The 57,671-nt window shown below is 65.8% G+C and carries 54 protein-coding genes (1 of these 54 running past the window's edge); 20 read left to right on the plus strand and 34 right to left on the minus strand.

Annotation, left to right across the window (positions count from 1 at the left end; translation table 11 throughout):
* Positions 1–236: 236 nt before the first annotated feature.
* The 3 genes from ABQF30_RS14925 (at position 237) to ABQF30_RS14935 (ending at position 2,556) form a co-directional block, all read left to right on the plus strand.
* Positions 237–533: a hypothetical protein gene (locus ABQF30_RS14925; RefSeq protein ID WP_448465004.1), complete on the plus strand. Its 297-nt coding sequence runs from the start codon at positions 237–239 to the stop codon at positions 531–533.
* Between the two features lie 5 nt (positions 534–538).
* Positions 539–946, plus strand: coding sequence for a hypothetical protein (locus tag ABQF30_RS14930; RefSeq protein ID WP_448465006.1), 408 nt, complete (start codon positions 539–541; stop codon positions 944–946).
* A gap of 755 nt (positions 947–1,701) precedes the next feature.
* Positions 1,702–2,556, plus strand: coding sequence for a helix-turn-helix transcriptional regulator (locus ABQF30_RS14935; RefSeq protein WP_448465008.1), 855 nt, complete (start codon positions 1,702–1,704; stop codon positions 2,554–2,556).
* Positions 2,557–2,590: 34 nt separating this feature from the next.
* Here ABQF30_RS14935 and ABQF30_RS14940 read toward each other — a convergent pair whose 3' ends face one another.
* The 4 genes from ABQF30_RS14940 to ABQF30_RS14955 all read right to left on the minus strand — a co-directional run bounded on the left by ABQF30_RS14940 (position 2,591) and on the right by ABQF30_RS14955 (position 8,249).
* On the minus strand, positions 2,591–3,412 hold the full coding sequence (locus ABQF30_RS14940; RefSeq protein ID WP_448465010.1) for a helix-turn-helix transcriptional regulator: 822 nt from the start codon (positions 3,410–3,412) through the stop codon (positions 2,591–2,593).
* Positions 3,413–3,686: 274 nt separating this feature from the next.
* Entirely contained in the window at positions 3,687–4,178 is a 492-nt protein-coding gene (locus ABQF30_RS14945; RefSeq protein ID WP_448465012.1) for a hypothetical protein, read from the minus strand.
* 302 nt (positions 4,179–4,480) lie between these two features.
* Positions 4,481–6,763, minus strand: a complete 2,283-nt coding sequence (locus tag ABQF30_RS14950; protein ID WP_448465013.1) for a hypothetical protein — start codon at positions 6,761–6,763, stop codon at positions 4,481–4,483.
* A 556-nt stretch (positions 6,764–7,319) separates the two neighbouring features.
* The gene (locus ABQF30_RS14955; RefSeq protein ID WP_448465015.1) at positions 7,320–8,249 is read right to left on the minus strand and encodes an NAD-dependent epimerase/dehydratase family protein; all 930 of its coding nucleotides are present in this window, start codon (positions 8,247–8,249) and stop codon (positions 7,320–7,322) included.
* A gap of 142 nt (positions 8,250–8,391) precedes the next feature.
* Here ABQF30_RS14955 and ABQF30_RS14960 point away from each other — a divergent pair, with 142 nt between their 5' ends.
* The gene (locus tag ABQF30_RS14960) at positions 8,392–9,132 is read left to right on the plus strand and encodes a TetR/AcrR family transcriptional regulator (protein ID WP_448465017.1); all 741 of its coding nucleotides are present in this window, start codon (positions 8,392–8,394) and stop codon (positions 9,130–9,132) included.
* A gap of 35 nt (positions 9,133–9,167) precedes the next feature.
* On the opposite strand, the gene ABQF30_RS14965 is transcribed toward ABQF30_RS14960, so the two are convergent.
* The 4 genes from ABQF30_RS14965 to ABQF30_RS14980 all read right to left on the minus strand — a co-directional run bounded on the left by ABQF30_RS14965 (position 9,168) and on the right by ABQF30_RS14980 (position 11,915).
* Complete coding sequence (locus ABQF30_RS14965) at positions 9,168–10,394, minus strand: type II toxin-antitoxin system HipA family toxin (RefSeq protein WP_448465019.1); 1,227 nt, start codon at positions 10,392–10,394, stop codon at positions 9,168–9,170.
* Positions 10,391–10,600 (minus strand): type II toxin-antitoxin system RelB family anti-toxin, encoded by a 210-nt coding sequence (locus ABQF30_RS14970; RefSeq protein ID WP_448465021.1) that lies wholly within the window; start codon positions 10,598–10,600, stop codon positions 10,391–10,393. Before ABQF30_RS14970 ends, ABQF30_RS14965 begins: the two co-directional genes overlap by 4 nt.
* Positions 10,601–10,734: 134 nt before the next feature.
* The gene (locus ABQF30_RS14975; RefSeq protein ID WP_448465023.1) at positions 10,735–11,442 is read right to left on the minus strand and encodes a hypothetical protein; all 708 of its coding nucleotides are present in this window, start codon (positions 11,440–11,442) and stop codon (positions 10,735–10,737) included.
* Between the two features lie 38 nt (positions 11,443–11,480).
* On the minus strand, positions 11,481–11,915 hold the full coding sequence (locus tag ABQF30_RS14980) for a MarR family winged helix-turn-helix transcriptional regulator (protein ID WP_448465025.1): 435 nt from the start codon (positions 11,913–11,915) through the stop codon (positions 11,481–11,483).
* Between the two features lie 64 nt (positions 11,916–11,979).
* Here ABQF30_RS14980 and ABQF30_RS14985 point away from each other — a divergent pair, with 64 nt between their 5' ends.
* Positions 11,980–12,576, plus strand: a complete 597-nt coding sequence (locus ABQF30_RS14985) for a maleylpyruvate isomerase family mycothiol-dependent enzyme (protein WP_448465027.1) — start codon at positions 11,980–11,982, stop codon at positions 12,574–12,576.
* Here the strand turns inward: ABQF30_RS14985 and ABQF30_RS14990 are convergent.
* The 3 genes from ABQF30_RS14990 to ABQF30_RS15000 all read right to left on the minus strand — a co-directional run bounded on the left by ABQF30_RS14990 (position 12,573) and on the right by ABQF30_RS15000 (position 16,013).
* Positions 12,573–14,420: an ABC transporter ATP-binding protein gene (locus tag ABQF30_RS14990; RefSeq protein WP_448465029.1), complete on the minus strand. Its 1,848-nt coding sequence runs from the start codon at positions 14,418–14,420 to the stop codon at positions 12,573–12,575. The genes ABQF30_RS14985 and ABQF30_RS14990 overlap by 4 nt on opposite strands.
* 69 nt (positions 14,421–14,489) lie before the next feature.
* The gene (locus ABQF30_RS14995) at positions 14,490–15,158 is read right to left on the minus strand and encodes a VldE C-terminal domain-containing protein (RefSeq protein WP_448465031.1); all 669 of its coding nucleotides are present in this window, start codon (positions 15,156–15,158) and stop codon (positions 14,490–14,492) included.
* Positions 15,159–15,299: 141 nt separating this feature from the next.
* Positions 15,300–16,013, minus strand: a complete 714-nt coding sequence (locus ABQF30_RS15000; RefSeq protein WP_448465033.1) for a GntR family transcriptional regulator — start codon at positions 16,011–16,013, stop codon at positions 15,300–15,302.
* A gap of 156 nt (positions 16,014–16,169) precedes the next feature.
* On the opposite strand from ABQF30_RS15000, the gene ABQF30_RS15005 reads away from it, so the two are divergent.
* From ABQF30_RS15005 to ABQF30_RS15020, 4 genes are read left to right on the plus strand one after another with little or no spacing between them, the layout of a single operon-like run.
* Positions 16,170–17,144: a phosphate/phosphite/phosphonate ABC transporter substrate-binding protein gene (locus ABQF30_RS15005; protein WP_448465035.1), complete on the plus strand. Its 975-nt coding sequence runs from the start codon at positions 16,170–16,172 to the stop codon at positions 17,142–17,144.
* Between the two features lies 1 nt (position 17,145).
* On the plus strand, positions 17,146–17,964 hold the full coding sequence (gene phnC, locus ABQF30_RS15010) for a phosphonate ABC transporter ATP-binding protein (protein ID WP_448465037.1): 819 nt from the start codon (positions 17,146–17,148) through the stop codon (positions 17,962–17,964).
* On the plus strand, positions 17,961–19,559 hold the full coding sequence (gene phnE, locus ABQF30_RS15015; RefSeq protein ID WP_448465039.1) for a phosphonate ABC transporter, permease protein PhnE: 1,599 nt from the start codon (positions 17,961–17,963) through the stop codon (positions 19,557–19,559). Before phnC ends, phnE begins: the two co-directional genes overlap by 4 nt.
* Positions 19,535–20,557: a zinc-binding dehydrogenase gene (locus tag ABQF30_RS15020; protein ID WP_448465041.1), complete on the plus strand. Its 1,023-nt coding sequence runs from the start codon at positions 19,535–19,537 to the stop codon at positions 20,555–20,557. The genes phnE and ABQF30_RS15020 overlap by 25 nt, the downstream gene beginning before the upstream one ends.
* Positions 20,558–20,563: 6 nt before the next feature.
* Here ABQF30_RS15020 and ABQF30_RS15025 read toward each other — a convergent pair whose 3' ends face one another.
* The 3 genes from ABQF30_RS15025 to ABQF30_RS15035 all read right to left on the minus strand — a co-directional run bounded on the left by ABQF30_RS15025 (position 20,564) and on the right by ABQF30_RS15035 (position 25,123).
* Positions 20,564–21,451, minus strand: coding sequence for a glycoside hydrolase family 16 protein (locus ABQF30_RS15025; protein WP_448465858.1), 888 nt, complete (start codon positions 21,449–21,451; stop codon positions 20,564–20,566).
* Positions 21,452–21,622: 171 nt separating this feature from the next.
* On the minus strand, positions 21,623–23,140 hold the full coding sequence (locus tag ABQF30_RS15030) for a PE-PPE domain-containing protein (RefSeq protein ID WP_448465043.1): 1,518 nt from the start codon (positions 23,138–23,140) through the stop codon (positions 21,623–21,625).
* Positions 23,141–23,302: 162 nt separating this feature from the next.
* On the minus strand, positions 23,303–25,123 hold the full coding sequence (locus ABQF30_RS15035) for an Hsp70 family protein (RefSeq protein WP_448465045.1): 1,821 nt from the start codon (positions 25,121–25,123) through the stop codon (positions 23,303–23,305).
* Between the two features lie 213 nt (positions 25,124–25,336).
* On the opposite strand from ABQF30_RS15035, the gene ABQF30_RS15040 reads away from it, so the two are divergent.
* Positions 25,337–26,854 (plus strand): FAD-dependent oxidoreductase, encoded by a 1,518-nt coding sequence (locus ABQF30_RS15040; RefSeq protein ID WP_448465047.1) that lies wholly within the window; start codon positions 25,337–25,339, stop codon positions 26,852–26,854.
* A 39-nt stretch (positions 26,855–26,893) separates the two neighbouring features.
* Positions 26,894–27,352, plus strand: coding sequence for a nuclear transport factor 2 family protein (locus tag ABQF30_RS15045; RefSeq protein WP_448465049.1), 459 nt, complete (start codon positions 26,894–26,896; stop codon positions 27,350–27,352).
* A gap of 2 nt (positions 27,353–27,354) precedes the next feature.
* Here the strand turns inward: ABQF30_RS15045 and ABQF30_RS15050 are convergent, their stop codons facing one another.
* Genes ABQF30_RS15050 through ABQF30_RS15060 form a run of 3 tightly spaced genes read right to left on the minus strand, consistent with a single transcriptional unit; the run spans position 27,355 to position 29,477 of the window.
* Complete coding sequence (locus tag ABQF30_RS15050) at positions 27,355–28,008, minus strand: L,D-transpeptidase family protein (protein WP_448465860.1); 654 nt, start codon at positions 28,006–28,008, stop codon at positions 27,355–27,357.
* Positions 28,009–28,059: 51 nt separating this feature from the next.
* Positions 28,060–28,887: an SRPBCC family protein gene (locus ABQF30_RS15055; protein ID WP_448465051.1), complete on the minus strand. Its 828-nt coding sequence runs from the start codon at positions 28,885–28,887 to the stop codon at positions 28,060–28,062.
* On the minus strand, positions 28,878–29,477 hold the full coding sequence (locus ABQF30_RS15060) for a helix-turn-helix domain-containing protein (protein WP_448465862.1): 600 nt from the start codon (positions 29,475–29,477) through the stop codon (positions 28,878–28,880). Before ABQF30_RS15060 ends, ABQF30_RS15055 begins: the two co-directional genes overlap by 10 nt.
* A gap of 57 nt (positions 29,478–29,534) precedes the next feature.
* Here ABQF30_RS15060 and ABQF30_RS15065 point away from each other — a divergent pair, with 57 nt between their 5' ends.
* Complete coding sequence (locus tag ABQF30_RS15065) at positions 29,535–31,001, plus strand: bifunctional phosphatase PAP2/diacylglycerol kinase family protein (protein WP_448465053.1); 1,467 nt, start codon at positions 29,535–29,537, stop codon at positions 30,999–31,001.
* Here ABQF30_RS15065 and ABQF30_RS15070 read toward each other — a convergent pair.
* Positions 30,955–31,629, minus strand: coding sequence for a phosphatase PAP2 family protein (locus ABQF30_RS15070; RefSeq protein ID WP_448465055.1), 675 nt, complete (start codon positions 31,627–31,629; stop codon positions 30,955–30,957). The two genes, ABQF30_RS15065 and ABQF30_RS15070, sit on opposite strands and share 47 nt — an antisense overlap.
* Before the next feature lie 57 nt (positions 31,630–31,686).
* On the opposite strand from ABQF30_RS15070, the gene ABQF30_RS15075 reads away from it, so the two are divergent.
* The 3 genes from ABQF30_RS15075 (at position 31,687) to stf0 (ending at position 34,495) form a co-directional block, all read left to right on the plus strand.
* The gene (locus ABQF30_RS15075) at positions 31,687–32,169 is read left to right on the plus strand and encodes a hypothetical protein (RefSeq protein ID WP_448465057.1); all 483 of its coding nucleotides are present in this window, start codon (positions 31,687–31,689) and stop codon (positions 32,167–32,169) included.
* A gap of 74 nt (positions 32,170–32,243) precedes the next feature.
* Positions 32,244–33,614, plus strand: coding sequence for a sulfatase family protein (locus tag ABQF30_RS15080; RefSeq protein ID WP_448465059.1), 1,371 nt, complete (start codon positions 32,244–32,246; stop codon positions 33,612–33,614).
* A 77-nt stretch (positions 33,615–33,691) separates the two neighbouring features.
* Positions 33,692–34,495 (plus strand): trehalose 2-sulfotransferase, encoded by an 804-nt coding sequence (gene stf0, locus ABQF30_RS15085; RefSeq protein WP_448465061.1) that lies wholly within the window; start codon positions 33,692–33,694, stop codon positions 34,493–34,495.
* Positions 34,496–34,549: 54 nt separating this feature from the next.
* Here stf0 and ABQF30_RS15090 read toward each other — a convergent pair whose 3' ends face one another.
* Complete coding sequence (locus tag ABQF30_RS15090; protein ID WP_448465063.1) at positions 34,550–35,314, minus strand: trans-aconitate 2-methyltransferase; 765 nt, start codon at positions 35,312–35,314, stop codon at positions 34,550–34,552.
* Positions 35,315–35,334: 20 nt separating this feature from the next.
* Between ABQF30_RS15090 and ABQF30_RS15095 the strand changes: the two genes are divergently transcribed.
* Complete coding sequence (locus ABQF30_RS15095) at positions 35,335–36,213, plus strand: amidohydrolase family protein (protein WP_448465065.1); 879 nt, start codon at positions 35,335–35,337, stop codon at positions 36,211–36,213.
* 36 nt (positions 36,214–36,249) lie between these two features.
* Entirely contained in the window at positions 36,250–37,449 is a 1,200-nt protein-coding gene (locus ABQF30_RS15100; RefSeq protein ID WP_448465067.1) for an alpha/beta hydrolase family protein, read from the plus strand.
* On the opposite strand, the gene eccE is transcribed toward ABQF30_RS15100, so the two are convergent.
* The 12 genes from eccE to ABQF30_RS15160 form a co-directional block, all read right to left on the minus strand.
* Entirely contained in the window at positions 37,405–38,331 is a 927-nt protein-coding gene (eccE, locus tag ABQF30_RS15105; RefSeq protein WP_448465069.1) for a type VII secretion protein EccE, read from the minus strand. The genes ABQF30_RS15100 and eccE overlap by 45 nt on opposite strands.
* Positions 38,328–39,704 carry a type VII secretion-associated serine protease mycosin gene (mycP, locus tag ABQF30_RS15110; protein WP_448465071.1) on the minus strand — a complete coding sequence of 459 codons (1,377 nt, stop codon included), beginning with the start codon at positions 39,702–39,704 and terminating at the stop codon, positions 38,328–38,330. Before mycP ends, eccE begins: the two co-directional genes overlap by 4 nt.
* Before the next feature lie 7 nt (positions 39,705–39,711).
* Complete coding sequence (gene eccD / locus ABQF30_RS15115) at positions 39,712–41,124, minus strand: type VII secretion integral membrane protein EccD (protein ID WP_448465073.1); 1,413 nt, start codon at positions 41,122–41,124, stop codon at positions 39,712–39,714.
* 2 nt (positions 41,125–41,126) lie between these two features.
* Positions 41,127–41,993 carry an ESX secretion-associated protein EspG gene (locus ABQF30_RS15120; protein WP_448465075.1) on the minus strand — a complete coding sequence of 289 codons (867 nt, stop codon included), beginning with the start codon at positions 41,991–41,993 and terminating at the stop codon, positions 41,127–41,129.
* 33 nt (positions 41,994–42,026) lie between these two features.
* The gene (locus ABQF30_RS15125) at positions 42,027–42,314 is read right to left on the minus strand and encodes a WXG100 family type VII secretion target (protein ID WP_448465077.1); all 288 of its coding nucleotides are present in this window, start codon (positions 42,312–42,314) and stop codon (positions 42,027–42,029) included.
* Between the two features lie 29 nt (positions 42,315–42,343).
* Entirely contained in the window at positions 42,344–42,637 is a 294-nt protein-coding gene (gene esxG, locus ABQF30_RS15130) for a type VII secretion system protein EsxG (protein WP_448465079.1), read from the minus strand.
* Between the two features lie 49 nt (positions 42,638–42,686).
* Positions 42,687–44,258 carry a PPE domain-containing protein gene (locus tag ABQF30_RS15135; RefSeq protein ID WP_448465081.1) on the minus strand — a complete coding sequence of 524 codons (1,572 nt, stop codon included), beginning with the start codon at positions 44,256–44,258 and terminating at the stop codon, positions 42,687–42,689.
* Between the two features lies 1 nt (position 44,259).
* A complete protein-coding gene (locus ABQF30_RS15140) occupies positions 44,260–44,571 on the minus strand; it encodes a PE family protein (RefSeq protein ID WP_448465083.1) in 312 nt (103 codons plus the stop codon).
* Positions 44,568–48,545 carry a type VII secretion protein EccCa gene (gene eccCa, locus ABQF30_RS15145; RefSeq protein ID WP_448465085.1) on the minus strand — a complete coding sequence of 1,326 codons (3,978 nt, stop codon included), beginning with the start codon at positions 48,543–48,545 and terminating at the stop codon, positions 44,568–44,570. The genes ABQF30_RS15140 and eccCa overlap by 4 nt, the downstream gene beginning before the upstream one ends.
* On the minus strand, positions 48,542–50,101 hold the full coding sequence (gene eccB / locus ABQF30_RS15150) for a type VII secretion protein EccB (RefSeq protein WP_448465088.1): 1,560 nt from the start codon (positions 50,099–50,101) through the stop codon (positions 48,542–48,544). Before eccB ends, eccCa begins: the two co-directional genes overlap by 4 nt.
* Positions 50,098–51,867, minus strand: a complete 1,770-nt coding sequence (eccA, locus tag ABQF30_RS15155) for a type VII secretion AAA-ATPase EccA (protein WP_448465864.1) — start codon at positions 51,865–51,867, stop codon at positions 50,098–50,100. Before eccA ends, eccB begins: the two co-directional genes overlap by 4 nt.
* 186 nt (positions 51,868–52,053) lie before the next feature.
* Entirely contained in the window at positions 52,054–52,947 is an 894-nt protein-coding gene (locus ABQF30_RS15160) for a class I SAM-dependent methyltransferase (RefSeq protein WP_448465090.1), read from the minus strand.
* Positions 52,948–53,017: 70 nt separating this feature from the next.
* Between ABQF30_RS15160 and ABQF30_RS15165 the strand changes: the two genes are divergently transcribed.
* Together ABQF30_RS15165 and ABQF30_RS15170 are read left to right on the plus strand one after the other, a co-directional pair.
* Positions 53,018–53,275, plus strand: a complete 258-nt coding sequence (locus tag ABQF30_RS15165) for a ribbon-helix-helix protein, CopG family (RefSeq protein ID WP_448465092.1) — start codon at positions 53,018–53,020, stop codon at positions 53,273–53,275.
* A gap of 8 nt (positions 53,276–53,283) precedes the next feature.
* Positions 53,284–53,715 carry a type II toxin-antitoxin system VapC family toxin gene (locus ABQF30_RS15170; RefSeq protein ID WP_448465094.1) on the plus strand — a complete coding sequence of 144 codons (432 nt, stop codon included), beginning with the start codon at positions 53,284–53,286 and terminating at the stop codon, positions 53,713–53,715.
* Positions 53,716–53,730: 15 nt separating this feature from the next.
* Here the strand turns inward: ABQF30_RS15170 and ABQF30_RS15175 are convergent, their stop codons facing one another.
* Positions 53,731–54,633: an oxygenase MpaB family protein gene (locus ABQF30_RS15175; RefSeq protein ID WP_448465096.1), complete on the minus strand. Its 903-nt coding sequence runs from the start codon at positions 54,631–54,633 to the stop codon at positions 53,731–53,733.
* Positions 54,634–54,711: 78 nt separating this feature from the next.
* Between ABQF30_RS15175 and ABQF30_RS15180 the strand changes: the two genes are divergently transcribed.
* Positions 54,712–55,323: a TetR/AcrR family transcriptional regulator gene (locus ABQF30_RS15180; protein WP_448465098.1), complete on the plus strand. Its 612-nt coding sequence runs from the start codon at positions 54,712–54,714 to the stop codon at positions 55,321–55,323.
* A 93-nt stretch (positions 55,324–55,416) separates the two neighbouring features.
* On the opposite strand, the gene ABQF30_RS15185 is transcribed toward ABQF30_RS15180, so the two are convergent.
* Both ABQF30_RS15185 and ABQF30_RS15190 read right to left on the minus strand, forming a co-directional pair.
* Positions 55,417–56,820 (minus strand): carboxylesterase/lipase family protein, encoded by a 1,404-nt coding sequence (locus ABQF30_RS15185; RefSeq protein WP_448465100.1) that lies wholly within the window; start codon positions 56,818–56,820, stop codon positions 55,417–55,419.
* Positions 56,813–57,671 carry the 3' portion of an MBL fold metallo-hydrolase gene (locus tag ABQF30_RS15190; protein WP_448465102.1) on the minus strand. The gene runs 47 nt beyond the window's last position, so 859 of the gene's 906 nt are visible here — the last part of the coding sequence; the start codon falls outside the window, past its right edge — the gene reads right to left on this strand; its stop codon occupies positions 56,813–56,815. The genes ABQF30_RS15185 and ABQF30_RS15190 overlap by 8 nt, the downstream gene beginning before the upstream one ends.

Consider the following 57,671-nt stretch of genomic DNA (forward strand, 5'->3'; position numbering starts at 1 on the left):
GGGGTTTTTGGAGGGCGCCGGGGCCCCCCACCACCCCCAGGGCACCCACCCCGCCCCCCACATGGATCGCGGCACGGCCGGCATAGCGCCTCACGGTGCGTGTGAAATGCAAATCGTTTTCCGATTCGCGATTTCACACGGCAGGGTTGCGATTGTGCGGCGCCATTAGTCACGATCTAGGCTCAATACCAAGATTTGTCAGTGTCTGATGGTTCACTGGGGTTACCGTCAGCGGCGTGTCCAGCCAGGAGAAACAGCCCATGATCACGGCCGACACCCTCAGGTTCGAGCTTGAGGGCCGCCTACAACCACTTCTGCAAGACATCGGGAAGAATCACCTGAGCGTGCGGTGGGAGCCGGGCGCCCGCATCGTTCGAGTCGGCGCCTGCATCGACCATTACACGTGGGAAACCCGAATGCTGGTGCTTGAGGCACTGTTGAAGTTCGAAGAAGCCCACGCAGACGAATGGGCACTGGAGTTCGATATTTTTCCGTTGGAATCGGTGCAGAACGAGGAATTCGCCGAAGCCTGATGGGCGTGCGCAAGTGGCACCTGAAGCGTGCCGAGCACCACAAGAGTGCATCCGACCACATGCTTGGCCAGTTCGATGACTGGGCGGTAGTAGCGCTGTTCTACTCGGCGATGCACTATGTGCACTCGTCGCTCGCCGACGAACCGAGCCTGAGCAAAGACGAACGCAACCCACGCAAGCACTCAGGCGTCGAGATCGGAAACCGCGGCACCAACCAACTGGTCCGCGCGCTATATCCAGAGATCCACTTGCAGTACCGCAGTCTGTACGAGGCGTCATGGCGGACGCGCTACGACATCGCGCAGCTCGGCTCGACTGCGATCCCCTTGCTAACGGCCCAGTGGCGCGAGGTGAAGCAATTCTGCGAAGGACTGAATCAAGGCCGGCCCTGGATCCCGAGCCAGGCCAACTGACCACCCACATCGGCAATCCGATTTGCCATTTCAGCAAGCAGAAGTTGCAGGTACTCCGTATTTTCCCCGTATAAACGACCGTGATTCGTGGTGTACTTACCTGTATCCGTGCGTATCCGGAAACAGCGAGAGTGGTTGCCGTACAACACTTTCACGGACTCTCACAAACGCTGGTAACCACAAAATCGCCAAGCTGAATACGCGGGTTCGATTCCCGTCATCGGCTCCAAGCCAAACTGCGATAACGGTGTCGATCTGCCCGTTTCAGCGCCTCGGTGTCACGACGTTGTCACAACCCCGTCGAGAGTCACAGACCTAAAGACGCCTCATTGTCGGAGCGCATGAACGTCTCGTGACAACCACCCTCGGGGCGATCCACAGGTGTGCAACGGCGGCAGATTGCCGCGCTCTCACCTCCGACGAGCGAGAAGCTCTCAGGGCGAGGATTGCTATCGCAAACATTGACCGCCTCGCACACCACTTCGGTGTCGGTGAACCCGATTGGCCAAGGACTGACGCGGCTGGGCTGCCCATCGTGCAAGCCCTGTTTGACGAGCTCAAGGCCGTATGACGCCGCTTTCCCGACGTTCATTTTTACTGAAAAGCGCGAAAACTGAACACTGCCTGCAAGCGTCTCCACCGCAAGTACTCACAGTCGCTCTTTAAAATGGAAAACACTCCCAGTCGGACTTCTGCCCGCTAGTCTGCTGCCGAGATCGGCGCAGCCATGAATCGCGCAGGAGGTGCGTGTGGCGATGAAGCCCTGGAATGGCGACCGCCCCCAGACCAGACGCATCGTGCTGGGCGAGACACGCATGACCACCCGCGGCCTGTCCCTCAGATACGCCACCGAGCAGATTCACACCACCACCGACTGGTGTTGCTTCGACGAGACCCGCCACCTGATCTTCGTGCACCGTGCCGGACAGCTGCGCTCCATGGAAACCGATCTGGACTGGGGACCGTCAGGCCGGGGCGTGCCGAATGTGGGCGACGTCTGGGTGGTGCCGGCCGGCGACAAGTGCGCTTCACTGGTCGAAGGGGATACCGCGGAATATTGCGAGATCGCCATCCCGGACCGCCTGCTGGGCCCGACAACGCTGATACCGCGCGTCAAACACCGCGATCCGCTGATTCATCAGATGGTCGAGCGCATTTACGCCGTCGCCGATCGCGACGACGCTCCCGCACGACTACTCACCGACTCACTGGGCGAAACCCTGAGATTGGTGATCACCAATGTGTGCGCGGTGAATCCACCGCCCATCACCGAGCGCACGCCCCAGACCCTGGACTCGGCTACCCGCTCGATGATCGTCGCGTTCCTCGAGGACAGTCTTGATTCCGAGATCACGCTGGAATCGCTTGCACAACTGGCGAATATGCCAGTGGGCGGTTTCATCTCAGCATTCCGCGCGGCGTTTCAGACCACTCCGTACCAGTACCTGCTGGACCTGCGGATCGAACGTGCCAAGTCCCTTTTGCGGCACACTACGCGGACTGTCGCCGACATCAGTAGGGCGGTGGGGTTCTCGTCGCCGAACCACTTCGCCACGGCCTTTCGGCGCCGCGTCGGGGTGTCGCCCCGCGCCTACCGCGGCAACCGCTGAGCGCACGCAACTTCCCAGGCAGCATGACATCTGCTCATAGGCTCTTGCGGAACACGCTGGGTGAGACTCCGACGCGCCGCCGGAACGACGTCGCGAAGTGTCCTGGTGTCGAAAACCCCACTGAGGTGGCAATTTCCGCGATGCTCCGCGAGGTGGCCGCCAGAAGGATCTGGGCACGGTCGATCCGTCGGTCGAGCAGGTACTGGTACGGAGTGGTCTGAAACGACCGGCGGAACGCGCTGATGAACCCCTGGACCGACATCCCGGTCAACCGCGCCAGGGCGTCGACATGAATATCCGAGTCCAAGCTGTCGTTGAGGTACTCGACGAGCATCTTGCGGGTAACGGCATCGAAGGTGCGGCACTCTCGCTGAATCGGCGGCCCCACAGTGCACTTGTCTGCGACCAACAGACGCAGAGTCTCAGCGGCAGAGTCGGTGAGCAACCGCGCGAGGGCATCGTCACGATCAGCGACGCTGTAGATCTCCTCGACAAGGCGGTGAAACAGTGGATCCCGGTACTTGATTCGCGGCAGCAATGCGGTGTCGCCGATGACTCGGCGCGGGATCGCAATCTCGCAGATTCCCGCGACGTCACCTTGTACCAGAGCTGCACAGTGAACACCGGCGGGCTTCCACCAGATATCCCCCGCCGTCGGAGGCACCTGTCCCGACGGCCCCCAATCAAGCGCCGACTGTATCGAATGCATTGCACCGCCCCGATATACGTACACGAGATGATGGGTGTCGCTGCCGTTGCACCAATCGGTGGGTTCCGATATCTGCTCTCTCGAGAACGCCAACGACAACTCGCGTGCGGCAACGTCCTTGCGTTCCAACACAATGCGCGGGGTCATTGGCCGATCCCCATCCCACGGCTTCATCCCCATACGACCAACTCCCAGCACGCAATCGCGATCGACGTCGGCCACCCGCCGCAGGGGTGGCCGATATCAGCCAATCCGTCGGATCGCGTCTTCGACGGAATGTTCCGAAAGTCAACGAGAATTTCAAGATGTGCGCGGTGGACCTGCCCCGCTGATCGACGGCCAAACATCGAGTTCCGCGAAGACAGCATCGACTGGATCCCCACCTTGGAAACGCTTGCGCAGCAGGCGAAATGCCAGTGGATTACTTGCAGAGAGCTTCGATCCGCTCGGTATCGGCTTGCGCCTTCTGCAGCAAGCCGGCCTGGTCGGGCGCATCGTTGCCGATGCCGGCCAGCGCATTCACCGCAACCGTCTGCAGAGTGCCGGCGAATTCCTTGACCGCATCGTTGAGGTCACCGGGTGCGCCCGGATCGATATTGCCCAACAGATACGTACCACCGCCGAGCATCGACAGCCGGGCATTCGCAGCAACTGCTTGACCCGATGCGGGATTGTCCTCCGGCTGGGTGTGCGTCTGAATGGCGACCCCGGACGCGACTTTCCTGAAGTTGTCGCACGTACGCGTGCGTGCAGCGCTCACCTGTTCGGAGGTCGGCATCGCAGGCGCGGCGGCCTCGGATGCCTCGGGCTTGTCCAGCAGCGCCCAGATTGCGACTCCAGCCGCGGCCAACGCTGCCACCAATGCGACGATCGCCACGATGAGGGGGGTGCGGCTGGGCTCCAGAGCTGGCACGTGTGAGGCCGAACGTGTGCGAGTTCCCTGAACTGTTGACTCCGGCATGCGCGCGACGTTAACAGAGGCGATGGCGAATCACAGTAATTACCAGAATATTTCGTCGGATCCCTCCAGATTGGCCCCATGCGGAAGGCCAAACATACTGACTTCCAACGCAATCCACCCCCTCCGCGACGCCGAGGAGGGGGTAGATCGTCGTTGTCATGACTAGGCCAGAGCGGGATGCCTATGCCGAAGTCACGACTGGTTGTGGCGGATTACATTGGGCCGCTTGCATTTTTAATGCTCGATGGGTTGTCTCATAGACCGCCTCCGGCACCGCCGGCTCCACCTTCTCCGCCGTTCCTACCATCACTGGAATCGCTGCCGGATTCTCCGGTGCTGCCGGGGCGGCTGCCGCCGGATCCGGTGCCGCCGGTGCCGCCGGTGCCGCCGGTGCCGCCGCTGCCGGGGGGCTTGACACCGGTAGTGCTGGTGCCGCCTCTGCCGCCCGTGCCGCCCGCACCGCCGTTGATACCGCCTGCCCCGCCATCACCACCAGTCCCGCCGGCGCCGGCGCCGCTGGTGGAGCTGCCGGTGGCGATACCGCCACGGCCGCCGGTACCGCCGGTGCCGCCGGTACCGAAGATTCCGGTGCTGCTACCGCCATTTCCGCCCCGCCCGCCCATGCCCTGGAGCGCTCCGAACGTGCTGCCGTTGCCGCCTTGCCCGCCGGTGCCGCCCTGGCCGAACAGCTTTCCACCGGCGCCACCGGTGCCGCCGGTGCCGCCGGTCTTGCCCTCACCCGATTGAGAGTTGCCGCCTATCCCGCCGGTACCGCCATTGCCGACCAGGGAGATCGCGTCACCGCCTCGGCCACCGTCGCCGCCCACCCCGCCGGTGGCGATACTGCCGAGCGAGCCGGCGCCCCCCGTACCGCCGCTGCCGAACACCGCGCCGCCGGTACCTCCGTCACCGCCGGTGGGGTTGTTGGCGTTGCCAGCACCGCCGGTGCCGCCGTTGCCGATGGCGCGGGCATCACCACCAGCGCCGCCACCCAACCCGCCGGCGCCACCGTTACCGGTGAGCAGCCCACCCAGACCACCGTTCCCGCCGGTCCCGCCTGTCACACCGGCTGCCCCGCCGGTGCCGCCGGTGCCGAACACGCCGGCGTTCCCACCGGTCCCGCCGTTGCCGGTGCCGAACCCGGCCCCTCCGGCGCCGCCGTTGCCGAAGATGCCACCCTTACCGCCGATACCACCATCGGGATTGTCCACGGTGCCCGCACCGCCGGCACCACCATTGCCGATCAGACCGACACCTCCGCCGGTCCCACCGCCAAAGCCGTTGCCGCCCTGACCAAACACCATCCCGCCCCTGCCACCATCGCAGCTGGATGCGCAGTCCCCGGCCACCGTGCCGTAGCTGTAACCCTTCCCGATCAGGATCCCGGCGTTGGGATTCTCAGCAGTCCCGTCACCGACGAACATCCCGATCAGTCCACGGCCCCCCGCGTCGAAGCCACCGAGATTCACACCAGCAGGCCTGTCAGCCGGACCGCCACTGACAGCCGCGACCGAGGACGCCTCACCGCCAGACCGGCCCAGCGCGGCGATCTGTGTTCCCGGGGCGATCGGCGGGCTACCTCCGCCGCCGATCAACCCGCGCAACGCATTACCGGTCGCGTTCAGCGCTGCTGCCGGTAGGCCCTGCAGCCCTGCCCCGATATCCGCCGGGATGTTGGCCAACTCGCTGGGCGCGGGCCACTCGGTGCTCATTTGAGTGACAAGGTCCTGCCACGCCGCCCCCACGGTGCCGCCGGCCACGATGTTCTGTGCGCCCGGGGTCACAATCGCCGAGGCCACTCCGCGCGGCAGTGTCTGCGCGAACGCACCTAATATGCCGCCGCCGGTGGCGAGTCCGCCGGCGGGCCCAAGCAGGCCCCCGGCGCCCGCCCCGTTGAGGACCGCGTTGGTCACCCCGGCCGGCAGGTCAGCCAGGCCAGCAATCGTGCCCACCCAATCACCGCTGCTGGCCTCGTCATAGATGGTCTGCATGCCGGCACCGAAAGCAGCTGTGACCGCGGGAATCGTCCCCAGCAGAAACGCGGACCCCAAAGAGGTTATAAAGCCCCCTGTGACCCAGGTGACCGTGGCCGCGAGATTCGCTGCGATGTGCTGCGGGATCGCCAGCGCCGACTGCATCGGCAACAACACACTGAAGAACACCTGGAAGATCGCGTCGTTCACACCAGCCATGAACCCCACGACATCACCAGAGTCCAACGCGGCGATCGCGGTCTGCATGATCTCCGGGAACGTCGTCCCGAAGTACGTCACTGCGGCAGTGGCCGCCGCCTGAAACGCGCCGATTTCAATCGCGGCGTATTCGATCAGATTGGCCGTCACCTGCTGCGCCACAGGCGCCGGCAGCGCCGACACTTCCCGCCCCACCGTAGTCACGTTGTTAGCCGCATTGATGGCCGTGTTCAACCACGTCTGCAACGGGAACGGCGCCGCGGCCAACTCCACATCAGCGGCCACCGCAGGAACCCGCCAATCGCCCACATTCGGATCAACGGGACTGACCGGACTCAATGCCATCGCACCAGCACCAACAAGCGCGGTGGTAGCGGTGAGACATGAACGAACGGATACTTCCACTTGAGCTTCCCCTTCGAGACACAGGCGTGACGCTGGACATTGACGATTCTTTTCCGAAACGGATGCCGGCATTTGGGCCGACGGGCGAAATTTAGTCCGGCCGCCGCACCGATGTGAGCGCTTTTCTGAAACACGTTTCAGTGCCGAATTATGAACTTGCACATTCTGTTTCACTGAATGTCCAGAAAGCGAAGATGGCAGATGAGATGAGGCGTGTAAATGCCTGGTAATAGGTTGATTGCCCTCGGCCCCGTGTCAACCATCGCCAGTTCAATGTTTGCCGGTCGGCAATATTTTGAATATTACGACCCGTAGTGTTTGACGCCTCGAAGCGGGCCCTCGACCGCGCCGATATGAGACTGCCCCGCGTTTCCGGCTACCACTTGTCGGGATCAGGTTGCGATTTTCGATGCGCCACTCGAAGAACAGCTGGAGGAGACTTGCAGTCAAGGGTTCACTGTGGAATGGATGAACCCGGAGATCGCCTCCGCACGAATTAGCTGCCCCGGGCGCGGGAGGCCTCGATGGTCGCCAGCAGCGCATCGTCGGTCGGGGTGGGATGAATACCGAGAGCATCTGTTGCGGCCGACGAGTCGAGCAGGAATGGCCGCTGCAGCTGGTACTGCATCTCACGGATCTCCCGCGCGTCCTTGTTGAACAGCCCGCCAAGCCGCAGGACAGCGCCGGGCATCCGGCTCAACCGAGCAGCTGGAGCGCCGGCCAACTCGGCGGCGCGACTAGCCAGCGCCCGAACGGACAAGGGGGGTGCGGTGGGCACGTGCCACACACGACCCCACGCCTGTTCGTCGGCCGCCACGGCGACCAACGTCCGCGCCACGTCGATCGTGTGAGTCCAACTGTGCGGCGCATCCAGATCTGCTGGAACCAAGGCTCGCCTGCCGGTTAGCACCGCGGGCAGCACAATCGAAGTGAAAACAGACACCGCACCGGCGCCGAGATAATCCGATCCACGCACCTCGGCCGTGCGGATACGCCCGGCCCGATCTGCCGCCAGGGCCTCGGCCCACATACGGGCCCGGACCGCACCCTTCGTGGAGTTCGGCCGATCCGGCAACTGCTCGGTCATCGGCCCGTCGACCGCCCCGTAGCCATAGAGGTTTCCAGTGGTCAACAACACCGCACCACTCACCTCGGCGGCCCGAACCAGAGCCGCACCCAGCGGCGGCCAATCGGTCGCCCAGCGGTGGTAGGCCGGTCCCCCGCAGCTGTACAGCACAGCGGCCTGACCGGCCTGCCGACAGAGAGCGTCAACATCTGAGGCATCTATCGCGACCCGGTCGATGTTGTGGTGCTCTGGTCCGCCGCCGCTCCGAGTAAGCAGGCGGACGTGGTGTCCCTGATCCGCGAGCAACAACGCGGTCGCCGTTCCCACCGCACCAGCTCCGACGATCACTTGCAACGACATGGTCGACTACCTTCTATCCCGTGTTCCGAAACAAGAACACTGTTCTCCCAGCGCGGCTGACTATACGGCCCCTCCAGACAAGCGTCAAGAACACTGTTCTCGAAATCTTCTCCCGTTCTCGGCTGTGTGCGACACTTCGTTCATGTCTGCACCATCGCTGCGTGCCAGGGTTCGAGCTGAGATAACAGAGGAGATCAAGGCGGCGGCACGTCGCCGACTGGCGATCGATGGCGCAGCCAACCTGTCGCTGCGCGGCGTGGCCAGGGATCTCGACATCGTCGCGTCGGCCCTGTATCGGTACTTCCCCAGTCGCGATGCGCTGCTCACCGCCTTACTCGTCGATGCGTACCAAGAATTGGCCGATGTCGCCGGCAAAGCCGAGGCCGCCGTTCCCCGCGGCGATCTGCGCGGGCGCTGGCTAGAGATCGGTCGCGCGGTACGCACATGGGCCGTGGCGAACCCGGCTGAGTACGGACTGCTCTACGGCAATCCCGTCCCCGGCTATGCCGCACCGCAAGACACCGTTGAGCCCGCCTCCCAGGTGATCCTGCTGCTCGCCGGCATCCTGCGAGACGGCGCAGCCGAGGGCTCTTTGACGCCTCCGCGACGGACCGAGTTGGCCGAGCCGGTCCGGGCCGACCTGCGCAGGCTGATCGGCAAGAGGTCCGGCGATGTACCGGAGGAACTGCTGGACAGCGCACTCGCTGGCTGGAGCCATCTGTTCGGTCTGGTCAGCTTCGAAATCTTCGGCCGGCTTGGAAACATGATCGCCGCCCCCGCCGAATATCTCGACCACCAGATGGCCTTGATCGCTGACCTCGCAGGCTTGCCAGAGCGGTCACCGGCGGGCCAGGCTGACGTCGGTCCGTCCGGGACGACTTGACGGGTTCAGTGAAGGTTCCAGCGTTTCCAGCTCGACTACTGCAAGCTCCCGATTCTCGTACGCAGCATCTCAGCGAGAAGCTCGGTCTTTCGATCGTCGAAGCCGATCTGACCACACCTGTCCGGCCAGTCCCGCGCGGCGTCGATGAGTGAGTCGATCATCCTCATCGTGGCGCGCGGTCGGACACCGAGGCGTTCTCCCGCATCGACAAAGTCCGTTCGGGTAAGGCGGTTCGCGCGGCCATACAGGCTGAGCGCCATGGGGTCCCGCCACCCCGCATAGGGTTGAGTGCACAGCAAGTCGTAGGCCGGGGTGGGTTGCCACACGCCGTCCAGGTTGTAGATCGACAGGTTCTTGCCGTGCAGATCGCCGTTGCCGATAAGCCAGGAAAACACAACGGTTTTGAGCAACTCGGCGGTCGCGGCCACCTTGGAACCCCCGCCGCGAGCGCACGCCTCGGCAAGCGCGGTAATGGCCGCCTCGGTTTTGATGCGGTACTTCGAGGCGGGATAGATGTCCGCCACCTGACAGGCGTCCTCTTGGGCGATCCGAATCGGCCCGGCGCGGTCGAATCGGGTGACCAACAGTGCGCTGCGCCCGTCGGCATCGTGCAGTAGTGACGTCGCTGCGACCCGCAGCCCACAGGCCGCTGCCATCGTCATGAAGAAGTGCTCATTCTCGACGAGGAACGGGTATTGCGCGGGATTGAGTTTGAGTATCGCCGGCCCGGAACGAGTCCGGGCGGGCGCCGACAGCACGCCTGCGCTGACCTTCGGCTGAACGCCCGCCAGTCCGACCGGGTCGGCATCGACCGACCCCGTCAATCGGGCGAAGACCTCGCCGAAGTCGGTATCCCCGTCGGGTTCGAAGAGCGGCGGCGGTTGGGTCGGGTTGAACCCCGCGGGGACGACGCGAATGTTGCCGACAGTGTCGGAACCGATCGCGAGAAGCAGCGTGAGGTGATCGTCGGCCGAGGTTTTCGTCGATGACGTGACCACCCCGAGCCGAACCCCCTCAGGAAGCAGCCCGGCGAAGAACGACGGGACGGCTCCACCGGTCGTGACGACCGGGTATTCGCCGGTTCTCGGCAACGACCACGAGACCGAGCTGTCACGAACTCTCCCGGCCAGCCCCCCGTCGGAGAGGTAGACAAAGCGGACCCGATCCCCGGGCTGCCGGGTCAGTTGAGCGGCCAGATCCTCGCCGATGTAGACGTCTGCCTCGCTGACGTCCCGCAGATCGAGGCTGTCCGGACCGGTCATTCCGCTGCCACGCCGACGTCAATACGCAGGCCCAGGACTTCAGCGAGCTCAAAGACGGAGGCGAACTTGGTCGAACCGCTTCCGCGCTCAAGCGACTGGACCGTAGAACGCGAGACACCGGCCAGATCAGCAAGGTCTTGCTGGGTCAGGCGGAGCGCAATCCGTCGTTCAGCAAAGACGCGACCTATGCGTGCAATTTCAGGCATAGCTACGTCCAGGCGAGGTACCGTTCGCCTTGGCCCCGTAGCGCGGCGACTTGTGCCTGATAAATCACGCATAGCCCATGTTCACACCGATGCAGACAGCCGTCAACCATCTATGCTTGATTTTCGACGCTTAGCTAGCCGAACCGCAGTCCCGTCACCACAAAGCGCTCGACGTCAGCCACATGACCACCTGTCGACACCACCAGCGTGAGCGCGCCTGGCTGCGGTGGCACCGCCAGGGTGACCTCCGCAGACCAAGGTCGTGCTTCTCCACCGGCCGGCACGCAGCAATGCTCACCCAGCACGCCGTCCTGAGTGCTCTGCCGGACCTGCAGGCGCAGGCTTTCGTCGACGCCGGTGATCGTGCCGCCGGCTTCGATGACCGACCCAACCGTGGCGCCGTACTCCGGAGTGTCGAGGGTGAGCACGTCGTCGCGGGAACCGACGACTTCCCAGGGAGCGTTCGGCGCGGTGCCGAAGCGGGCGAGATGAATCGTCGCGACGGTGGCCGGGTTGCCGTCGCCGAGCGCGTGGCCAACCCCGACCCACGCCTCGTCGCCCTGCTCATCGACCGTGGTGGTCCGGTCGATCTCGGTGAAGCCCAGATAATTCTGGGTGAAGAACAACGCGGTCGCCGCGGGGTCCGCATGCCACCGAGACTCGGCGCCGCCCTCCTGCAGCCAACGGTCCGCATCCGCCCGCGATGCGAACGGCCAAAGTGGCTGGTAGTCAAAGGCTTCTGGTGGCGAAGCGACGGCAGATTCACCGCAGGCGACCAGCAGAACCGCGCAGAAACACACAAGAACGCGCCAAGCTCGACTCGAGATGCCCGTCGCCTCCATTGGTCCATGATGCCCGGGCGCGATGCCACTGGGAGTACTTACTGATACGGGTCGGTGATCTGCCGCAGTGCGACGAGAGCGCGACGCAGATCTCGATAAGCCTTGACACCCAGGTGTTCGCGCCATTCGCGTTCAATCGATTGAACTTCGGCAGCGGCCACCTGACATACCGCGACACCGCGATCTGCCAGCATCACCAACCTGGCGCGCGCGTCAGTGGGGTCGGGTTGACGCACGACGTATCCGGCGCGTTCCAACTCGTCCACCAGAGCGCCCGCCGTCTGCTTGGTCACCTGCGCCTGTTCCGCAAGATCGGTGAGTCGGATGCCTTCGGGATTCAATCGTTGCGCGATTCGGCACTGTGCCAGAGTCAGATCGTCAAAACCGGAAGCATGGACCGCATCCAGAATGCGGTTCTCGGCGGCCCGGTATGCGATGAACATCATCACCGCAGAGTTCGGCGCCTCGTCCACACCCTTGACTTTAGTACGAACTCCTGACTATTTTTAGTCAGGTATCCTGACTATAGGAGCAGCTGTGGAATCCGACACGATCTGGCGCACCATTGACCAACAACGTGGCGAGCTCGCCGATATTCTCGATACCCTCGCGCCGCAGCAGTGGTCGACGGCGTCGCTGTGCACGGGGTGGACGGTGCGTGACGTCGCCGTCCACATCACGCAATCCCAGTTGGGCGGGCGAGAACTCGCACTGGCGGCCGTGAAGTCGGGCTTCCGTTTCGACGCGATGATCCGGCGGGCGGCGATTGCGGATCATGCAACGCCCGAGATCATCACCGCGCGACTGCGGGCCATGGCCGGTTCGCGTCGACGCCCGCCGATGACCAAGGAAGTCGACCCGCTGATGGACGTTTTGGTACACACCCAGGACATCTGCGTGCCACTCGGCATTGAGCGGCCGATGCCGGCCCAGGCAGCAGTCGCGGTCGCGGACCGGCTGTGGCACATGAAGTTTCCCCTCAATCCACAACGCGACCTGCCGGGCTATCGCTTCGTCGCCACGGATGTCGATTTCGCGGTGGGCCCGCAATGGGGAGGCCTTCGTGAGGCGACCATTCGCGACATCGTGATGGCCCTCGCGGGGCGGCCGTCGCCGGCCTTGACGAGCATTTAGGCGCCGGGTGCCCGCTGCGTCTCGTGCAACCGCTTGTAAAGACCACCTTCGGCCATCAGAGACTGATGGTCACCCGCCTGCGCGATGCGGCCACGTTCGAGCACCAGGATGCGATCGGCAACGGCGGCAACGAAGTCCATGTCGTGACTGACCACCAAGCACGTCCGGTCGCGGGCGTACTCGCGGACCGCGCCGGCGAGCCAGGCCCGCTGGCCGGCGTCGAGGTTCTCGGTCGGTTCGTCGAGCAGCAGTACCTCGGGCCGACGTAACACGCACCGCGCCAGCGCGATGAGTCGTTTCTGCCCGCCCGACGGAATCTGCACGTCGACAACGGTGTCGTAGCCATCCTGCATTTTCATCGTGATGTCGGAGTGGATATGGGCCCGCTTGCAGGCCTCCTCGACCTCCTCGTCACTGGCGTCCGGCCGTGCCAATCGGATGTTCTCTCGGATCGTGTCTTTGGTGAAGAACGGGAACTGGGCCAGTTTGGACACCTTGTCGCGCAGCGAGGCGATGGTGACCCCCGCAATGTCGTGGCCGTCGAGCATGATCCGCCCCTGCTGCGGATCGAAGAACCGCAGCATCAGGTTGAACACCGTCGACTTGCCCGATCCGATGCCACCCACCAACGCCACTGTTTCTCCGTCTGCGATCGAGAACGACAGGCCGTCGAGAACGATCTGCTCCTGCGTGTAACCGAATGTCACGTCCTCGAATACGAGGTTGCCATGCACGTCACCGAGCGGGACCGCGTCTGGGTGATCTCGAACCGAGGGTTGGGTATCGAGCAACTCGTACGTCGAGGCCGCATTCGGCGCCACCGCGTGATATGTGGTGTAGGCGCCCAAAACCCGTTGCGCCGCACCGAACATCGTCGGCACCATCCCGGCGAACACCAACAGGCCCGCGAATGTAAGACCGAAGCTGGCGCTGAACGCGATACCGACCAACAGAACCACGACAGTGCTGAGTGCGATGAACACTTGAGACCCGTTGACGGTCGCCTGCATCCACACCACCGAGGACGCGGTGCTGTTCGCCGCCTCTTCCGATGCTTCGTGAAAACGCTTGCTGCGCAGCGCTTGTGCGTTGAGCATCTGGATCTCGGCGATCCCGCTCACCGTCTGTTCGAGCTCGGCCGCCATGGTGCGGTTGGCGTTCATCACCCGCCGCATCACCGCCTGGACCCGTCGTCCCGCGTATTTCAAGGTGATCATCGCAAGGGGCGTAAGGACCAGCGCGGCAAGGGTCATCTGCCACGAAATGGCCAGCAGATAGCCGATCACCACGATCAACACCACCGCGTCGATCAGCGGAGGCAGCAGGCAGTCTGTCAGAAGCCGTTGTACACCAGTGGATTCGACCGCGACGCGCTGTATCAGCTCCCCGGTGCGCGACCGGGCGAAGAAGTCCAGGGAAAGTGTTTGAACGTGGTCGTGGACACGTTGCCGGATATCGATCACCAGCGCCCGTTCGACCTTCGCACCCACCCATGCGTTGACGAAGTGCATGAGCTGGGCGAGCAGCAGCGAGGCCGCCCAGATCGCCAAGAGCACCGCGAAGGGCACGTGGCCGGCCACCGAACGCAACGGGCCATCCTTGCGGGCGACCAGTGGTCCGCTCAGATCCCAGACTCCGCTGAGGTGTCCGCTCTGGCCTGCATCGGCCACGACCTGGACCATCGGCCCGAAGGCAGCGACCGTCACGTACGGGAGGGCCGACGCGACGGCCCCCACCAGAACCAGGACCGCGAGCAGGCGGCGCACCGCCCAGAGCATCCGCAGGCTGCGCCACACCAGGCGGCGAGCCGACGTCTGGGCACCACTGGTTTCGGCCCGCGCCACACCGCGAATCTAAAGGTCGTCAGTGCTCACGATCCCACGACACGCTCGACAAACGCCGCCAGGCAGCGCTCAGCGGAGGTACACCTCGCCGCCGTCGGGGTAACCGCCGCCCTTGGTGGTGATGTGGACGTGGTCATAGTGGCCGTAGCCGCCCCGGCGGGAACCGCCCGGCGTGTAATAGGTGCCCCGCCAAATGCAGTCCTGCAGGCCGAAGCGCTCCGCATGCTTGAGTGCGTACGCCACGATCTGGTTGCCGAGGGCGATCCCGGCCGCGCTGCTGGGGTTGGGGATCATCACATCCAGCGCCAACCCATTGGGGTGCCATTGCAGCGCGTCGGGTCGGACACCCCCGATGTCTTGGATCTCGGGAAAATCTGCGCTGATGCTGCGCGACGCCAGGATGGTTTTGACTTGCAAGCCCCGTTCCGGGGCATCTCCGGCAGGCAACAGCTGGGGTTTTGGCGGCATCGGGATCACCCGCCATCTCGAGGCCGCAGTGGGATGCGCCGAAACGAGGCTCACGCCCGCCGGCTCGACGACCGAAGCCTGCGCGGGCCCGGCCACGATCTCCATGCCGCGCAGCGGCCCGTCCTCGGCGAGGGGTTTGGGAGTTTCCTTAGCGGGTAATGAATGGACATCACCGCCGACCGCGAAGAACACAGCGGCCGGGGCGATGATCGCAGCCGCGAGAGCCGACGGATTGCGTCGGCCCGGGCTGGCTAATGCATGTCGGCCCACAGAGGCACCATACGGGCACGTCAAGACGGTGGCAGCAACCCCACCGCCAAACTGAGAGTTTCCTCAGAATCCTGTCAAGATCGGCGTGTCGGCTTTTTTGCAGGTCAAAGGTCACAAATCAGTCACGAAAATGAGAAAGCTCTAAGAATGCATGACGGCGGTAAAAGTCATCCGGTCTCCGCGGTACAAGGAGCGCCGTTGCTCGATCGGATCCCCGCTCTGGTCGTAGGACACCCGGTTGAGCAGAAACATGGGCGTGCGGCTGTCGACCGTGAGGAGGGCGGACTCGCGCGAGTCGGGTAGGGCTGTGTCGATGGTGTCCACGGTGCGCTCGAACGTGATCCCCCGGCGCCGTATCTCGGCGTACAGCGAGGCTCGGTAGTCGAACGTCTCCCGCAGGCCTGGATAGCGCGCAGCGGGCAGCTTCGTGGTCTCCAGACCCACCCGCACCCCGTCGGTGGTAAGCACGCGCTCCAACTGGATGATCGGCGCACCCACATCGATGCTCAGTTGGCCGGCGAGCGTTTCGTCGGCGACGAGATCCGTCCAACCGACGAGGATGCGCCCGGCGCTCAGGCCCTTGTCCTTGGCGGCCTCGGTGTAGGAGCCCATGGCGAGCGGCAGCGTCACTTTGGGCCGGGCGACGACGGTAGTGCGACCCAGCCGTTCGATGCGGCCGTCGAGCAGCAGCTCACGCAACGCCTGCCGCACGGTCTCTCGGGCGACATCGAACTGTTCGGCGATCTCGCGCTCGGCGGGAAACGAGTCACCGACCTCCATGCCGTCGAGCATTCGGTCCAGCTGCGCGCGGACCACCTGGTGCTTGAGAACTCGATGTTCGGCACTCGCAGTCACCTCGCTACCGTACCAATTCCTGGTATAGACCATGGTATAGACCAAGAAGTAGCGAGCTGTTTACCTCTCGTTCGCCTTCGATGAACCTGTTGGTATAGACCAACGCTCAGGGTGTGTGGCGGATCAACCCCGCCCCTCGAAAGGTCACCGCGCCTCATGAAGATACGCACCCGCCGTCATATCGGGGCCACTGCAGCAGTGGCGGCCAGCCTCGCACTGGCCATGTCCGGCTGTTCGAGTTCCGACAGCTCCGAGGCCACCACCGAGCAAGGCTTCCCCGAAACCATCACGCTGGCAGCCATTCCCGCCGAGAACTCCAGTGACCTCAAGGCCAGCTATGAGCCCCTGATCAAACTGCTGGAGAAGGAGACCGGCTCCAAGGTCGAGTTCGTGCAAGCCTCCGACTACGCCGGCGTGGTCGAGGGCATGATCGCCAACAACGTCGACCTCGCCTTCTTCGGGCCGTTCGCCTACGTGGTGGCCGGCATCAACGGCGCCAAGATCACCCCGCTCGGTGCTGTCATCAAAGACGAGGGGGAAAAGCCGGGTTACCAGTCCTACGGCCTGGCCCGGTCCGAAGAATCAAACATCAACGGCCTCAAGGATTTCGCCGGCAAGAAGGTGTGCTTCGTCGATCCAGGTTCGACATCGGGCTTCCTGTACCCGAGCGCTGGCCTGATCGAGGAGGGCGTCATCAAATCCGGTTCAGAGGCCGACATCTCGGCGGCGATGTCACCGATCTATGCCGGTGGCCATGATTCCTCGGCTCTGGCGATCGCCAACGGCGACTGCGACGCCGGGTTCGCGTTCGACACCATGGTCGACAAGACGATGGTCGAAAAGGGTGACCTCAAGGCAGGCCAGCTCAAGACCGTGTGGAAGTCGGAGATGATCGCGGGATCCGTGTTCGCCGCCAACGACTCGCTTGGCACCGAGGCCATCGACAAACTCAAGACGCTGTTCATCGACAAGGTTAACGTGACCAACTTTGAGGCAGAAGGCTATTGCGAGGGCGACGCCTGCCGCATCACCGACGAACGCGCCTGGGGCGTCGTGCCGGCGAACGACTCCGACTACGACGGCGTCCGCCACGTCTGCGACGTGACCGGCTCCGAGAAGTGCAAGGGCTGACGTGACCGCCGCCGGACCGGACGTTCCTGTTGCGGGCGACGACCTCGTTGTCGTCGCCCGCGACGTCACCAAGAAATTCGGTGACACTCTGGCGCTGGACAACGTCTCGCTCGACGTGCGCCGCAGCGAGTTGCTCGTCCTGCTCGGGTTGTCCGGGTCCGGCAAGTCCACCCTGCTGCGCTGCCTCAACGGGCTGCACCCGGTCACCTCCGGCGCCGTCGATGTCGGCGGCACCCGAGTGGACCAGGCCTCGGGCGCGCAGTTGCGCGCCCTGCGGCGCCGTGTCGGATTCGTGTTCCAGCACTTCAATTTGGTCGGGCGGCTCAGCTGTCTGGAGAACGTCCTCATCGGCGGCCTCGGACAGCTGCGGCTGCCCCGCTACGGTGCCCTCACATATCCCAAACGCATGCGCGCCGAGGCACTCGCGCACCTGGACCGGGTCGGGCTCGCCGATTTCGCCGAGCGCCGTGCCGACACCCTCTCGGGTGGCCAGCAGCAGCGAGTCGCCATCGCCCGCACCCTCATGCAGAAACCGGCCCTGCTGCTGGCCGACGAGCCGGTGGCCTCGCTAGACCCCGAAAATGCCGGTGTCGTCATGGATCTGCTGTTCCGAGTGTGCATCGAGGAGAAGCTGACCGTGGTGTGCACGCTGCACCAGGTCGATCTCGCGCTGGGCTGGGCCCACCGACTCGTCGGGCTGCGCAACGGTCAGAAAGTCCTGGATCGGCCCGCGGTCGGGATGACCCACGACGACGTCATGGCGATCTACCAACGCGTCGACCCCGCAGCCACCGACTCCACCATCGCGCGCCCCTCATGACCACAGAAGTCATCGACCGGCCCGCGGAGTCTGAACCGTCGGCGCCAAACCGCAAGCCGCCCTTGCCCGGTCTGCTGCATCTTGTGGCGGTGGCGGGGATCCTCGCGACGATCGTGTCCGCCTGGTCGATCGAGTTCTTCCCGGCCGCACTTATCGACGGACTCGACGAGGTGGCCGCGCTTCTGGAGCGGATGTTGCCACCGCGCCTCGACGATTCGGGCCGCATCGCGGGGCTGGCGATCGAGACACTGCTGATGGCCATCCTGGGCACGGTTCTGGCCGCAATCGCATCCGTGCCGCTGGCGTTCATGGCCGCTCGCAACACCACACCGCACCCCGCCGTGTATGCGGTGGCCCGTGCGATCATCACGTTCTGTCGGGCCATGCCGGACCTGCTGTTCGCGGTCCTGTTCGTCCGTGCCCTCGGAATCGGCGTGCTGCCCGGCATTCTCGCACTCGCGCTGCACTCGATCGGCATGCTCGGAAAACTGTTCGCCGACGCGATCGAGCAGACCGATCCAGGTCCGCGCGAAGCCGTGCGCAGCACCGGCGTCGGCTACTACCGCGAGATGCTCAACGCCGTGGTCCCCCAGGTGATCCCATCCTGGATCGGCACCTTCGTCTACCGGATCGACATCAACCTGCGCATGTCGGTGGTGCTCGGGTTCGTCGGCGCAGGCGGCATCGGCTTCGCACTGCAGGATGCGTTGCGTGGCTTGATCTATCCCCGGGCACTCGGCATCGTCTGCGTGATCCTGGTCATCATCACGGCGATGGAACTGCTGGCGATCCTCATCCGCCGGATGCTACTCACCACCGAGCAGTCGAGTCCCGGCCGCGACCGCGCCACCCGATTCACGTTCTCGGGTCTGCTGATCGGCAGCACTCTGGCGGCCTTGGTGGTCTTGGAGATCAACCCGCTGTCGCTGTTCACCTGGGTGGGTCCGTCCGTAGAAGTGTTCGGCCGGATGATCCCGCCCAACTTCGATGCCCTCGGCAGCGAGTTGTTCGTCGCCGCAGCACAAACCGTGGCGATCGGCGTGGTGTCGACCGCCATCGGCGTCGTGCTGTCCATCCCGGTCGGGATATTGGCTGCCCGCAATGTCACCCCGAACGCGACGCTGTACTGGGTGGCCAGGAGCTGGATCCTGTTGGTGCGGGCGGTACCTGAACTGATCCTGGCGGTCGTATTCGTCGCGGCGCTGGGTCTTGGACCGATCGCGGGGACGTGCGCACTGGCCATCGGATCGGTGGGCTTCCTGGCGAAGCTGGTCGCCGATGCCGTCGAAGAGATCGACCCCGGTCCCATGGAAGCGGTGCGGTCGGTCGGTGGCGGCTGGTGGAACACGTTGTTCTCCGCGGTGATTCCGCAATCGCTGCCCGCGCTGGTGGGGTCGAGCCTGTACTTGTTCGACGTGAACGTGCGGACCTCGACCATCCTCGGCATCGTGGGCGCAGGCGGGATCGGGTTTCTGCTGTTCGAGTCGATCCGGACACTGAACTTCGACGTCGCAGGGGCCATCGTCATCATCATCTTCGTCATCGTCTACGCCATCGAAAGGTTGTCGGGGTGGATCCGCTCACGCCTCGTGTGACGCTCGCGGCGGTCTGGACCGGCGGCCCAGGCGTCGAACTGCAGAAGGTCGAGATCCCCGAACTCGGCGACGGAGACATCCTGGTACAGGTGCGGTTGGCCACGGTGTGTGGCAGCGATCTGCACACCGTATCCGGGCGACGGTCCGCCGCCTGCCCCTCGATTCTCGGACACGAAGCCGTGGGTGAGGTCGTCGGTGTCGGGGCCGGCGCGAGCGCCGAACTCGGTCAGCGTGTGGTCTGGTCGGTGACCGTCGCATGTGGTGAATGTGCCCGCTGCCGTTCAGGTTTCACAGCGAAATGCACTTCGGTGCGCAAGGTCGGGCATGAACCGTTCGACGGTGACTGGCCGTTGTCGGGTTCCTATGCCGAACATGTGGTGCTCCCCCGCGGCACGACGATCGCCGTGGTGCCCGAAGGCCTGCCCGATGCGGTGGCCGCGCCCGCGGCATGTGCGACGGCAACGGTGATGGCGACCCTGGAAGCCGCGGGCGACCTCGACGGCCGGCGGGTTCTGATCGGCGGAGCCGGCATGCTGGGCCTCACCGCGGTCGCGGCGTGTGCCGAAGCCGGTGCCGATGTCCAGGTCGTCGACATCGCCACCGAACGTCTGGACCAGGCACTGCAGTTCGGTGGTCGGCCATCTGACGGTGGCCAGGTGGACGTGGCAATCGATTACACCGGGTCCACCGCGGCGGTCGCCGAGGCGTTGAGCCGGCTCGACACCGGTGGGGTACTCGTGCTGGCGGGCTCGGTCACGCCCGGGCCGTCGTTGGTGGTGGACCCCGAAGCGGTTGTGCGGCAATGGTTGACGATCACGGGCGTGCACAATTACGAGCCACGGCACCTTCACCGGGCCGTCGAGTTCCTCAACCGCACCCGCGCCCGCTACCCCTGGCCATCACTGGTGACCCCACCGATCCCGCTCGAGGATCTCGCGTCGGCGTTGCATCCGCCGCCGACCGGGAAGCTACGGACAGCAGTTGCGCCGCGCCCATAGGCCCGATCAGCCCTGGAACACCCTGATCCAGTCGACCAGCATTTCGGCCGGGTAGTTACCCCCGGCAGGTTCACGGCCTCCCGAGCCGCCGACCGCGATGTTGAACACCGGCACCATGGTGTAGCCCGGATCGTTGAACGGCCAGTCCTGCAACGAATTCGCCGGAACCTCGAAGAACGGCTCCATGCCGGGGGCGAAGTCCTTCCAGAAGTACATCCCCTGCGGCGTCCACGACATCCGCCAGGTGTGCCACGCGCTGTCGACCGGGTGCCGGTTGGTGGCGAACGACGTGCCGTCCAGCCGGGCATGCACCGTGGTGCCCGATGGCCAGTCGCGGTTGCCGTACCACTCGACCAGATCGACCTCGCCACCACGGACCGGATTGTCATTGAGAACCCAGAACGCCGGCCAGGCTCCGTCGGTCAGGCAGTTGAGCTTGACGCGGGCCTCCCAGGTGGTGCCGATGCCGCCCCGCCACAGGCCAACGACCTTGGCGCTGGCGTACTTTTCCTGGATCGTGGTGCCCGGCCCCCGCGTCGCGCGAATGACCAGGTTGCCGTTGCCGTCCTGGAATGCGTGTTCCTGGTCGGTGACATACCGCCCCATGTTGAAGGGCTTGTCCCACTCAACCGGATTCTTGATGGTCTCGCGGGCCGGCACAAGGTGCCACCGCGCCGGGTCGGGCGGCGAACCCGCCGGACCGTCGAACTCGTCCTGGAAGACGAACGCAGGCTGGGCAGCCGCCGGTGGAGTCGGCCCCCCGGGCACCGGCGCCGCCGGCCCTGGCCCCGGCGGGCTATCTCCGATGATCGGGTCCGCGTTGGCCACGCCGGCGGGCAGCGCTGCGGCTGCAACCCCCAGACCCATCATGAACATCACACTGCGGCGATCCATTTCAGGCACAGCCACACAATAAAGGGGCGGGGACGGATACGGCGTATTTCTGTGGGGCCAAGGCCTGTGGGGTCGGGCCGCGAAGTCCCGCTTTGAGCGGTAAACCCCCAGCTAAGCGCACCTTGCGGACGTGTCCTCGCGCACCAGAATTTTCCGCAGCAAGATTCGTCATCAGTCGTCGTCGCCCGCGTTCGATTCCGTGCTGGACGCCGCCTTGTCCTCGGTATCGCCGCCGTCGCCGTCATCGTCCTTGGTGCCGGCTTTAGTGCCGCGATTCGCCTTCTTGACCGCGGACCGTACGTCGTCCGTCACCTTGTCCATTTGATCGCGGAGTCCCTTGACGGCGTTGCGCGTCTGGCTGCGGGCATCTTTCACCGCGTCCTGGACGCGGTTTCGGACCTGCGTGGTCGAGTCACGGAGCTCATTGCGAACAGGCTTCTTGGCCACCTCGACAACAGACTCCTCCACGAGTTCCTCAGCCTGCCCGACATCCGTCCCGAGATCTGCGGTGATGCTAAGGGGCGCATCAAGTTCCGGAGCGGTGTCTTCGGGTTCTGGTTGGCCCGGGAGGAACTCGTCGCGGAATCCCCGCACCAGAGCGCGGGCGACGTCCACCGGCACCTGCAGATAGGCGGCCGGTGAATCCAGCGGGAACTCCGACAGCAAAGGAGTCGGGACGCCGGCGGTGTCGTAGGTGCGGTGATACGTACCGTCCGCTTCGCGCACGACGTCGGGGTAACCGATGTCGACGAGGATCTGCACCGCGGGCTGGATCGCGTCGGCCAGCGGAGTGTCGAGATCCCACCCCGTCACCGCGTTGATCACCCGCACCGGCAGCCGCATCGGCTCCAACAGCGCCAGATCATTCGGCACCAGAGTGACGTAGTACGACTGCCCGGCAGTGAGTCCGGTGATAACGCCTGCGATGTTGGTGAGGATGCCGTCGGTGTCGTCGCCTGCCACTTCCACGCCGCCGAGCAGGTTTGTCAGAAGGATCGAGGCGGCAATGGAATTCGCCCAGGACACCGGGTTGAGCGTCACGGGGGCATCGGACATCACGTCATACGCCCAGGTGACATCAATCGTCGTGGTGTTGAGGCCGATCCCCGGAACAGTGCCCGGTGTGCGTCCCCCCGGTGGTGTCACGGGGTCGATACCGAAGAGCTCGGCCACCGGAGCAAACCGCGCCCCGAGGCCGCCGTTGGGTCGGCCCGGGTTCCGGAGCAGGACGAGCACCATGTTTGTTCGGCGGGGGAACAGCTGACTGCCGGGCAGCAACGGGTCGTATCCCTCACGAGTGTTGCCCTGCGCACTCTCTATCAACGCTTGGTAGGCCTGCGTGGTGGCCGATGAGCCCAAGCCGAAGCCCAGAACCACGGCCGCGCGACTGTTCAGGGTGAACCCGACCCCGTTGATCGCATTGTTGATGTCGACCGAATGGGCCGGGACATTCTCGATTTCGACGCCGAGCGCATCGAATATCGCCTGCACTTCCGCCGGCAGCAGGCCCTCGATGTCAACGCCGAGCGCATCGAGTACCCGGAAGACCGGGCCGGTCGTGAATACTCCTGTGGCTGCTTGCGCATCCGGCACCGGCTGTGCACCGATGCCCACCGTCAACGACGCGGCCATTGCAGCAGCTGCGCCCACCATCGCGAATTTCTGAACTGTCCCACCCGTTGCCGCCATTGTCGGGACGGTACGCCGCCGGTGGCCGACGATTACGCCTTTAGCAAAGGCAGTTTCAGGTCAACGAAGTGCGCATTTGCTGAAACAACGCCGAGTAATCGCGGTTCCGGCGCCGAACACGTCGCCAGCACGGTTGATGAGCAACCGTGACCGTCACGGCAATCAGGGGTAAGGCTGGAACGGATTTTGCGGTTGCTGCGGATACGGATACTGCGGCTGTTGCGGATACGGATTCTGCGGCCCCGTATTCGGCACCTGTATCGGGATCGGCACCGGCACGAACGGCACCGTGACGTACGTCGTCGTCATCGGGTTGGTCGTGGTCGTCGTGGTGGTGGGTGTGGTTGTCGTCGTGGTCGTCGTTGTTGTGGTCGTCGTTGTTGTGGTGGTGGTTGTTGTCGTAGTCGTTGTGGTTGTGGGCGGCGTCGTCGTGGTTGTGGCCACCTGGGTCGTGGTGACCGGCGGCGGAGGCGGCGGCGCCTGGGTCGCGGTGACCGGCGGTGGCGGCGGCGCTTCGGTCACGGTCACGGGCGGAGGTGGCGGCGGTGCGACGGCGCTGGGTGGAGGTTCCTCCGTCAACGGTTTCGGTTCGGCGGTACGCACTTCAGACGTGGGCGTGCTGCCCGTCGAGCTGGTCAGTGCATACGTCACCCCGCCGATCGCCAGCAGGGCACACGCCGCGGCCACCCCGAATGCCGTCATCGGCAACCGCTTCCACCCGCCGCTTGGCTGTTCGATCGGGCCGGTCGGGGGCACGTATTGCACCGCAGGCCGAGCTGCCGTCTCACTACCGTAGGGCTCCATGAGGTCCGGCCCGGTGTAGGGAACGACGTCGTCGTCGGTGTCGTCCTGCGACCAGGCCAGCGCTCGGAATGTCGCGGAACCTGCTTCCTCGGAAGGCATTTCGACAACAGGAGCAGCCGCCACGCCCAACGTGGGCGCCGCACCGGTCTGCGCTTCGGCATCGGAGACATAGGCCGCCGACAGCGCGGCGCCGATCGCGGCATCCAATGCCGGCTGCGGTGTCGTCACCACCACCGCGCGGGAGTTCTCCGAAAGCTGTTGGGTGATCAGCGGAATACTGGCCCCGCCACCGATCGTCACCACCGCCGAAACCGCCGGCCAACTGATCCTGTTGCGCTCCAACGCTTTCTCGAGCGCGGCCAGCACACCGGCGAGGGGCTGTTGCATCAGCGATTCGAGCTCGGTACGGGTGACACGGACAGTGGCGGTATACCCGGGCAATTCGACCGGCAGGTCGGTCGCGGTCACTGCAGACAGTCGTTCCTTGGCCTGGCGGCATTCCTCCCGCAGGCGGCTCAACGACCCGACGGCCGCTGTTCCGGCCGGATCGATGCCGCCGGCCGATGCGACGCCGTCGAGCACATGCGTCAACAACGCCTGGTCGATCTGATCGCCGGAGAAGTCCGGGTACCGGCTGGTCTCGTCGATCGGTTCGAACGACGACGCCGCGTCGGCAAGGGTGATGCTGGTGCCGCCACCACCAAAATCCAGCAGTGCCACCACCCCACTGGCAGGCAGGCCGGGATTGGCCCGCAGCGCAGCCAGGGATGCAACGGAGTCGGGGATCAACCGGGCGGGCATGCCGTCACGGGACAGGCTGGGATTCGTGCGAAGCGCGTTCCGCAGCGCACGCAGCGTGGGCGCACCCCAGTGCGCGGGTACCGCGATGGCCAATTGCGGTGACGGCCCACCGGCCGCTTCGACCATCGCGTCGAGCGCCTCGACCAACAGGGTGTCGGCGGGATAGGAGGCCCCGTCGGGCGCCACCAGAGGCACCGGGTCACCGACACGTTCGACGAACCCGCCGAGCGTCGTGCCATGACCTGAATCGGGCAGGCCGACCTGCGGCGTACGGTCCGTCGACAGGGTCAACACCGATCGCCGGCTGACGGGTTGATTGCCGACACGCGCCGCAACCAAGTTGGTGGTGCCGATCGACAACCCCAACGGGTCGCTCATAACGCCCGCCACCCTAGTCGTTGAACGGATCAACATTCATCCGACACTCCGCGCCGGTCGGTCCAAGCACGTTCCGCCAACGCGCCTTTGACCTATCGCAGCAACCACGCACCCGCAGCGTCACGCCTAATGAACACCGGTTTGTGGCGAGCCGTGGGCAACGTTTCGACCGTGATCCGTTTCGTTCTGCCGAGCCGGGGTACAGGCAAGGCCATGACGTCACTGTGGCTTGCTGACCACCCCCCGCGACCGATCGCCCCTCAACCGCTCGACGAAACGAACCGGACCGCCGACGTGGTCGTGGTGGGAGCGGGTATCACCGGCCTGATCACCGCTGTGTTGCTCGCCCGAGCGGGTAGGGATGTCCTGGTACTCGAAGCCCACACCGCGGGCGCGGGCACCACCGGCAACACCACCGCGAAGATCAGCCTGTTGCAGGGCACCAAGATGTCGAAGATCGTCGGCAAGCACGGACCCAAGGTCGCCAAGCAGTACGTGCAGGGCAACCTGGAAGGCCAGGACTGGCTGGCCGGGTACTGCGAGGCGCGTGGCATCGGGTTTCAGCGCGAGGACGCCTACACCTACGCACAGTCCGAGGAGGGGGTCCCGTCGGTGCGGGCCGAGCTCGATGCCTGCCGGGCTGCGGGCCTCGACGTCGACTGGCTCGACGATGCCAGCGACGAGGCACAAGTACCGTTTCCGTTCCACGGCGGGGTGAAGTTGGCGGATCAAGCCCAGTTCGATCCGATGCCGTTGCTGGACAGCCTGATTGCCGAACTGGCCGAGCGCAACGGGCGGCTGGCCGAAGGCGTCAGGGTCCAAGAGGTTTCCGGCGACGGGAGCGGGCTCAAACTCCACGTGCGGACGCACGCCGGCACCGAGTTCGACGTGCTCGCAGGCCAGTGTGTTCTGGCCACGGGAATCCCGATCCTCGACCGCGGTGGATACTTCGCGCGGCTCACGCCACACCGGTCGTACTGCATGGCATTCCGGGTACCGGGGAACCTCACCCGCGGCATGTACATCTCGGCCGATTCACCCACGCGTTCGGTGCGGTATGCGCCCACCGCAGACGGCGACCGGCTCATCGTCGGCGGTGCGGGCCACCTGGTCGGCCGCCAGGCCAACGCGGCCGAGTCGGTGCAAGAACTCGCGTCCTGGGCGAAGGTGCACTGGCCCGGCGCGACGCAGACGCACTACTGGTCGGCGCAGGACTACACCCCCGTCGACGGCTTGCCCTATGTGGGACCGATCCTGCCCGGCCACGACAAGATCTATGTGGCAACAGGCTTCGACAAGTGGGGCATGACAAACGGGACCGCAGCGGCGCTGGCACTCTCCAGCGGGATCCTGGGCGGCCGGATGGATTGGGCCGACGCCTTCGCCAGTTGGAGCCCGCACGAGCTGTCGGGCGTTCCCGCCGCCGTGCGGGCCAACCTCGAGGTCGGCCTGCACCTGGCGAAGGGCTGGATCGCGCCGGTCACCCGGATGGGCAACCGCCCATCGGACGACGGCGGCGTGGTCAGCGGACCGCCATGGCACCTGGAGGCCTGCAGCGTGGTCGACGGCGTCGAACACCGCGTGTCGCCGGTGTGTCCGCACCTGGGCGGCATCGTCAACTGGAACGACGCCGACGAATCCTGGGAGTGCCCACTGCACGGGTCACGCTTCGCCCCCGACGGCACTCTGCTGGAAGGCCCGGCCACCCGGAACCTCACTGCCGCCCAATAACCTCCATGACCGGACGGCAGGTGTGCTGAAATGTCGGGCATGAGCGACATCGATGAGATCAAGCAAGTCAAATACCGGTACCTGCGTGCCCTGGACACGAAGAACTGGGACGACTTCGCCGAAACCCTCACCGAGGACGTCGCCGGAGATTACGGGCAGTCCCTGGGCGAGGCGCTGCACTTCACCGACCGCACCGCACTGGTGGACTTCATGAAGCGGTCACTGGGGCCGGAGATCATCACCGAACACCGGGTCGCGCACCCCGAGATCACCGTCGACGGGGACGAGGCCACCGCCACCTGGTACCTACAGGACCGCGTGATCGCCGCAGACTTCAACTTCATGCTGATCGGGGCGGCGTTCTACCACGACCGCTACCGCCGCACGAGTGACGGCTGGAAGATCAGTGCCACGGGCTATGACCGCACCTACGACGCCACCATGTCGCTGGAGGGGTTGAATTTCAAGCTGAAACCCGGTACCGCGCTGAATATTTGACGTTACTTCGCGACGGCGATCAGCGCGCCTGGTCGCAGCCATCGCATGATCTGCACGAGTGTGGCGTCTTCGATCGCCACACATCCCGCGGTGGGCCCGCCGTCGGTGGTGTGCACAAAGAACGCACCGCCGTTGCCGGGCACCCGGGCCTTGTTGACGCCCATCACGACCGCGTGCTTGTACTGCGGGATCTGGAGATTCTCGGTACCGCTGCTCAGGTCGGTGTTGAACGGGCACTGCGCCTTCTTGCACACCTGCATGGTGTTGTAGGTCGGGCTCTTCATATCGCCGTCCCACCAGTGATCCGGGCCCACTTGGACATACTGCAGGCCCCCGCCCGGGTTGGGCGCGGTCCCGAACGCGAAGTCGAGCGTGAAGATGCCCATCGGCGTTTTCATCTCGCCGTCATGGGTTTGCGGCGCCATGCCGTTGGACCCGATGTTCGCGGGGATGCCGACGCCGATCGGCTGCCAGCCGGCAGGCCCGCGCTGCCAAACATCCATTTTTGCCTTCGAACCACCCACGCCGACAACGGAAATCACCTGGGTGGCGTTGCCAACCGATTGCGCGAACCACGGCGCGTCGACGGCGACGGCGACCGGTGCGCAGGTGAACGCGAGGACGGCTGCGCTGAGTAAGGCCAGCAGTCGACGCACCCGTCCATCCTGGCCGTCGCGGCTCACGCGTCGATCAAGGTTGGGACACGATCACGTCGCGGCTTTCTCACTCTCCAAGCGGTCCTGCAACCAGGCTTTCCATCGCGGTTGTTCGGCCGCCGCGGTCGAAGCAGCCTGGGCCCCGTACAGATACAGGGTGACCACTACCCGTGTCTCGTCGCCTACCGGGTAACTGCCGAAGACCGCGACGCCATGACAGGGTTCGTCGAGGCGGATCATCAACTCACACGTCTGTGCGTCCAGCTTGAAGCGTTCGACGACGCCGGCCAGTCGGGGCGCATTCCCCGAGGTTTCGACGCGATCACCGATGTTCGCCCCGGCCAGATTGAGTGCAGTGGTGAGCCGTGACCACAACGCGGGCATCGGGCCGGGGCGGCCGGTCGTGGCGTGCACTGCCGCGGCGGGTTGCCCGGCGTAGTGCCTGAGGTAGACCCGCAGCACTTCGAAGAATCCGGGCCATCCGCCCTCGAAGCTCTCCAATTCGTCGTCCCAGTCGTCCTTTTCGGTGAACAGGCTGTGCACCAACCGGACCACGCAGGAATCACCGGAGCTGCTTCTGACCACCACCTCGGTGGCCACCGGCGGCGCGTCGCCGTTCCAGCCCGGCTCCTCGTAACTGAACCGCACCGGGGGCTCCCAGCCGGTGACGATGCCGGACGACGACGGGTCACCGCAGTTCTCCTCCCCGAAGTCGAATGTGATTGCACCACCGACTCGTTCGTCGACAGTCGTGGGGGTGAACCAGGCGCTCATCCCCGGCCCGGTGGCGATGGCCTGCCACACCTGTTCGGGGGTTCCCGGCACCAGAAATTCCATCTCGACCCAGCGGCGGCCGGAATCGTCTTTCCTCAGCGGCATTTCAGCTCCTCGGTGTTCGGTTTCGGGTATGCGGCGACAACCAGCCGGTGCTCGCGTCCGGCTGGATGGCCGTCGTCGTGGTAACGGGCCGCCAGGGACGTGACCGCCTCGGACAGCTCGCGCGTGAAGGCGGCGCGGTCAGCCGGTGTGCGGAACCGGATCACGGTGTCGACCGACAGTGTGGCCAGCCGCTTGTTCCTGGCCCGCGCCGTGCGCCACAGACCACCGACCTCCCGCACGGTCCGCGCGGACAGCGCGATCAGATAACTCGCGGACAGCCGGTCGTTGGCCCGGCCAGGGTCCGCCGCGGCGGGCCCGAGCGCGCCGGGCGACACCACGTACGACGACGCGGTCGCCACCAGGAGTCGCTCGGTGAGCCCACCCCACTGGCGTTCCCCCGCGACGGTCACCAGCTGGTGCTGTTCCAGCGCCCGCAGGTGGTAATTGACCTTCTGCCGGGTGATTCCGACTCGGGCGGCCAGCGTCGCAGCCGAGGCAGGCTCATGCAGCTCAGCCAGCAGGCGGCTGCGGATCGGATCCAACGCGACGACGGCCGCCGACGGATCGTCGATGACCTCCAGCTCCAGCACGTTGCCATCGTCACTCTTGACAGTTTTATTTGTCAAGAGACCGGATATGTTGGCGTCATGGATGTGCGCAGGATCGGCAAGGGGCTGGGAACGCTGGACCGCGAGGTCTTCGAAGCAGTTGCCGAATCACCCAGCCCGTTGCTGGATGCCGCGATGCCCAAGCTCAGTAGGGCTGCCGACCATTCGAAACTGTGGTTCGCGATCGCTGCCGGCCTCGGAGCGGTGGGCGGCGCGTCGGTGCGGCGCGGCGTCAGCCGTGGCATCGCCAGCCTTGCGGTGACCAGCCTGGTGACCAACCAGGTGGCCAAGCGGATATGGCGCAGGCCCCGACCCGACCGCACCCTGATACCGACCGCCCGCAGGACCCGGCGGGTACCGACCTCTCACTCCCTGCCGTCCGGCCATTCCGCCAGCGCTGCAGCGTTCGCCGTGGGTGTCGGGCTGGAAAGCCCGCCGGTCGGTCTGACGCTGGCCCTGCTGGCGGGGCTGGTCGGGCTGTCCCGGGTGGCCACCGGTGCGCACTATCCCGGCGACGTGTTCGCCGGCTTCGGCATCGGCGCAGGCATCGCGATCCTCGGCGCCAAAGTGGTGCCGCCGATACCGACGGCCGTCAATCGACCCAACGTCGCACCGCTGCGGTTCAAGACCGATCCACGCCCGGACGGCGCCGGGGTCGTGTTGGTGATCAACCCGGCCTCCGGCGGCGGCACCGGCGCCCGCATCCTCGACGAGGTGCGAAAGACCCTGCCCGGCGCGGAAATCGTCGAACTCACCGACGACGACGATCTGGAGAAGGCGCTGCGCGATGCGGCCTCGCGCTGTGAGGTGCTGGCGGTCGGCGGCGGCGACGGGACGGTGGCTTGCGCAGCAGGCGTAGTCCTCGACACGGGTGTTCCGCTGGCCGTGTTCCCCGGCGGGACGTTCAATCACTTCGCCAGAGACATCGGCTGCGATTCGGTGGCCCGTACCGTCGAAGCCATCCGGCAGGGCACGGCTGCATATGTGGACCTGGTGTGCCTCAACGAGAAACAAATGGTGATCAACACCGCGAGCATCGGTGCGTACCCGAAGTATGTGCGGAGGCGGGAAAAGCTCGAACATCGGTTGGGCAAACGGCTGGCCGGCGTGTACGCGATGTACCTCACGTTGCGCCGCGACGATCCGGTGCGCATCACCTACGACGACAAGACTTTGGACACTTCGCTGTTCTTCCTGGGCAACTCGACGTATATGCCGTCGGGCTTCGCCCCGTCGGTCCGCCAGCGCATGGACGACGGCCTGCTTGACGTACGGATCCTGGAGACCGGGCGCCGGTTCAGCCGCACCAGGATCGCGACGGCGGTTGCGCTGGGCCGGCTGGAACGCAGCCCGCTCTACCACGAATTACAGGTGCCGGAGTTCCGGTTCGCGACCGTCGGCGGGCCCGCGATGCTCGCCCATGACGGAGAGGTCGGTGAAGCGTGCAACGAAGCCACCTTCAGCGTGCGATACCGGGCGCTGCCGGTGTTTCGGCCACTGCAGTGACCGTCGGATACGGCGGAGCCAGCAGCAGGCACCCCACGAAGTAGGCATAACCCAGCGCCCAGCCGGCCAGCACGTCGGACGGATGGTGGACGTTGAGCACCACCCGACCGATCCCTATCGCGACGACGAGCGCGAGCCCTGCCGCCACCCACCAACCACGCGACGCGGGACGCAACAGCGGCCACGCCACGGCGAGCAAGGCCAGCACGCTGACCATCACCCCGAGCGCATGCCCCGACGGGAACGACGACCACGACGCGTAGACGAGTGCCGACGGCGGGCGCGGGCGGTCGGCCAGCGCCTTGGCGAGCTGGATCACGATGCCGTTCAGTGCGATGGTCAGCAGCAGAAACAGCGCGATGCGGAAGTGCCGCCGCACCAACGCGACAACGATGAGCACCAAGCCCACCAGCCGGAACGCCATCGGACCGAACACGGTGCAGAACACGTCCCAGCCCGTCACCCAGGCAGGATGGGCGGTCCCGTATCGGAACGGGCCGGCCAGGCCGGCATCGTCCAACTCGACCAGCCAGTTCCAGTGCAGGCCGTAACCGACCCACAACAGCGCGTACAGCGCGACGGCGACAACCGCCGAAGCGATCAGCAGTCCGGTACGTGTCGTCCCCACTCGATCATCTCTACCAGCTCCAACGGCTCGCCAACGATGGCGAGCTACCGTGCAGACATGGCACTGTTTCTGCGAAAGCTGCTGCGCATCGGCCGTCTTCCGGACGCTCTGCGCGCGGAGACCGAAGCCGAAGGCATCGTCTTTCTCGCCCAGTATGTCCCGATCACCAGGCGATTCACCGGTTCCATCCCAGGCAAGCGGTCCGCGGGCAGCATCGCCAGTTACGCCGGTTCCCTTGTACTCACCAATGAGCGCGTGCTGGCGACCATGGCGACGATGCCCAAGCTGGCCGGCCGCAGCATCGACCAGGCCTGGACGGCACCGCAGGGTGGCGCGGTCAAGGCCGAACTCACGCCCACCGGTCTCACCTTGGACGCCGATCTGGCCGAGATCGATCCGCGCTGCGAAGGGCATCTATCGTTGCACTACAAGACCGCCATACCCGACGACGTCCTGGCGCGCGTGCCGCGCCGGTCCCTGGCGTTCGATGTGGCCCCGGAGTACGTGTTCCGGACGATCGGGGTGCCGTACCACCCGTAGCTTCTCGATGAGTCAAACGCTTGCGGGTCCGCGGCCAAGGCTGTTCGGTCGTCGAGTGACAGGAAGGATGTGACGTGACCGAGCCGCAACGGCAGAACCTGCTGATCGTGCACTGGCATGACCTCGGGCGCTATCTCGGCGCCTACGGCCACTCGGACGTGCGCAGCCCCCACCTCGACCAATTCGCGGCCGAGGGGATTGTGTTCACCCGCGCGCACGCCACCGCACCGTTGTGCTCGCCGTCGCGCGGATCGCTGTTCACCGGTCGCTACCCGCAGAGCAACGGCCTGCTGGGCCTGACCCACCACGGTTGGGAGTACCGTGCCGGGGTGCGCACCCTCCCCCACATTCTGTCCGAATCAGGCTGGCACACAGCGCTGTTCGGCATGCAGCACGAAACGTCGTATCCGGCGAAGCTCGGTTTCGACGAGTTCGACGTGTCCAACTCCTACTGCGAATACGTCGTCGAACAGGCCGTCGGGTGGCTGACCGCCCCGCCACCGCAACCGTTCCTGCTCACCACCGGCTTCTTCGAGACGCACCGCCCGTATCCGCGCGATCGCTACGAACCCGGCGACCCCGCCACGGTCGCAGTGCCCGACTATCTCCCCGACACCGATGCGGTCCGTGAAGACCTTGCGCAGTTCTACGGCTCGATTGCGGTTGCCGACGCCAAGGTCGGCGAGCTGCTCGACACCCTCGCGGCGACCGGACTCGACGAGACCACCTGGGTGGTGTTCATGACCGACCACGGTCCAGCGCTGCCGAGAGCGAAGTCGACGCTGTACGACGCCGGCACGGGCATTGCGCTGATCGTGCGGCCGCCCCGCCGGGCCGGTATCGCGCCGCGCCGCTATGACGAACTGTTCAGCGGCGTCGACCTGGTGCCCACCTTGCTCGAACTGCTCGGTGTCGATATTCCCCGCGAGGTCGACGGTTTGTCACACGCCAGCAACCTGATCGACCACACCGAAGATCTCCGGCAAGTACGCACCGAGGTGTACACCACAAAGACCTATCACGATTCATTCGATCCAATTCGTGCCATCCGAACGAAGGAATACAGCTACATCGAGAATTACGCCCCTCGGCCATTGTTGGACCTGCCCTGGGATATCGCCGACAGCCCGCCCGGTAGGACACTGGCGGGCGACGTGCTCGCACCGCGGCCCGGCCGCGAGCTCTACGACCTCATTGCGGATCCGACGGAGTCCGACAACCTGCTCGGACCTGGAGCCACCGACAAAGCGGAAGCGGTCGCGGACGAGTTGGCACTGCTACTCAACGACTGGCGGCAGAAAACGCTCGACGTCATTCCCTCTGATTTCGCGGGAACCCGAATATCCGAGCGATACACCGACACTTATCTGCATATCCATGGTCGCCCCGCCACCAGCCGGTCGCCCATCGCGTCCGAACGCGGTATCACCGAAACACACCAATAGTTTTCGTCACCGCGCACGAAAAGACGTGCGTTACGTAGGGCCACCACTGCAAATCAAATGGCGCTAGAGTCTCGCGCATGCCCGACCACCCGACCGCCTACCTGGTGCTCGCGTCGCAGCGCAGCGGCAGCACGCTGCTGGTGGAGTCACTGCGCGCCACCGGCGTGGCCGGTGAACCGCAGGAGTTCTTCCAATACCTGCCGACCACCAGCCAATCGCCGCAGCCGCGGCAGTGGTTCGCCGACATCGACGATCAGTCGATCCTGAGGCTGCTCGATCCGCTCGACGAAGGAAAGCCGGACCTGGCCCCGTCGAACATCTGGCGTGACTACATCCAGACGGTGGGGCGCACGCCCAACGGCATCTGGGGCGGAAAGCTGATGTGGAACCAGACGCCGCTGCTGATGGACCGCGCCAAGGGACTGCCGGACAACTCTGGGCCGGGGCTTCTCTCGGCGATCCGCGACGTCGTCGGCAGCGATCCGGTACTGATCCACGTGTACCGGCCAGACGTGGTCTCCCAAGCGGTTTCGTTCTGGCGGGCAGTGCAGACCAGGGTGTGGCGGGGCAGACCGGATCCGGTGCGCGACGCCCGCGCCGAGTACCACGCGGGCGCGATCGCCCACATCATCATGATGTTGCGCGCACAGGAAGAAGCCTGGCGGGACTGGTTCGCCGAAGAAGACATCAAACCCATCGACGTCTCCTACCCATACCTGTGGCGCAACCTCACCCAGGTGGTGGGAACCGTGCTCGAGGCACTCGGCCTCGACCCGCGCCTGGCCCCGGCCCCGGTGCTGGAACGCCAGGCCGACCAACGCTCCGACGCATGGGTGGACCGGTACCGGCTGGACGCCGAGACGGCAGGCCTACCCCTCTAACCCCTGTGATTTGTGGAGTTTTTCCCGCACGCAGTACGGCTAAGACGCCACGAATCACTGGGTTTGGGCGACGACGAACACCCGGCGGAACGGGAAGAACGTGGTGCCGTCCGGCCGGGCCGGATATGCCTGTGCCAGCAGCGGGATGATGGCCTTGCGGTACTGCTGCCAGGCCTCCTCGCTCAGCCGGCTCTTGACCTGGGTGAGCGCGGTACCGGTGATCCAATCCAAAACCGGTGTGTCACCGGTTAATTGGTGCACATAGGTGGTTTCCCAGGCGTCCACCACGCAGTCGGCATCGGTGAGCATTCCGGCGTACTCCACCGGGGTGTCCACTTGATGTGCATCGCGCCAGGGCATGTCGCGCAAGGCATCCGCGAACGGCGCCATGCGCGCCACTTCCCGCACGGCCTGATGCGAGGGTGAGTCGAAATTGCCCGGCACCTGGAATGCGAGCCATGACCCGGCCGCCAGTTGCCGCGCCCAGCGCACCACGAGCTCACGATGCGAGGGCACCCACTGCAATGCCGCGTTGGCCACCACCACATCGGTGTCGGGCTGCGGTGCCCACTCCTCGATCGCGCCGAGGTGAGCGTCGATACCGCGGGCTTGAGCCGCGGTCACCATCTCCGGCGAGCTGTCCCACGCCTCCAACGTCGCCCCCGGCCAGCGCCCGCCCAGCGTCTCGGTCAGGTTGCCCGGCCCACAGCCCAGATCAACCACGCGGCGCGGCGCCAGGGCTCCTACCCGGGTCAACAGGTCGTAGAACGGGCGGCCGCGGTAATCGGCGAAGGCCAGATAGGTATCGGGATTCCACACGGGTCTAATCTTCCCTGACGATGGATGAATCGGAATCAGTACGAGCTCTCTGGACCTCCCTGGGCCTGCCCGGCATCGTCGACGTCCACACCCACTTCATGCCCAAGCCCGTGATGGACAAGGTGTGGCAGTACTTCGACGGCCAGGGCCCGCTGATCGGCCGGGAATGGCCGATCAGGTACCGCGCCGACGAACAACAGCGGGTCGCCACGCTGCGGTCGTTCGGGGTGCGGCGATTCAGCTCACTGGTGTACCCGCACAAGCCGGACATGGCAGCGTGGCTGAATCAGTGGGCGATCGACTTCGCCGCGAAAACCCCGGACTGCCTGGCCACCGCCACGTTCTACCCCGAAGCGCACGCCGCGGGCTACGTCGCCGCAGCCATCGATGCCGGCACGCGAGTCTTCAAAGCGCACATCCAGGTGGGTCGCTACGATCCGAACGATCCCATGCTCGACGAGGTCTGGGGGCTCATCGAAGATGCGGCGGTGCCGGTCGTGATCCACTGCGGATCGGGTCCGGTACCGGGCGAATACACCGGCCCGGACCGGATCGCACGCCTGTTGCGTCGCTATCCGCGGTTGGTCTTGATCGTCGCGCACATGGGCATGCCCGAGTACACCGAATTCCTGAACCTCGCCGAGCAATTCGAGCAGGTGAGGCTCGACACCACGATGGCCTTCACGCCGTTCGTCGAATCCACCATGCCGTTTCCCACCGCGGACGCGAACAGGCTGCACGCGCTGAGCGAGCGGATCTTGTTCGGCAGCGACTTCCCCAACATCCCGTATGGGTATGCCGAGGCCGTGCAGAACCTGATCGACCTGCCCTACGTCGACGATGACTGGCGGCGCAATGTGCTGCACGACAATGCCGCACGGCTGTTCGGGCTGAATTAACCGGTCACCTACAGTCCGGCGGTTAGCATCGGGAACGTGGAGCCGTCCAGCATTGACCCGGTTGATCCGCCAATCCCCATTCCCGATGTGCAGGGCGCCGACGCAGGATCTCGTGGCCTGCCGCGGCGGGTGGACCTCACCGTGCGGCAGCGCGCGATCGTCGACGCATCGGCCGCCGCTGATATCGCGTTGCGCACCGGCGTCGCGTCGATCGTCGCCGCAGCCATGCTGCCCCGCACTCTCACATCGATCGTGCGGCCCTCGGGTTCTCGAACAGAACACGAGCACATGCGGTTCTACGCCGAATTGGCCACCGCGCAGGACCCCGAGGTCTCCTTCCCCGCCCCGACCGAGCCGCCCCGCGTCTCGTCTCGGCCGGCGAATCCGATCGCCGAGTGGATCGCGCATGGCCGCGTCGAGAACATTCGATTCTCCAGCAGCTTCACCGCCGTCAATCCAGCACTGCGCACGCAGTGCGGTGGATTCACGCGCAACAACGTTGTGCGTGCCCAGCATTGGCGCCACAACGACGGACCACATCCCACGCTGTGCGTCATTCACGGTTTCATGGGGTCGCCGTATCTGGCCAATGGACTGTTCCTGTCCCTGCCGTGGTTCTACCGGTCGGGCTACGACGTGTTGTTGTACACCTTGCCGTTTCACGGTGCCCGCGCCGAAAGGTTCTCACCGTTCAGCGGTTACGGCTTCTTCGCGAACGGCTTCGGCGGGTTCGCCGAGGGCATGGCCCAGGCGGTGCACGACTTCCGTTCGATCATCGACTATCTGGAGTTCACCGGCGTCGATCGGATCGCGCTCACCGGCATCTCGCTTGGCGGTTTCACCTCGGCCCTGCTCGCAGGCGTCGACGACCGCATCCAGGCGGTCATCCCGAACGTGCCGGTGGTCACCCCGGATCGCACGGTCGACGAATGGTTCCCGGCCAACAAGCTGGTGGCGCTCGAGCGTTTTGTCGCCAGAACGGATCCCGAACTGTCGGAGGCTGCTACGCGCTACGCCTCGCCGTTGAACTACCGGCCGCTGATCGCCAAGGACCGCAGGCTGATCATCACCGGCCTCGGCGACCGGCTGGCTCCGCCGCAGCAGGCCGAAATACTGTGGGAACACTGGGATCGCTGTGCGTTCCACTGGTTCCCCGGCAACCACCTGCTGCATGTGAGCCAGCCGGACTACCTACGCCGGATGACCCGCTTCCTGCGGGATTTCATGTTCGACTGACCGTCGCTTGAGCAGCGTCTCCGGCGTCGCGGCCGGCTTGCCGTCGAGCCGATTCGACGACAACGGGTTCAACGCCGCCAATGCCAAGCGGTGCCGTCCCCGGGCCGGGGTGAGGCCGGGCGCCGGCGCCTTGACGCCGGGCCGTTCGCCGGTACGGATCGCAGCACCCACAGTGAGCAGCGGATGTGCCGGGGACCCGGTGAATTCCAGTGCCGTCCACGTCTCCTGGGAGTCCACGGTCCCGATCGCAGCGAGCACCTCGTCGAGTCGGTCGGTGACCGCCACCTGGTAGGCCGCGACAAAACCGGAGTCGTCCTTCACGCCCCGCCAGGTTTCCTTCGCCGGGGCGGGTAGCGGGGTATCGACGCCGTCGACGATCGTGACCGTCCAGCCATGCTCGCGCAGATGGTCGGCCAGTCGTCGGCCCACCACTTCGGTGGTGTCCTGCAACGGAATTCGCGGTGAACGGGCACGCAGGGCGTCCAGGTTGTCGGTTGCGGTCACAGTCAGACTGATCCAGGAACGCCGGGTGCCGTTGGCATCGCGGTGGCTGATCCGGACCTTGTCGCACCGGATGCCGTACCGGTCCAGGTAGTCGACCACCACGGGCAACTGGGCCGCAACCGCTGGATCGACGCGAAGGACGACGGTCGCGGCGTCGTCAACAACCTTGTCCTGCTTGCCTTTCGACAGGTTGCGACTCCACATTGCGATCCGCCGGCCGACCCGCGTGGTGAAGAACAGCCCACCCCACCATGCGAACAGCACGAGCACGGCGGCAATGGAGACGCCCAGCACCCATCGCTCGGTGGTGGTCTGCCAAGGTCTGGCCAGCACCGCCGCGACGATGAATACGGACGCCAGCGCTAGGCGGGCGGTCATGTGGTCTTGTCCTTCCGTCGGTATGCGATCGCAGCGATGGCCGCCAAGGCAAGTGCTCCGGTGCCGGCGAAAGCGATGATTCGCGGGGTGTTGTCACGCGGGGCGGGTTCTGGCGGTGCGGCAATGGGTTTGCCTTCGGGGGCTGCGGGGCCGTCCAGCGGGATGTCGGCGACGTCCCACGTCAGTGCCGCCACCGGATCGACGCCGCCGGCACCGATGACATTGGACGGCGACCGCGCCGCGCCCTGTGCCGTCGTGGTCAGGCGGTGCACGATCTGGCGTGCATTGAGATCCGGATACTTACTGCGCACCAAGGCCGCAACCCCGGACACGTACGCGGCGGCGTAGCTCGTACCGCTGAGCGGAACCAGCCGGTCCTGATCCGAGGGCATCGCGTTGGACAACCCTGCGTTGGGTGCATTGCTCACCGATGTGATGTTCTCCCCCGGTGCGGCAATGCCCACCCAGGGCCCGGCCATGGTGAACCCGGACGGCTGGCCGGTGACATTCAACGAGCCGACCGAGAGCACGTAGGGCTGCCACCACGACGGTATCGAGACTGAGTTGACCCCGCCCCAGTTGCGGGCATCGCCCGGGGTGCCTGCGTTGGAGAGCGGATTGGATTCGCAGGCCGACCCGGTCGAGACACCGCCCCGATTGTTGCCGGCGGCCGCGACGATGACCGCATCCTTCTCGACCGCGGCATAGCGCAGGGCCGCACCGAGTTCGGTCTGGTCAACAGACTTGTCGGCAGGAAGGCACGTCACGACGGAGATGTTGATGACCCGCGCGCCCATATCGGCGGCACGCACCACGGCACGGGCAAGGCTCGCGACATCCGTTGCGGCACGTGCCTCGACCGCATCCGCACCCGGTGTACGCGGGGCGAACCGGGGCGAGTTCTGCCGGATGGAGATCAGCCGGACGGCCGGTGCCACGCCAGAAAAGCCGTCGGATCCGGGCTGACCGGCAATCAGGCCCGCGACGGCAGTGCCGTGCCCGTCACAGTCGGTCAGGCCGTCGGTCGATTCGATGAAGTCACCGCCGCCTTCGACGTTGGGCAGCCGCGGTCCCGGCTGCACACCGGTGTCGATGACCGCGACGGTCTGCCCTTCTCCGCGGCTGTGCTGCCACGCTCCAGGAAGGTTGAGCGCCAACTGGTTCGGGCTCACGACACCGGGATCGGTACCGGGCAGCACGCCGTTGACGGCGCACTCGGAGCGTTGCGCCATCGCTTGTACCGGTCCTGCACTGCCGGGCGGTGGGCCGATCTGCGGGTCGACCTCCGGCGGGCCGATGGCGCCCGCGGACGGGCATCCGATCAGCAGCACCAGACCCGCCGTCGCGAGGACGCCCAGGCTTTTGTGAATCACCGATGCATCACCTGTCGAGAACCAGGCTGAACAGCCCGACGAGGAAGGCCATCACCGGAATCAGTGACGCATCGATGCCGGTGGCCAGGAAGCCGACCAGACGACGCATCGGCAAGGAGTAGGTGTCCGGCGAGGCCGCCCGCGGGTTGAGCGCCGCGACGACCCACACCAGCACCAGCGCGGCGAGGGCGGCCAAGGCCCACCACGCTGCCGCGTAGCGCCCGTCGATGAGGAACGCGACCAGCAGCGCGACGGTGAGCAGATACGAGTGACCCAACAGCCAGGCCTTGCACGCCGCGGAGTCCCAGACCCGGGCTCGCAAGGCGGCACCGGCGGCCGCGGCCACCACGATGTACCAGGCCCATGGCGAGGCGGTCGGCGAGCCGACCAGAGCGACCGAACCAGTAACTGCGAGCAGCACTCCCGCGGCGATCACACCGGTCTGGTGTGACTGGCTCACCCGGACCCGGCGCGGCAGATCCTGCAGCACCGACAGCGGGTGGGCGGCCGGGCTCGGATCGCCGGGGGCGGGTATCACCGGCAGCGGGAACCGCGCCCACATGGCCGAGAGTTGCGCGGCCTGCACGGTGACCAGCAGGCCGATGAGCACGAGAACACAACCGAGGATGGTCGACGAAAGCTCCCAGATCGTGGCGGCTCCGGCTGCCAACAGCACGCCGGCCCCGGCCACCGCGGTGGCGGTGAACACCGCGATACCACGGTCGTCGGGAGAGCTGGCCATGCTGATCAACGACCATGCGGCCACTCCGGCGGCAGCGAGCAACACGTTGGGGGCGCCGAAATCACCTGGCACAGCGAGCGCGAAGGCCGCGGTGACGGGGACCAACGCGGTGACCGCGAGTGCGGTGGCCAGCACTGGCGACCGGCCGCGCACGGACAGCGTGCCCAGCACCGTGGCCACGGCGATACCGCTGACGACGAACAGCCCGAGCAGTTCACCGGTGATCACGCGGTGCGCCACGGCCAGTCCGGTGCCCACCAGGATCAGCCCGATCAGGGCCAGCGCCGCGGCCCGCGCGATATGCGCTGCACCCCAAGGGTTCTGACGCGCAGCCGAGAAGATGACCGCAGCGTCGGCGATGTCCTCCACGATCCGCGGAGCGGGCGGCCCCGCCGGAACTGCTTGCAGCGCCAGCAGATCGCCGTCCACCACACCGACGGTGTCGAGGGTGGCGTCCAGGCTGAACGGTGCTCCACCGACCGGGGCCAGGCTGAGCCGCACCGGGTCCGGGGCGCTCTCCAGCTCTCCGGTGGTGGGCAACGCGATGCGCTGGACCGCGGGCAGGATTTCGCGCAGCGGCAACTCGGACGGCAAGGCCATCTCGGTCAGCCGGCCACCGTCGTCTCCAGCGGCCAGCACGGCCACCCGCACGATCGGCATCACAGTGTTGTCGGACATTCCTATGCTTTCTGGGGTATTTCTCGATGAGTTACTGCGACTTCGTCGAAGTCGCGGGTGAGCGGTTGGTCGGGGAACCATGAGCCGCTGGGCAGGGATGCGGTCAGCCGCTCGATCGCCGCTGCGATCGCATCGGGTCTGCCCGCGGTGAAGGTCGAAACCCATTCCCCGTCGAAAGCTTTCGATGGGGAGACCAGGATCCGGCCCGATGGGGTGTCCACGATGCTGACTCCCACCTGGGTGGTGACACGGTGACCGTCGCGGTGTTCTCCGGCGACGATCTCGACGTATGTACGCCGTCCTTCGAACACCGATTCCACCACGGGCCGGGCGGACGCCGGAACCCCGAGGAACCCCAGCACTTCGGCCAGCGGGGTGCCGTTGCGGATCTGTTCATCCGCACGCGCGCCGGCCGCGGCCGGCAACGCGAACTCCTCGAACCGTGCAGGGGCGCGCTGCGACAGTCCTGCGGTGAGCACCGGAACCAGGGCGTGCGGATAGCTGATGTCCATCTCGGTGAAGGTGACCAGCTGCGCGTTGCGCAACACCACGACGGTACGTCCATCGCGCCTTGCCACGATGCCGCGCAGCAGATCGCCACCACCCGAGACAAACCGCAGGTCAAGCCATTGCGCCGCCCGGCAGGTCAACCGGACCCACTGGGCGACTTGAGGATTGACCTCGCCAGCGGAGTTGAGCACGCCCATCCGGGTCAGTTCAGCTGTCTGTTCGGCGACAAACTGCGACCGCTGCACCGGTTCGCTGTAGGGCGGCGTGATGGCCAGCACCCACGGGAACGCCCCGGCGCCCAGCACGTCGGCGACGTACCAGGCCTGCTCGGTGGTCAGCTCAACAGCGTTAGCGCCCACTGTGCCCAATGTGGCGCCTCCGGCAACCAAACATCAGCCCCACTTGGCGCCTTCAGCCGCGTCGCGGGCACTCATCGACAGAGTGTTCGTCTCGTGAGTGGCTGCCATCGAACGGTAGGCGCGGACCAGTTCCTCCATGGCCTGGTTCCATTGCGCCTGCCAGGCCTGGTAGGTCATCCCGGTGTCACCCTGCCAAGCACTGCTCAGCGCGGCCTGCTCGGCGGCGATGTCGGCACCTACCGCGTGCAATGCGCCCGAGTAGGTGTTCATCTCCCCGGCATGGGCGAGCATGGCCGGGTAGTTGTACATGATCTGAGACATGAAAACTCCTGTATCTGCTGGTTATTAGGTCAGATAGCGGTGTAGGTGCTGGCCGCGGCGGCGTCCTGCGCCACGTAGGTGCCTGCGGCGTCGCCGAGGTTGAGCTGGGCGATGTCGAGCAGGGCGTTGACCTTGGCCGAGACCTCGACGAACCGGGCATGTGCCGCCTGGAACGCGGCCGAGGCTTCACCCATGTGGAAGGCCTGAGACGACATGGCGGCCTGTTCGGCCCCGGAGATGGTGCTGCGCATCAGCGCGGCCTTGGCGCCGAAAGCCGCCTCGGAGGCGATCAGCTGGGGGATGTGAGCGTCCAACATGCTCATGGTGCTTCCTTTCGGATCGTTGACAGATGGTGGTGAAAAAGTGGTCTGGTCAGCTGCGCGGACCCCCTTCCGGATCGCCGGGGGTCGCACCGCGGGTCTCGTCGGGATCCCAGGTACCGGGCAGCATCGGGCTGACCGGACTGTCGTCGAAATTGTCGCCGGCCAGGGTGGCCAGCCCTGCCGCCGTGGCATCGGATCTTGTTGCGGTACCGGTGAATCCCATCGCACCGGCACCGCGCTCCGACGCCCGCACCCGCGGCTCGGATTGTGGTGCGGGATCTGGATCGGGTTCCTCGTAGTCCATGTAGGCGTCGGCATAGCCACGCTCATCCACCTGCGCACCGCGCTTGCGCCGGCTCTTGCGCCTGGCCGCCAGTGACGCGGCAACTCCAGAGGCGGCCGCGGGGATCCCCGAAGCCGGTGCCGAGGCGCTGCTCTTGCTGCCCACCGTCGGGGTGAAACCCTCGCCGGGGTCCTGCCCTGCCACGGCGTACGGGACGAATGTCGCAAGCGCCGGCGCCGCAGCGGAGGCCGGCGCTGCGCTCGGGGCCGCACTGGGGGCAGGTGCACCGGCGGCCGTGCCGGTGAACCCGGCCGGCGCGACACCGACGGCCGGCAACGCATTCTGCTGCTCGGTCCGCGGCGCGACGGCCTCCGGAGGCGCGTCGGCCGGCACCTCGGCCGGCGGCTTCATCAGGTGATCGGTGAGCAGCACCAGACCGGTGATGCCGAGCGCGGCCAACGCCGGTATCAGGAAGGGCGAGGCCAAGATCATTGCCCACGTGGGCCAGCCGACCAGGTTGGTGAAGACCTGGTAGGCCACGGCCTGCAGGAGCGGCCCCCAGGTGACGAGCGCGGCCGCCGGGTCGGCCATGAAATCGCTGATGATTGTCCCGAGATTTTCCAGCGGATTCTTCAGAAAATCGATGATCTCCTGGCCGCCGGGAACCCCTTGCAGATACTGCTCGAGAAGGTCGGTGATGATGTTCGAGTTCTCCAGCGCCGAACCGGAATCAGTGGCCTGGACCTGCGCCGCCATCTGCTGGACGTTCGCCGAGGCAGTGCCGGCCTCACCCACACCGGGTTTCAGCATGAACGGTGCCGGAGTGCTCATCGGCGTCGCGGCAACCGCCGCGCCGGACACCGCCTGATAGGTGCTCATCGTGGTCGCCGCCTGGATCCACATCCTGACGTAGTCGGCCTCGTTGACCGCGATCGGAATGGTGTTGATGCCGAAGAAGTTCGTCGCCAACAAGACTCCGTGCACGACATGGTTGAGGGCCAACTCCGGCAACGTCGGCATCGTCGCCAACGCGGCGGAATACGCCGCCGCCGCCGTCTCGTGCTGCACCGCGACCGCCGCGCTGTTGGCGCTCTGCTGGGCCAACCACATCAGGTACGGGCCGTGCGCCGCGACGTACTGCTCGGAGCTCGGCCCCTCCCATGATCCGGCCTGAACCGCACCCAGGACACTGGTGAGTTCTGCTGCCGCGGAGGCATATTCGGTACTCAGCGACTGCCACGCCCCCGCGGCGGCCAGCAACGACCCGGGGCCCGGGCCGCTGCTGAGCAGCGACGAGTGCACCTCGGGTGGCAGGGCCAGCCAAATGGGGGCGGTCATCTCAGAAGCCGCGCGCGATCAGGTATGACTGGGCAGCCATCGCGTCACCGGTCGCGTAGCTGGCGCCGGACTCGCCTACGCCGACGCCGGAGCGGCCGAGTTCCTCGACACCCAGTGCCGCCACCGTCGAATGCTGGGCACCGTGAGCGCTGAAGCCGGTGGCGGTCTGCAGCGAAACCGCGTCGGCGGCAGGCGGAACGACGGTCGAGACCATCGGTGCGGCCGCGGCGTGGGCGGCGGCCAGCCGCGCGGTCAACGCCTCGACAGCCGAACTGGCCGCGGTCAATCCTTCGGGGACTACGCGCAGTGTCATCGGTATTCCTCTCCTGATTTGTGGGTCCCGTTGTAACTGGACAGCGCCGCGTCGGCGCCGAGTGGGTTGACTAGTTGGACGAACTCGGGCAGGTCGCCGTCGCTGAGCAACATGCCGCGCCCGGCGGGGAACCGCGCGAACCGGTGGCCACGAATCTTGCCGCTGTCGGCGGGATTTCCGGACAGCATCAGCGTGGTCGCCTGCAGATCGTTGAGGCGACGCAGCAGCGGCGCCGTCATCACCGCGTGCGCCGATCCGGTGGCCCGCGCTGTGACGACCACCCGCAGTCCGAGATCGGACGCCTCGGACAGCAGGCCGACGATGTTGGTCCACGGTCGCTGCCCGACGAAGGGCCCGCTGACCGCCGGGCCGTCGGGAATCTGGTCCACGTCGTCGATGATCAGGTAATGGGTGTGGCCTGACTGGTATTTCCAGCCTCGTAATTCTTCCGGGCTCAAACCGGCCGGCGGACGGCGTTTCTCGATGAGCGCCGACAGACCGAGCATCGCGGGCAGCACACGGTCGATGTTCGCCGTGTACTCGTTGTCGGCGAACAGCGGTTCGTCGACCAGATGCAGGCGTCGGTCGATCACCGTGAACGCGACCTCATCGGGCCGCGAGTTCTCCCGGATGGTGCGGATGATGTGGCGCAGCAAGGTTGTCTTGCCCGACTTCGAATCACCGAAAACGGTGAGCAGCGGGTGCTCCGCGAAGTCGATGGCAACCGGTGACAGATCTTCTTCGCGCTGTCCGATGATGACCGTCTCCGGTGCCAGATACAGCGGTGCCAGGGCGGACGGCGCGAGGTCGGTGGGCAACAGGCGGACCGGCGGTGCGCTGACCCCGGGGTAGCGGGAGTTGATGACGGCGATGTCAGTGAGCGCCGGCGCGGCGAACAAGAAGTGCTCGGCGGCCATGGTCAGGCCACGGCCCGGTTGGTCGGCGGGCACCGAGTCGGCCGGCCGGCGCAGTGCACCCACCACACGCACGATGCTGTCGTGCGAATCGTGCAGCTTGAGTTCCAGCCGCAGCCCGAGCCCGTCCCGCATCGCCAGCGGCACCTCCAGCCAGTTGGGCGTGGTGATGACGATATGGATGCCGTATGCCATACCGCTGTTGGCCAGCTCGGTGACCTTGGCCAGCAACGGATTACGCGTGTTGAACGTGTCGGTGTTGTCGCGGCTGAAGGCGTAGAGGTTGTCGATGACCAAAAAAACGTTGCCGTAGCCGTCGCTGTAACCGCTGCTCTGACGGTTCACCGCGCCCTGCTGCTGACGGGCCCGCAGAAGCTGCTCCAACTCACCGAAGGTGCGGCGGATCCGCTCGGGTTCCAGCGGGGTGGCGACGCTACCGACGTGGGCCAGGTCGCCGAGATGGGCCAGCTTGCCACCGCCGTAATCCAGGCAGTAGAAGGTCACCTCGCGCGGTGAGTGCAGGGCCGCGGCCGACAGGATGAACGTCTGCAGGGCAGTCGATTTACCCGACCGCGGGCCGCCGTGAATCAGCACGTTGGCCGCCGCCGAGTTGGCGTCGAACACCAGCGCATCCCGGCGCATCTCGAACGGCTTGTCGATTTCGCCCAAGGGCCAACGCAATTGACCGGGCTCCACCTCGGTGCGCGCCAGCACGTCGACCAGCGGAATGGCTTCCTCCAGTGGAGGCAACCACAACTTCGGTGCCCGCGGCCCGTAGGAGGCCAGCTGATCGCCGATCGTGGTGATCAGCTTGCGCGGCGGCAGCACATCGACCTCCACCCCGTTGGTGGCGATCACGGTGTCGGGTTCCGGCTCCACCCGCGACGCCGTGAACAACTGCGGCTGCGGAAGTGCCCGCACCACAATGGATTTCTCGGCGCGCGGCGGGTCATAGATGCCGTCGACGTAGGTGCTGCGGAACTTGATCGGCATCGCACCCGGCGCAGGCACCAGGAAGCCCTCGCCCTTGTGATCCCGACCGGATTCGATGTGGTAGGCGTCTTCGACGCCGATGATCTGACGGGAGATGCTCGGGCTGGCCACCTTCAGGCCGATCCGGTACGACGTGTTCTTGTCGATGTCCTTGATCCTGCCCACGTCCAGCGTCTGCGAGGCGAACAGGATGTGGATCCGGAACGAGCGACCCTTGCGCGCAACGTAATCGAACAGGTCGGCGTACTCCGGGTGGTCGGCGAGCATCAGCGTGAACTCGTCGGCGACCACGAACAGCGTCGGCATCGGCGGGAGGTCGTGCCCGGCGGCGATCGCCGCTTCGTACTCGGTCACCGAGTTGAAGGCGCTGCCCTGCAAACGGCGGCCGGCCTCCTTGAGGAGCTGCTCGCGGCGGGCCACCTCGCCTCGAAGGGTGTCGGCGAACCGGTCGGCCAGCGACCGCTTCTCGGCCATGTTCGAGATGACCGCCACGACCTGCGGGAAGTTGCGGAAGATGTCCGCCCCCGCCTCACCCTTGAAGTCGGCGTAGATCACGATCAGCCGCTCGGCGGAATGAGTGGTCAACAGGGACAACAGGATTGACATCAGGGTCTGGGATTTACCCGAACCTGTCATGCCGATCATCAGGCCGTGCGGCCCCATGCCGCCTTCGGCTTCATCCTTGAGGTCGAAGTAGAGCGGCTCTCCGGTGGCGGTGATACCGATCGGCACCCGCAGTTCCTCGTCGCGGTTACGTGGCGCCCACAAACTCGCCACGTCAAGCGCCGACGCGTCGGGAATGTCGAGCAGGGTGCTGAAGGTCGCACCGCCGGTCGAACTGGACCGCACGTAACCGGGGTTGGAATCCCAGCGCGACAGCCGCCGCGCGATATGGCGGGCCTCTGCCGCCGAGATCGCGTCGGCATGGTCGATGTAGGGCTGCCACCCATTGCTCTGCCAGCGCTCGATCCTGCCGTCGGTCACCCGCAGGATGGGCCGCTCGGGGTCCGGGTACTGCTCGCGGTTGGGCAGCGTCGCCGACCGGTGAATCACGGTCACCCCGGCCAGGCCGGGCTTACGTGCGATGTCGTCGGGATCGGCGTCGGGATCGTCGAGCACCACCAGCAGATGCTTGGCGGCCTGGTCGGTCTCGCCCGGGAACGGCGGCCGGTCCGCCAGCGCAGGCGTCAGCCGCTCACGCAGTTCGGCGACGTTCGTGGTCAGGTACCTGGCCGGGCCAACCCCGTCGGCCTCGTTTGGAACATCTACGTGTGGAAGCCATTTCAGCCAGGACCAGTCGTCGGAGTCGATGTCTGGCGCGGCCAGCGCCACACCCAGCATGGTGGGGTCGTGCCACGTGACGGCCTGGGTGATCCAAGCGCGGAGTGCGTCGCGCACCTCGTCGGCCTCACCGATGACGGTGATGCGGGCGAGCTTGGCGACGTCGATACCTGTGGGCGCGTCCCGCACCGTGCGCTGGACATCGAGCAGGCCGCGCAGGGTGCTGTGCGACACCGGCTCCAGATCGATCTCGTCGGCGGTGTCTTTGACTTTCAGCGCTGCGTCCAACGGCGTGTCATGCAGGCCTGCGCGCAGCACCAGGAAGTCACGGTCGCGCGGATCGCGTTCCCACTGCCTGCGGGTGCCGGGAATGGCGGCGAGCAGCTCGGGCGCCGGATGCGACCACTCGAGCGCAGCCCGCTGTTCGGCCGCGTGAGCGCGGACGTTGTCCCGGACCACCGACAGATACCGCAGGTAGTCGGCACGCTCAGCGTCGACCTCTTCGGTGCGCATCTTGTTGTCCGTGCCGCGATACAGCGCGGTGGCGGCCAGCAGCAGCACGAACGGGAAGAACAGCATGGTCGGCGAGATCATCCGCATCCCGGTGGCGAACAGTGCCACGATCATGCCCACGATCAGGATGACGATCAGGTACGGCAGCACCCGGCGCAGCAACGACGGCGGCACCATCCGCTGCAACTGCGGCGGCGGTTCGATGGTAATGGTGCCCTTGCGGGTTGACGGCGGCGCCAGGCGACGCTGGTGCTCGAAGATCAGCCGGCTCATCGGGTCGTGGCCTCCAGGCGCGCAGAGTTCGAATCGGGCGACAGCGCGTCATGCGCAACCAGTGCGTCACCTCGGGACAGGGTCGGGCCGGCCGCAAACTGCGTCAGCATCGACCACGGTATGGGCAGGGCAGGCGAGGTAAGGCCAAGGGCCGCAACCACTTTGTCGTCACCTGCGGTGTCGATGCCATAGCGGACACCGGTGTCGCTCACCCAGAACAGCGAGCCTGCGGTCGGCGATCCGGGTTCGGCCCCGACGGTCTGCACGAAGTAGCCGGTGCCCGGGGTCAGTGCGACTCGATTGGCGGTGCCGTTGCTGCCGGCTCCGACCAGATCGACGGTGCGCAGGTTCTCCGGAAGCGGCAGCGCCGCACCGGAAAGCACCGCCAGCCGACTCTCGGTGGCTCCGGCGGGTTTGATCCACTGGGCACAGGTGACCGGCGCAGTCGATGTCTCCACCAGGCTGACCGGGTCGGCCGGATAAGCGGCGGTGTCGATCGCATGCGAAACCGGGGTCCTGGCCACCTCGTCGGCGCCGAGTTGCGGTGGCTGGGCCAGCCCATGGGAATTGGTGTTGCGCAGGATCGAGGCCAGCACCGGCGAGATCGGCTGCAGACCGTCGGACAGCACCGTGTAGTAGCGGGCCGTGTTGTCGGCCTCGTAGGCCGCGACGACCGCACCCACAGGCGCCGGCGTCGACAGCTGGAAGCGCGGTGGCGCACCGGCTTCGGCGATCGCCGGGGCAGTCAGGGCGGGCGCCTCGGGAATCGCGTTGAACAGTCCGGCCGCGACGGGTCGCGGTGCCGGGATCTGGGCGCCGAGACCGAGAGCATCCGTGACGGCGCGGTTGGCCAGATCGATCGGGCTGCGCTTGCCGTCCCACAGCAGCCAGTCACCCGGGTTGGGTCCGGCGCTGTTGTGCACGAGTACGGCCTGATCGGACGCCAGCGGCAACGCGCGTTCATTTCCGGTCCCGGTCGGACCGGCGATGACGGTCACGCCGACGTTGGCACCGGAGACCGCGTCGCACACCGTCCAGTCCGCGTCGCCGGCAGCGCTCTGGACCATCCGCTCCGGGGCGCCTGGGATGCCAAGAAGGTTGCCGCGCGGGAACTTGTCGATCTCACTGGTTTTCACCGTCGACGGGTTGTCCGCCTTACCGGCGATCAGGCGTGCCGAGGTGAGGTTCAGCACCGGATGCACCTGCTCCCCCACCCGGACATACAGAGCAGCGGTCGACCGGTCGGCGAGGATCGCGTCGTTGCCCGCCGTTCCGCCCGGGCGGAACAGGGAGAACAAGAAGCAACCGATGAGGCCGGTGATGAGGATCAGCGCGCCGGTCAACACCGCACGACTCTGGGTGCGCAGCGGGTCGACCAGCATGCGGGTGTCGTGCAGTGCGACGCCAGAGGCGATGCGGCGCATGATGAATCGCCAGCCGGTCACCTGGTGGCGGGTGACGAAACCGCGGCGGTACTGCACCTGATCGGGGTTCTCGTTCGTCGGGGTACGCGACGCGAATGAGCGGCGATCCTCTGGCTGGGTCGGGCCGGTCATGCGGGCACCGTCAGACCAAGGCCACGCAGCAGCGGGGCAGCGGAACTACGTACGTCACCGGCGGTGATCGTCATCATCTCCTCGTCGGTGAAGTCCTCGGAATCGGAATGATCGAGGCGGTATTCGCGCTCCTCCTCAGAGCGCTCGACCAAGTTGCGGACAAAGCGGCCGTTACCGGCGATGTCGAGGCTGCGGCGCGGCACGCCGTTCGCATCGGGCATGGTGGCCTCGGCGAGGTGGCCGAACAGCTTCTCCATGTCCTCGTGGGCGGCAGGTTCGAACACGCTGTCGCGCTTTTCGGCCATCCGCTCGGCGATCTCGACGAGCTCGGACGACGAGTACGACGGAAAGTCGATGCTGCGCGTAAAACGTGACCGCAGACCCTCATTGGTGTCCAGGAACATGTCGAGGTCCTTGCGGTAACCCGCGACGATCACCACGAGGCGGTCGCGATCGTTCTCCATCCGGGCCAGCAGGGTGTCGATGGCGACAAGGCCGAAGTCGTTCTTGGCGCCGGTGGACACCAGCGCATACGCCTCGTCGAGGAACAGCACGCCGTCGAGTGCGCTGTCGATGATGGCGTTGGTCTTGGCTTCGGTCTCGCCGATGTGCTGGCCGATGAGATCGGCGCGGTGCACCTCGCGGACCGTCTCCTTCTTGAGAAGTCCCAATCCGCAGTAGATCTTCGCGACGACGCGAGCGATCGTGGTCTTACCGGTACCGGGCGGGCCCGCGAACACCAGGTGGTTGGTGCGCTGGGCGACGGTCAACCCGCGGTCCTGACGCCGGATCGACATCGCCACTGAGCTTTTCAGCCGAGCGACCTGGTACTTCACTTCTTCCAGGCCGATGAACTCGGCCAGTTCGGCTTCGGCCTCGATGAGCAGGTGCGCCTTGCGTTCCTTGGCGCCGGGATCGACGAAATCCGACTCCGACGGTTCGGTTTCGGGATTCCACGGGTCGGTCCTGGCCTCGATACGCGCGGACGTGGTGGTGAGCAGCCCGAACGTCGGATCCGACAGCGCCTCTTCCACCTGGGCGTTCTCCGGGTGAGCGGCAAAGAGTTCCTGCAGGACGTCGGCGGCGTCCTCGATCTCGCCCTGGCCGCGCAGGGTCAGCGCCTTGGCCAGTGCACCGTCGACCGCGGCAACCCCGATCGGTCCGGACGGGTCCTCCAGATACGACAGTGCAGGCGCGAACATGCCGAGCCGGGCCAGGGATATGCCAAGGGTGACCCGCGCAGCATGCGTGATGACCTGGTCCAGGGCCTCGTCGGTGACGATCGGCGTCAGTAGCCGGACCACATCCGACCAGCGCTGGGCACGGTAGTTGATCGCGACCCGCAGCCATTTCGCGTTGAGCCACCCCGGCCTGCGCGCCAGCACCTCGCTGACCAATTCGTCGGCGTGTGCCAACTCGCCCGCTTCGTAACGCCTTGCGGCATAGGCGAGTTGGAAGTCGTCGGGCTCTGTGGCGCGGAATTGCAGGTACAGCCCGGTGTCATAGAGGAAGCCGAGGTCTCCGGCAGCCAAGTCGATCTCACGCTGCAACAGGCCGGCACTGCCGACGGTCCGCCACACCGAGTCGATGACCGGGCCAGACGTGTCGCCCGCGGCGGCCAGTCCGATCCAGGTGTCGCAGTGGTCGTGCGCGATGCGCGTCAATCCAGCAAAGCCAGATCTGGCGGCAACGAGATCAGCCGGCCGTTGCCGGTCGTTGACCGTCAGGCCAAGCGCACGACAACATGTGGCAAAACGACTGACCACATCACGGTCAAGCCGGGGCGCTCCCTGATGCGGAGCCGCGAGCGTGTCACTACCCATATGCGTGCACAGGAGCGACTAAGCCCCCGTTTCTCTCCCTTATGTATGGCTAAGCTAACTTTTGCTGAAGTTAGCATCGCATAAGCTAAGTGTCGAGATGCACGTACTGCCGCCGAAAGGTGAGCCCGCTCACGTCTTCGTGGCGGTAACCAAGCTGATAGTGCCGGTCATCAGCCCTGCTTCGGATTCCGGACTCGGCACCGCACGGCCGACCTCACCCAAGTAATCCGGCAGCGGCGTAGTCACCGCTTGCCACCCGCGCCCAGAAAACCAGTGCTCAGCCGGGGCATGCTGCTCGTTGTATACGAGCGTGAAAAACGCGTTCTCCTCACCGGAGTCCATCGCTTCCGCCCGCTTGGCTTCGAAGGCCTCGGCGGGCATTGGGCGGGCTTCTTCTACCGCCACGAAGCTGCCGCGGGCCGCCAGCCCGTCGATGCCGGCAAACAACCGTTCCTGTGCTGAGGCCGGCAAATAGATCAACAGACCCTCGGCGATCCACGCCGAGGGTTCTGACGGGTCGAATCCGTTTGCTCGCAGTGCTTCAACCCAGTCTTCACGCAGGTCGATGGCGACCTCGCGACGCTCAGCGGTTGGGGCCACGCCGAGTCGATCCATGGTCTCGCGTTTGAACTCCAGCACCCTGGGCTGGTCCAGTTCGTAGACAACGGTGCCGGCCCGCCATGGCAACCGATATGCCCGCGAGTCGAGGCCGGCGGCCAACAGCACGATCTGGCGCACACCGGCAGCCGCGGCCCGGTTGAAGTACGCGTCGAAGTACCTGGTGCGGGCACCTTGGAAGTTCACGAATTCCTCGCCGAACTCGGTCCGCAGCGGATGGTCGGGATCCGATCCGTCAATCGCGTCGGCCCATTCCTTGCCTGCGGCCCGACAGAACACCTCGGCGTACGGGTCAACCGCCAGGGGTTCGGGCTTGCGCGCCTCCAAAGCTCTTGAAGCGGCTACGAATAGCGCTGTCTGACCGACGCTCGTGGTGATGTCCCAGGTGTCATTATCTTTACGCACGGCCGCGAGGGTACGCCGGGAAACTGACAAGCCACCGGTGTGATGCGTGTGATGCATTAAGATCGACATCATGCGCACCACGGTTTCGATCGCCGACGAGTTGCTTGCCGCCGCGAAGCGGCGCGCGCAGCAACGGGGGCAGACAGTCGGTTCAGTGATCGAGGATGCTCTGCGCCGAGAATTGGCCACCGATCGCGACGAAGCGCCGCGTCCAACGGTTCCCGTATTCACTGGCGGCACCGGACCGCGCCCAGGCATTGACCTACGGTCAGCTCGCGCACTCCACGAGGCCCTCGACGAAGGTCTCGACCTCAACGCCCTCAAATAAGGAACGCGATGTTCCTACTGGACGTCAATGTCGTACTCGCCGCATACCGCGCAGACCACCCTGATCACGTCGCCGTACGCCCGTGGTTCGATCGTGTGCTCGATGGTGACGAGCCGTTCACCGTCCCAGTACAGGTGTGGGCGTCGTTCCTGCGCTTGGTGACCAATCGGCGAATCTTCACCGTCCCCACACCCTGCGACGATGCGTTCTCGTTCATCGAAGCGGTCAACGGTCAACCACACCACGTGCCGGTTGCCCCCGGCCCGCGGCATCTTGCGCTCCTACACAAACTCTGCGACGAAGCCGATGCATCCGGCGATCTGATCCCCGATGCAGTGCTCGCGGCGATCGCCCTCGAACATCATTGCGACGTAGTGACTCTCGATCGGGACTTCGGCCGGTTCAGTACCGTGCGCCATATCAGGCCGGAGCGCAACTGACCCGCTTCGGGCTCCTTACACCAACGGGCGCCCGGTGCGGATCCGCCAGTCCAGGTCCTTGAGCAGCACGTTGAACGGGAACTGCCGCAGGACCGACGGCGACAGATTGTTGACCGTGCGCAGCACGGCGATCAGCCGGTCGAACCGCTTCTGACGTTGCGGGTCCCAGGGCAGCCGCATCTCGTCACGGAACCGCTGTGGCAGAAAGCCCGTGGTGATCAAGCCGGCAACGCCTTCCGACCACCGCTGCAGCGGCCCGGGCAGCTTCACGCCGCGCAGACGGCCGACCGCGATGGGGTAAAGGTATTCCCGCACGGTGTCGTCGATGTGCACGTTGTCGAGACTGTCCTGCCAGTACTTGTCGAACGCGGCCCGGTCGGCCGGCCACATCTCCTCCGGCACTTGCAGTGTGGTGCCCAACCACATGCCTTCCGCGTAGTGCTCGTCCGCGGTTTCGTCATCCATCTCGCCGACGAACATCCGATACACGTCGACTCCGCCCTTGTACAGGCAAGCGGCAACCCACATCTGTAGATCCTTGTCGAACGCGTTGTACTTCACCGGACTCTCGTCGGTGGAGTAAACCTGCGCATGCGCCTTGTTGACCGCGCGCCGGTATGCCGACTTCTGGCGCTCGTCCCCGCGGGTCGCCACCGCGAGGTACGTGAAGGTGGTGCGGGCCCGCTTGATCGGGTGCAGGTCGACGCGGCCGCTCTCGACCCGGCTCTCCAGAACGCCGTAGCCCACGCCGGGCCGCGCCAGTTGCATGATGACGTTCGCAGGGCCGGCGAGGAGAGCGACGCCCATCAGGCCGTCGTCGATGCTCGCAGCCCGCTTGCGCCGTTTCACCAGGCTGCGCGGGTCTGGCGACTCGCCCATCGCGCGCTCGACGTGCGGGATCGGTTCGCTGACCGTCATGGCCACCCCTATCAGAAAACTGCGAACGTGTGTTTCCTGATACTGGCTCCTCAGCCTGACGGGTGTCAAGATGGGTGAGTGACGCCGGTCCGCCCCTACCGTGGCATCGAAGCGGCCGATCGCCTGGCGCATCGCCGCGATCTGCTGTTGACGGCCGGGCTGGACCTGCTGGGTTCGGAGAACGCCGAGCTGACGGTGCGCGCCGTCTGCCAGCACGCCGGGCTGGCAGCGCGCTACTTCTACGAAAGCTTCGCCGACAAGGATCAGTTCATCGCCGAGGTCTATGACTGGGTGATCGCCGACATCGCCGTCTCGACCCAGGCCGCCGTCGCGGCCGTACCCGTGTCGCAACAGACCACGGCCGGCATGACCAACATCGTGCGCATCATCGACGAGGATCCCAGGATCGGCCGGCTTCTTTTCAGCACCAAGCTGTCCAACGAGGTGCTGGCCCGCAAGCGTGTCGCGGGCATCGGATTCTTCGCGGCCCTGCTCGGTCAGCACGCCGGAGACACGCTGCAGCTGAAGGAAGACGACACACTAAGGGCCAGAGCTTATTTCGCGGTCGGCGGGGTGACCCACACCCTCAGTGCATGGCTCGCCGGCGAGGTCAGGCTCAGCCCGGAACAACTCGTCGACCAGCTGCGGCTGATGCTCGACGCCCTGGCCGGTCAGCCGCATCGAGACTGACGGCGGCCGGCCATGACCGGCCAGATCGCCGACATTGAAGTCAGGGACAGATTTCTCGCGGTTCTTGTCCCTCAGCGCAATCTCGGCGCGCCATCAGCCGGTGAACCGGTACATCACCTTCTGGGACCAACCGGGATCACCGGTTTTGGCATAGCGGATCCAAGCACCGTGCATCTCGGCGGCCAACGCGGCCGGGGGTTCGCCGGGACCGAGCAGCGCGCGGGGACCGCGCAGTACGTCCAGGTCAAGCCGATCGAACACGAAGGGCAGCTCGATCGCGTGCGCCGCTCCCAGTTGGTCGTCCAATGCAGCTGAGCGCCAATTGAACTCGTAGAGGTGCGTAGGCGCCATGCTGTGCTGCGCGTGCGCCTCGGCAAGCCGCGCACTGCCGGTTCGGAACAATGCGTCACCAAGGATCGCCGAGCGCAACTCACCCCATCCCGCCCCCGGGTGCTGCTCGCGGTAACGAGCCACCAATGCCACCGGGTCGGTGTCGATGCGAGCTGCCAGGTCATGGATGTCCTCGGCGGTCGAGGTGTCGAGCAAGCCGCCGGGAGCCAGGTACAGATTGCCTTCCTCGGTGTTGGTTCCGATCAGCATGGACACCTCGCCGGCGATGGTCTCTGCGGGTTGGCGATCGAGCACGATGCTGAACGGGCTGAGCCCCACCAGCGGATCGAACCGGCTGGCGGTCCGCAGGTTCAGGCGGGCCAGCTGGCCTGAAACCTCGACCAGCCGCTTGTCAGGCACCTGTGCGAAGTCGTCAAGAGTGGGCTCGATGCCGAGTCGTTCGGCAGCCGCGTGAGTCACCGTCGCGGCTTGCTCTCGGTCGAACGCACCCATGCCGTTGCCGCTCTGCACGATTGCACGCCGCATCAGCTGTCTGGCGTCGGGCCTGGCCGCAACCGCACCGGTGATCGTCGCGCCGGCGGACTGGCCGAACAGCGTGACATTGCGGGGATCACCGCCGAACGCGCCGATGTTGTCGCGCACCCAGCGCAGCGCGGCGACGACGTCGAGCAGACCACGGTTGTCCGGTGCGCCGGGCAGGCTGAGAAATCCTGCGACGCCCAACCTGTAGTTCACGGTCACCAAAACCACGCCGTCGCGGGCGAATGCTGTGCCGTCGTAGAGTGGTGACAGCGTGGACCCGGCGACAAAACCGCCGCCGTGCACGAAGACCATGACCGGTCGGTCCACTGCGTCCGGCGGGGTCCACACATTCACCGTCAGATAATCCGCGCCGGGAATCCAACCGGGGCCGAAGAACGGCGCCATGTCCAGTGCGCCGAATCCGCCCCGGTTGGGTTGAGGCGCAGTCGGTCCCGGCCGAGTGGCATCGCGGACGCCGGTCCACGGTTGATGTGGCACGGGTGCGCCGAATCGGGCTGCACCCGTGGGCGGCGCAGCATACGGAATGCCGAAGAATGCCCGCGCGACAGCGTCGGCCTGCCCGCGGACCGCACCGGCGGCGGTGCTGATCACCGGATCAGACATGAGTCACCCGCTCAAAGGGCGCCCATTCCTTGATGGCGAACCGGGCGCCGTCCCGCGCCACCTCGGCACCGCCGTGGCCACCGAGATGGGCGGGAAACACCAGCGTGTTCGTGTCTGCCGCCTGGCCCAGAATCCGGCGGCGCGTAGCCCGCGCCCGGATGGGGTCTTCGCAGAAGCAACTGTTGGTGTCGGGTTCGACGAATTGCATTGCGGTGTGCAACATATCGCCGACGAATACGGCGCGGTCGGTGCCGGACTCCAGCCTCACCACGGAAGAACCAGGGGTGTGTCCGGGGGCGAGTTCCAGTTTCAGGTTGGCGTCGACCTGGAAGGTGCTGTCCCACAACACGGTTTGACCAGCTAGGCGCACCGGCGCGACGCTGTCCTCAAACACGTTCCGCTGACCGGGGTTTGAGTGAGCACCAGTGTCGGGATCCCAGAATTCGAAGTCAGCGCGCGGGATCAGGTAGGTGGCGTTGGAGAAGGTCGGCACCCAATCCCCGTCGTCCAGGTAGGTGTTCCAGCCGACGTGATCCACGTGCAGATGCGTGTTGATCACCAGGTCGACGTCTTCGGGCGCCACCCCGGCTTTGGCGAGGTTGCCAAGGAAGTCGGTGTCTAGCCGGTGCCAAACCGGTGTGTGCGGCCGTTCCTTGTGATTGCCCACGCCGGTGTCGATCAGGATTGTCCTGCCTTCGCTGCGCAGCAGCCAGGTCTGGATGGCCGATACACAGGTATCGGCTGCTGGATCGTAGAAATCCGGTGCCAGCCAATGCTCATTGCGCCGCCATGCGCCGTCGGGGCTCTCCGGGAAGAACTCTGCCGGCGACATCCGGACGGAGCCGTAATAC

The organism is Mycolicibacterium sp. XJ870, from assembly GCF_053483975.1.

Coding starts and splice junctions, on each gene's coding strand:
- ABQF30_RS14940 (WP_448465010.1), bottom strand. CDS start 3,412: ATGACCCCGCGCATTGTGTTGGAACGCAAGGACGTTGCCGCACGCGAG.
- eccE (WP_448465069.1), bottom strand. CDS start 38,331: ATGACCGCCCGCCTAGCGCTGGCGTCCGTATTCATCGTCGCGGCGGTG.
- ABQF30_RS15095 (WP_448465065.1), top strand. CDS start 35,335: ATGGATGAATCGGAATCAGTACGAGCTCTCTGGACCTCCCTGGGCCTG.
- ABQF30_RS14960 (WP_448465017.1), top strand. CDS start 8,392: ATGTCTGCACCATCGCTGCGTGCCAGGGTTCGAGCTGAGATAACAGAG.
- ABQF30_RS14950 (WP_448465013.1), bottom strand. CDS start 6,763: ATGGCATTGAGTCCGGTCAGTCCCGTTGATCCGAATGTGGGCGATTGG.
- ABQF30_RS15055 (WP_448465051.1), bottom strand. CDS start 28,887: ATGCCGCTGAGGAAAGACGATTCCGGCCGCCGCTGGGTCGAGATGGAA.
- ABQF30_RS15135 (WP_448465081.1), bottom strand. CDS start 44,258: ATGACCGCCCCCATTTGGCTGGCCCTGCCACCCGAGGTGCACTCGTCG.
- eccB (WP_448465088.1), bottom strand. CDS start 50,101: ATGACCGGCCCGACCCAGCCAGAGGATCGCCGCTCATTCGCGTCGCGT.
- ABQF30_RS15005 (WP_448465035.1), top strand. CDS start 16,170: ATGAAGATACGCACCCGCCGTCATATCGGGGCCACTGCAGCAGTGGCG.
- ABQF30_RS15065 (WP_448465053.1), top strand. CDS start 29,535: ATGGATGTGCGCAGGATCGGCAAGGGGCTGGGAACGCTGGACCGCGAG.
- ABQF30_RS15170 (WP_448465094.1), top strand. CDS start 53,284: ATGTTCCTACTGGACGTCAATGTCGTACTCGCCGCATACCGCGCAGAC.
- esxG (WP_448465079.1), bottom strand. CDS start 42,637: ATGAGCATGTTGGACGCTCACATCCCCCAGCTGATCGCCTCCGAGGCG.
- ABQF30_RS15125 (WP_448465077.1), bottom strand. CDS start 42,314: ATGTCTCAGATCATGTACAACTACCCGGCCATGCTCGCCCATGCCGGG.
- ABQF30_RS14975 (WP_448465023.1), bottom strand. CDS start 11,442: ATGGAGGCGACGGGCATCTCGAGTCGAGCTTGGCGCGTTCTTGTGTGT.
- ABQF30_RS14965 (WP_448465019.1), bottom strand. CDS start 10,394: ATGACCGGTCCGGACAGCCTCGATCTGCGGGACGTCAGCGAGGCAGAC.
- ABQF30_RS15175 (WP_448465096.1), bottom strand. CDS start 54,633: ATGACGGTCAGCGAACCGATCCCGCACGTCGAGCGCGCGATGGGCGAG.
- ABQF30_RS15040 (WP_448465047.1), top strand. CDS start 25,337: ATGACGTCACTGTGGCTTGCTGACCACCCCCCGCGACCGATCGCCCCT.
- ABQF30_RS14970 (WP_448465021.1), bottom strand. CDS start 10,600: ATGCCTGAAATTGCACGCATAGGTCGCGTCTTTGCTGAACGACGGATT.
- ABQF30_RS15075 (WP_448465057.1), top strand. CDS start 31,687: ATGGCACTGTTTCTGCGAAAGCTGCTGCGCATCGGCCGTCTTCCGGAC.
- ABQF30_RS15025 (WP_448465858.1), bottom strand. CDS start 21,451: ATGGATCGCCGCAGTGTGATGTTCATGATGGGTCTGGGGGTTGCAGCC.
- stf0 (WP_448465061.1), top strand. CDS start 33,692: ATGCCCGACCACCCGACCGCCTACCTGGTGCTCGCGTCGCAGCGCAGC.
- ABQF30_RS15185 (WP_448465100.1), bottom strand. CDS start 56,820: ATGTCTGATCCGGTGATCAGCACCGCCGCCGGTGCGGTCCGCGGGCAG.
- eccCa (WP_448465085.1), bottom strand. CDS start 48,545: ATGAGCCGGCTGATCTTCGAGCACCAGCGTCGCCTGGCGCCGCCGTCA.
- ABQF30_RS15035 (WP_448465045.1), bottom strand. CDS start 25,123: ATGAGCGACCCGTTGGGGTTGTCGATCGGCACCACCAACTTGGTTGCG.
- ABQF30_RS15165 (WP_448465092.1), top strand. CDS start 53,018: ATGCGCACCACGGTTTCGATCGCCGACGAGTTGCTTGCCGCCGCGAAG.
- ABQF30_RS15045 (WP_448465049.1), top strand. CDS start 26,894: ATGAGCGACATCGATGAGATCAAGCAAGTCAAATACCGGTACCTGCGT.
- ABQF30_RS15030 (WP_448465043.1), bottom strand. CDS start 23,140: ATGGCGGCAACGGGTGGGACAGTTCAGAAATTCGCGATGGTGGGCGCA.
- phnE (WP_448465039.1), top strand. CDS start 17,961: ATGACCACAGAAGTCATCGACCGGCCCGCGGAGTCTGAACCGTCGGCG.
- ABQF30_RS15140 (WP_448465083.1), bottom strand. CDS start 44,571: ATGACACTGCGCGTAGTCCCCGAAGGATTGACCGCGGCCAGTTCGGCT.
- ABQF30_RS14935 (WP_448465008.1), top strand. CDS start 1,702: ATGAAGCCCTGGAATGGCGACCGCCCCCAGACCAGACGCATCGTGCTG.
- eccD (WP_448465073.1), bottom strand. CDS start 41,124: ATGTCCGACAACACTGTGATGCCGATCGTGCGGGTGGCCGTGCTGGCC.
- ABQF30_RS14955 (WP_448465015.1), bottom strand. CDS start 8,249: ATGTCGTTGCAAGTGATCGTCGGAGCTGGTGCGGTGGGAACGGCGACC.